Below are 55,990 nucleotides of genomic sequence, written 5' to 3' on the forward strand. Positions count from 1 at the left end.
ACCGCAGGTCACGGGCCTGCACTAGGTGGGTGGCTAACGGGACTTGAACCCGCGACCCCCTGGACCACAACCAGGTGCTCTACCTAGCTGAGCTATAGCCACCGTGGCACGGACCGCCGTATCCCGAGGGATGCGACGGTGCTGCACCTGGTCCGACGCGAGCGCCGGGCCGACGATGAGTGTAGCCGGTGCCGCGCCGGCCTTCGTCACGCATTCGCGCCCTGGCGCACCCGAGAGTGTGCGAGACGCGTCACAGCCGTGCGACGACGGCGTCCGCGAACCGCTCGGCCGACCCGGGGGCGTGCTCGAAGAACAGCGACGGCTCCGCCAGCTCGACCTCCAGGACGACCGGCCGTCCCTCGTCGTCCGGGATGAGGTCGACGCGCGTGTACAGCAGGGGCGCGCGGTCGGGGAACACCTTGCCGAGCTCCGCGACGACGAGGTCGCCGACCGCACGCTCCTGCTCGCTCACGTCGCGCGCGGCCAGCACGCGCTCGCGGAAGAGCACGCCTTCCTTCTCCCCCGCCCGGTACGGCCCCTCCAGCAGCGGCTCCTTGCGCACGGAGTGGCTGAACTCGCCGTCGACGTACACCAGCGCGCTCTCGCCCTGCGTGTCGACCCGGGTGAGGTACCGCTGCAGCATGACCCGCCGACCGACCGCCAGCAGGTTCTTGGCGTGCGTGATGGCCAGGGAGCGGGACGGCGTCTGGCCCGCGTCGTAGCGGCCGGTGTCGCGCGAGCCCGCGCTGACCGTCGGCTTGATGACGAAGTCCCCGAAGGCGGGGAAGCGCGTGTGGATCGCGCGCGCGTCGAGGTTGCGCTCGGGGTCGAGCCAGATCGTGGGGACGATCGGGATGCCCCGCTGCTCGAGGTCGCGCAGGTAGGTCTTGTCGATGTTCCAGGCCACGACGTCGGCAGGGTTGAGCAGCTGCGACGTGCGCTCGACGCGTCGGGTCCAGTCGGCGAACTGGGTGGGCCGGTCCGTGTAGTCCCAGGTCGAGCGGATGAGGACGTGCGGGTAGGCCGACCAGTCCACCGTCGGGTCGTCCCAGACGACGACGTCCGTGGGGACGCCGCGCTCGGCCAGCGCGGCGCGCAGCGGGACGTCGTCCGGGTCGAGCTGCGGCAGCTGGGCGCACGTGGCGAGGGCAAGGCGTGCGGTGGGTTCGCTCACGCCTCGCACTGTACCCACGCCGTGTGACGGGCACGCTCCGCGCAGGTGACGGGCGGGCGACGCGTCGCCCCCGCGCGGGGGGCCGCAGCGGCCGCGGGTCGACCGCTGCCGCGTCAGGCGGGTCCGGGGTCGGCGGTGGTGAGACGGTGCAGCGCCCGCACGACGGTGCCGGCCGAGGCCGTTCCCACGGGGTGACCCGCGCCGTCCAGCACGTCCACGACGCCGCCGTCCGGGGTGTCGACGGCGGCGGCGAGGGCCGTGACGACGTCACCGAGCTCCGCACCGAGCCGCACCGTCCGCCCGGGCGTGGGCGCGGACGTCGTGCCGTCGCCGCGCGGCGGGTCGTCGAGGTCGGCGCGCTCGAGCCTGCCCAGAGCCAGCAGGCGGGCCGTCCTGCCGCGACCCACCAGGTCCGCCACGGCCGCGGACGCGGGCCGCGCGACGATCTCGAGCGGGGGCGCCAGCTGCTCGACGCGCGCGCCCCGGCTCAGGACGACGACGCGGTCGGCCATGCGCACGGCCTCGTCAATGTCGTGCGTCACCATCATCACCGTCGTGCCCAGGTCGCGCTGCAACCGGATGAACTCCTGCTGCAGGCGGGCGCGGCCCACCGGGTCGACGGCCCCGAACGGCTCGTCCATGAGCAGCACGGGCGGGTCCGTCGCGAGGGCCCGCGCCACGCCGACGCGCTGCCGCTCCCCTCCCGACAGCTCGTGCGGCCACCGGCGCGCGTACCTCGCGGGCTCGAGCCCCACCAGCGTGAGCAGCTCGGCGACGCGCTCGCGCGTGCGCCGGCGGTCCCACCCCAGCAGCGCCGGCACGGTCGCCACGTTCTGCTCGACCGTGCGGTGCGGGAAGAGCCCGACGTTCTGGATGACGTACCCGATGCGGCGGCGCAGCGCGACGGGGTCGACGTCGGTGACGTCCTCGTCACCCAGCACGATGCGGCCCGCGGTCGGCTCGACGAGGCGGTTGGCCATCCGCAGCGTCGTCGACTTGCCGCACCCGGAGGGACCGACGAGGACGAGCAGCTCGCGCTCACGCACGGCGAGCGACAGGTCGTCGACCGCGACCGACCCCGCGTACTCCTTGCGCACGGACTCGAACCGGATGGCGACCGCGAGGTCGTCGGCACCTCCGGAGGTCGCCTGCCCGGCCACGGTCCCGTCGGGTCGCGGTACGGAGGTCGTCACGGTCAGCGACGCTAGCGGGCGCCACCGACACCCGCCCGGCGGGCCGTCCCGCGCGCGGCTGTCGGTGCCCGTCAGTAGGTTCGAGCGCATGCCGTCCGGACCGGTCCTCGCGGCCGCCGCCAACCCGTGGTTCTCGTGGGACTACCTCGAGCGCAACGGTGCCGACGTGCTGCGCCACACCCAGCAGCACGCGTCGCTGACGGTCCAGGCCGTGGTGATCGCGTTGGTCGTGGCCCTCCCGCTCGCGGCGCTCGCCCACGTCCGGCCGCGGCTCGCCGGCCCGGTGCTGGCCTCGACGGGGGTGCTCTACACGATCCCGTCGCTGGCGCTGTTCGCCGTCCTGGCGCCCGTCACCGGGATCGGCCGCACCACCGTGCTCATCGGGCTCGTCGTGTACGCGCTGCTCGTGCTCGTGCGCAACGTGCTCGTCGGGCTGCAGGGCGTCGACCCCGCGGTGCTCGACGCGGCGCGCGGCATGGGCTACGGACGGCTGCGCCTCCTGCTCGGGGTCGAGCTGCCGCAGGCGGTCCCCGCGATGGTGACGGGCCTGCGCCTGGCGACGGTCAGCACGGTCGCGCTGGTCACGGTGGGTGTCGTCGTCGGGTACGGCGGGCTCGGCCAGCTGATGTTCCGTGGCTTCCGCAGCGGCTACCACGCCGAGATCATGACGGCCACGGTGCTGTGCCTCCTCCTCGCGCTCGTGGCGGACCTCGCGCTCACGCTGCTCGGCCGGGCCCTGACGCCCTGGCGCCGCACCTCGCGGACCACGGACGCGCCGCACGGCACCCCGCAGGAGGCGCCGTGGACGTCCTGACCGAGGCGCTCCGCTGGCTGAACGACCCCCTGAACTGGTCGGGCAGGCAGGGCATCCTCGCGCTGACCCGCACGCACCTCGAGGTCTCGGCCGTCGCCGTCGCGATCGCGCTCCTCGTGGCGCTGCCGACCGGGCTCTGGCTCGGTCACCGCGGGCGCGGGGCGACCGTCGGAGTCGTCGTCGCCAACACCACACGCGCGCTGCCGACGCTCGCGCTACTCACCCTGCTCGCCGCGACCGGCTGGTTCGGGAGCACGGCCACCGCCCTGGCGTGCGCCGTCTTCGCGGTCCCGCCGATCCTCGCGAACGCCGTGACGGGTGTCGGCGGCGTCGACCCCGACGCGCGCGACGCCGCGCGCGGGCTGGGGATGTCCGGCACGCGCGTGCTGTGGTCGGTCGAGGTGCCGCTCGCCGTGCCGCTCGTCGCCGCCGGCATCCGCACGGGCGCGGTCCAGGTGCTCGCGACGGTCCCGCTCGCCGCGCTGGTCGGGGGCACGAGCCTGGGCACCATCGTGGTGAGCGGCTTCGCGACCCAGCGCTACGGCAAGGCCCTGGCCGGAGGATTCCTCGTGGCCGCGCTGTGCCTGCTGGTCGAAGGGCTCCTCGCGCTCCTGCAACGCGCCGTGACGCCGGCCGGGCTCCGGCACCGCGCCCGCGACGCGGACGGGGACGGGCGCACCGGCGGGCAGCGCCCGCGGCTCCCGGTTGCCCTCGGCGCCCGCCGCGGTTCGAATGAGACCGCGCAGTCTCCGTGACCGCCCTACTCCTCGCCGCGCGCGGCGGACCGGCCGCCGCACCCGACCTCATGCCGCACCTCTGACAGGAGACCCCCGATGCGCACCAGCTCGCGCAGCCGCACGATCGGCGTCCTGGCCGCCGCCGTCCTCGCCCTCGGCGCCTGCGGGACACCCGGATCAGGCGGCGGGCAGGCCGAGCCCGACCCGACGAGCGCGGCCGGAGGCCCACCGGCGTGCGAGCCCGTCGCGGGCGAGACGCTCGTCGTGCTCGAGGACGACAAGGGCCTGCAGAACGCCGACAACGTCATCCCGGCCGTCAACGCCCAGGTCGCGGCCGACCACCCGGAGGTGGTCGAGCTGCTCGACGCCGTCTCGGCCGCTCTCGACACGGACCGGCTCATCGAGCTCAACCGGTCCGTCGACGTCGAGCGGCGCACACCGGCCGAGGTGGCTGCGCAGTTCGTGGAGGACGAGTCCCTGCAGGCGTCCGACCCGTCGCTCGGGACGGGCACGAGCCTGACCGTCGGTGCCGCCAACTTCTCCGAGAGCATCACCCTGGCGGAGATCTACGCGCAGGTGCTGCGCAGCGCTGGCTTCGAGACGCAGGCCCAGACCGTGGGTGCACGCGAAACGTACCTGCCCGCGCTGCAGTCCGGCGACGTCGCCGTCGTCCCGGAGTACGCCGCGACCCTGGCCACCTACCTCAACGCCCAGGTCAACGGTGCCGACGCGGCGCCCGTCGCGTCGAGCGACGTCGACGAGACGGTGGCAGCGCTGACCCCCCTCGCCGAGCAGAGCGGCGTCGTGATGGGTGCCGCCTCGGCCGCACAGGACCAGAACGCGTTCGCCGTCACCGCCGAGTTCGCGGCGGCGCACGACCTGACCACGCTGTCGGACCTGGCCGCAGCGTGCGGCGGCGTCGTGCTCGCGGGCCCGCCCGAGTGCCCGGAGCGGCCGTTCTGCCAGGTCGGGCTCGAGGAGACGTACGGACTGACGGTCGGGGAGTTCAAGTCCTACGACTTCGCTCTGATCGGTCAGGCCGTCCGGCAGGGCGACGCGGCCGTGGGCCTGGTCACGTCGTCCGACGGCTCACTGGCCCCACGCGACTGAGGAGCGCACGGGCGGCGGGAGCCGCGCTCAGCGGCCCGCCGCCTCCAGCAGCCGCAGCCACACCTCGCTGAGCGTCGGGTACGACGGCACCGCGTGCCACAGGCGGGAGAGCGGGACCTCCCCCACGACGGCGATGGTCGCGGCGTGCAGCATGTCCGCGACGTCCGGGCCCACGAAGGTCGCCCCGACGACGACGTCACGCCGGGTGTCGACGACGAGCTGTGCGCGACCCTCGTACCCGACGGCCGTGACCGTCGCGGCGGCGAGGTCGCCCAGCTCGTACGTGAGCACCTCGACGTCCAGGCCCGCACGCTCCGCCTGCTCCTGCGTGCGGCCGACCCACGCGACCTGCGGGCGCGTGAACACCACCTGCGGAACGGCGGCCGTGTCGGCCGTCGCTCGGTACCGCGACCAGGGCCCCGCGGCGGCCTCGGCCTGCCGGGACGGCCCTGCGACGGCATCGTCGGCGTCCGCCGGACGCGGGTCGAACCGGGCCGCGATCACGTCACCGACCACCCGGGCGTCGTACTTGCCCTGGTGCGTCGTCGCGGTGCGGCCGGTCACGTCACCGGCCGCGAACAGCCACCCGCCGTCGACCCCGGCGACCTGGAGGCGGTCGTCGACGTCGAGCGCACGGCCAGGGCGCAGACCCAGGGTCTCGAGCCCGAGGTCGTCGGTCGCCGGCCGTCGCCCGGTCGCGACGAGCACCTCGTCCGCCGTCAGTCGCTCGGGTGCCCCCGCGTCGCTCCCAGCACCGTCACCAGGCCGGTGCTCGACCCCCAGGTGCACCCCGGCGTCGTCGCGGACGGCCGACGTCACCGTCGCGCCCAGCACGACGCGCACGCCCCGGCCGGCAAGTGCCCGCGCCACGGCCTCCCCCGCGAACGGCTCCGCCCCCGCGAGCAGGCGTCCGCCGCGCACCAGCACCGTCACGTCGCTGCCCAGGTCCGCGAAGGCGGTCGCCAGCTCGGTGGCCACGACACCGCCCCCGACCACGGCGAGGCGTGCGGGGACCCGGTGCGCCGACGTCGCCTCACGGCTCGTCCACGGCCGCACGTCCGCGAACACCTCGGGAACCACCGGCAGCGAGCCGGTGGCGACGACGACGGCACAGCGTGCCGCCACGACGCGCTCCGTGCCGTCCGCGCCGTCGACGACCAGGGTGCGTGGTCCGGTGAAGCGGGCGTGACCGCGCAGCAGCGTCAGACCGGCGCCCTCGACCCACGCGACCTGCCCCGCGTCGTCCCAGTGGGCAGCGACCTCGTCGCGCCGTGCGAGCACGGCCGCGGGGTCGAGCCGGCCGGTGACCGCGGCGTCCGCCCCGGGCACCGCCTGCGCGGCCGCCAGCGCGTCTCCCGGTCGGAGCAGCGCCTTCGACGGCATGCAGGCCCAGTACGAGCACTCCCCCCCGACCAGCGCGGGCTCGACCACGGCCACGCTCAGCCCGGTGCGCGAGGCACGGTCCGCGACGTTCTCCCCCACCGCGCCGGCACCCAGGACCACCACGTCGTAGCGGTCCGTCTCCTCAGCCATGACTCCTCCGTCCACCCGGGTCGGTTCATCGTGGCGTGACGCGCGGCAGCACGCCCGCCGAGGAGCCTGCCACGGTGTGGGGAGAGAACGACGAAGCCCCGTCAGGACGGACCTGACGGGGCTTCGTGCGGGGTACGCCCCCCGGGACTCGAACCCGGAACCCGCTGATTAAGAGTCAGCTGCTCTGCCAGTTGAGCTAGAGGCGCGCGGCTCGAAGAGATTAGCAGGACCGCGGGGCCGGGTGCGAACCGGATGACCCCTCAGGCGCCCTCTGTGACGACGCTCACGCGTCCGGACGCTGCTCCTGGCTCGAGGGGTGCCACCACGGGTCGTCCGGCAGACCCTCCTTCTCGAGGAGCTCGGCGGAGGTCTCGCCCGTCGGGGCCATCAGGTCGACCAGCAACGTCAGCGGCACGTGCTCCGCCAGCAGCTCCTGCGCGTGCCGGGCCGCGTCCACGCCCAGGACCACGACGGTGTCGTCGGCCGCAGCCGGCACCGGCTCCGGGCCGCTCGCTCCCGCGTCGGGCACGCTGCGCTGCTGCATGGTCGACCTCGTCTCGTGGAACCGTGGATCTCGTCCCCCGTGCTGCACCGGAAGATACGCTCCGTTGCTGAGATCGACGAGGGGCGAGCTCGGGCACGTCGGACAGACGTGTCGCGGATCACAGGTAGAGGCCGGTGCCCTCGCCCCCGGCCCGCGGGTCCGCAACTCCGTGCACATCCTTCTCACGCAGCAGCAGGTACGTGCGACCGGACAGCTCGACCTCGGCCCTGTCCTCAGGGTCGAAGAGGACCCGGTCGCCGACCGCCACCTGCCGCACGTGCTCCCCCGCGGCGACGACGTTCGCCCACGCCAGACGCTTGCCCATCGCGGCCGTGGCCGGGATCAGGATCCCGCCGCCCGTGCGACGCTCGGCGGCGTCGTCGTCCAGCTCGACGAGGAGCCGGTCGTTGAGCATGCGCAGGGGCAGGTCCCGGGCGGTGTCGGTCCGGGGTGTCTCGCTCGATGCACTCACGTCGCCGACGGTACCCCCCGGCGATCTAGGCTGGCGCAGGTCGTCCCCCGTCCCCGACCCGCAGGAGTGAACCCGTGCCTCGCCTCACCGTCGGAGACCCGGCGCCCGACCTCACGCTCCCCAGCACGACCGGTGACCGGGTCTCCCTGAAGGACCTGCGCGGCCGCTCGGTCGTCGTGTACTTCTACCCCGCGGCGGGCACCCCCGGGTGCACGAAGCAGGCGTGCGACTTCCGCGACTCGCTGGCCCCGCTCACGGCCGCCGGCTACGCGGTCGTCGGCGTCTCACCCGACCCGCTCGACAAGCTGACGGCGTTCGCGGAGCACGAGGGCCTGACGTTCCCCCTGCTCTCCGACCCCGACCACGAGACCCTCGAGGCCTGGGGTGCGTGGGGCGAGAAGACGAACTACGGGCGCACGTACACCGGCGTGATCCGCTCCACAGTGGTCGTCGACCCGCAGGGGACGGTCGCGCTCGCGCAGTACAACGTCCGGGCGACGGGCCACGTGGCCAAGCTGCGCCGCGACCTCGGCATCGACTGAGGGAGGCCCCGGGCGAGGCGCGCGTGCCAGACTCGGGGCGCACGCGGGAGTGGTGAAACGGCAGCCACGCCAGGTTTAGGTCCTGGTGCCCGCAAGGGCGTGCGGGTTCGACTCCCGCCTCCCGCACCACGGGGCCGGGGCGCACGCGCCCCGGCCCCGCTGTCGTGCGTTCCTCAGCGGAAGGGCAGCGTGAGCACCGAGTCGCCCACGCCGACCGACGTCGACGAGCTGCCGATCGCGTTCCACAGCGCGACCCGCACGGTCCCGCCCCTCAGGTCACCGAGGGCGCCCGTGGCCCTGTCCAGACCCGCGAGGTGCGTGTACCGCTCGGCACCCGGCACGGGATCCGTCGCGAAGTACCGGTACACCTCGACGCGGTCCCACGTGCCGTCACCCGTCAGGTCGTACTGCACCGAGACCCGTGTGCCGTTGCCGACGCGGTTCCCGGCGTCCAGAGCGATGTCGAACGCGGTCGCCCCGCCGGTCGTCCTCGCCGTCAGCCCGGTGGCCTGCATGACGACCGCATCCGGCGGCTCGCTCGCCGTGTCGATCCCGCGGGAGGGCGCCAGCTGGATCGTCCCCGGGCTGCCGGGAGCCGGTACGAGCCTGCCGTTCCCACCGAAGGCGAGCACGAGTCCGTCGGTCGGCTTCGGGGTCACCGTGGGGGTCGGGGTCCCCGTGGGCTTCGGGGTCGCGGTGGGCGTCGCCGTCGGCTTCGGGGTCACCGTCGGCTTGGGCGTCGCGGTCGCCGTGGGCTTGGGGGTCGCCGTGCGAGTGGGCGTCGCCGTGGGCTTCGGCGTCACCGTCGGCGTCGGCTCACCCGGTCCGCCGACGGCACCGCCGCCGGACCACGAGAAGGCACCGGCTGTCACCGTGCGGCCGGCGGGGACCTCGAGACGCGTCCCGTCGCCGAACGTCACCGTGCGTGCCCGCGACGTCACGTTGGCCGCCACGTAGGTGCGTCGACCGTCCTTGACGAACACCGCGGACAGCGGGCTCGACCCGCGCACCGTGGTGTCGAGGTTGCCCAGTGCCGCGAGGTTGGCCACCCAGTGGAACGTGTGCGCGCGCGACTCGCCCTCCTCGACGGGGTAGCCGGGGTCCGCGCGGAGCTGCCGGAGCGCCTCCTCGCCGTCACCGAGCGCGAGGTAGCTCCACAGGATGTCCTGCCACACGGTCGGCCTGCCGCCGTTCGTGTCGACGAGCTCGGCGTAGTTGGACACGACGTCGTCCGGCCGGATGCCCAGGTAGAGGTGCGACCCGGTGATGGGCAGCGTGTTGATGCCCTGGATCATCTCGGCCTCGCCGGAGAACCACGTCGAGTACGTCCCGCCGTCGCCCCACACCATCCCCAGCGTCGTGTGGCCGAAGCCCTCCGGGATCGCGCCGGCCTGGTCGAACCAGTACTCCTGGATCGTCGCGGCCTGCGTCGCGTACAGGTAGGCGCCGGCGTCCCGGACCGCCGTGTCACCGGTCGCCTCGCCCCACTGCACGAGGGCCCCGGCGAAGTTCTGCCCCTCGGAGCTCGACTCCTGGTTGTTGCCCGCAGCGAACGCGCCGTGCCCGGAGGCCCAGTCGTGACCGGCGTAGATGTCGAAGTCACGCAGGTACGGGAAGCGGGTCTCCGCCCGGTCGTACCCGTTGGCGTCGCGGATCAGCAGGTCCACCATGCCGCCGTACTGCTCGTCGGACGCCCACTGCGGGTCGAACCGGGCGAGCGTCGCGGCGGCCGCGATGAAGTAGCCGTAGTGGAAGTGGTGGTCGTTGAGCTCGGTGTCCGAGCCGTAGGAGGCCGGGTAGCCGATGAGGGTGCCCCAGCGCTCGTCGTAGGCGAACACCTGCTCGCTCTTGCCCGGCGTCGCCGTGAACCACTCGGTGAGCGTGTCCCGGACCAGACCCAGCGTCGTGTCGCGGATCTCGGTCTCCCCCAGCTGGTCGGCGATCTCGACGATCCGGGTGGCGCGGCCCAGCGCCTTGCCGGTCCAGTAGGTGTCGGCCCGCAGGATCGGCAGCGGGTCGGCCGCGACCTCCGCCAGGAGCCGGTCGAGCGTCGCGCGGTCGCTGCCGGACGACGTGGCGACCGCGGGGATCTCCGGCAGGATGCCGGTGAACGGGGTCGTCGTGGTGAACGAGGTCGTGTCCGCGTACGCCGTCATCTTGCCGCGCGGGCTCGGGTACGGGGTGTCGAGCTCGTCCCCGTCCACGGCGGTCAGGTAGCGCTGCTGGTGCGGGTACAGCGCGACCACCGCGCCGTCGGCGTAGCCCTCGAGCGTCGTGGTCCCGATCTCGTAGGTCGTGCGCACGACCGCGCGAGCCGCGTCGTAGGTGTAGTCGGCGACGGTGCTGGTGACCTCGGCGAACGCTGAGTCGGCGACGGCGTCGAGCGCGGCTGCCCGGTCGGTGTCCGTGGCGTCCGCGGCCGTCGCGAGGGCCGTGACCGCGAGGTATCCCCGGCCGGCGAGCGAGGACCGCATCGTCGACCCCGAGACCTGCCACGAGGAGCCCGTGGGCGCGAACGCGGCGTAGTCGTGCCCGTTCGCGGTGAACCCGAGCGTCGCGCCGTCCCGCGCCCAGACGCGCACGTCGTGCGCGGAGGTCAGCAGGGCGTCACCGCCCTGGAGGTGGTACCAGGAGGTGGGCAGCCCGTGCCCGATCGTCGCGCGCAGGCTGCGCGTCCCGTCCGACCACGACGGTGTCACCGTCCAGTCGGTCCAGCCCGCGACCTGCACGGTCGGTGCGTCGAGCCCCGCGACGCCCACCACCACGTCCTGCTCGAACCCGAAGTGGAACTCGCCGATCCCACCGGGCGTGCCCGACAGGGTCGCCTCGCGCGGGGCCGACAGCCCGAGGCCCCCGGGCGTGGGCTGGTAGGACGCCGGGTGCGCGTGCAGCGGCTCGCTCATGCGGCAGTCGAGCCGCTTGTACAGCAGGGACGACCACCAGTCGTTCGTGGGCAGCGGACCCGTCGGTGCGTCCGCGGTGAGCGCGGCGCGGGGGTCGGCCTCGACCGAGTCGCAGCCCTCCGGCGTCGGGCCGACGGGTGCCGCGGCGTAGCCACCCGCACCGACGTCCACGACGCCCTCGGCGGCCGCGGAACGGTCCGTCGGGACGACGACGAGGGCGGTGGCGATCCCGAGCGCGAGGGCCGTGCACGCCGCCACCCGAGATCGTGACCACGGTGCGCTCACCGTGCTCCGGGCATGGTGGATCTGGGACCCCCGTGGGGTCCGGAACTGTGTTGACATGGTGTGATGCCCCCAGGCGACCGGCTCGCGCGTCGCGCGCGCGAGTGCCGCCCTGTGAGAACGGTGCACTGCGCCGTTGCTGTGCACCGCGACGCTCCCCGCACGGCCCCCGTTGGCCGTGCTGCGATGAGTGCGGTCTGTGATCACCACGCTAACAGTTCGTTGACACGCGTCAACTGGAAGCGGCGGAGGCCCCTGTCCGGGTCCTCCGCCGCGTGTGGAGCCTGCTCAGACCTGCGCCTGGCGCTCCGCGAGCTTGGCCCGGACCTCGTCCATGTCGAGCTCCTTGACGGCCGTGACGACCTGCTCGAGCGACGGCGCCGGCAGCGCGCCTGCCTGGTTGTACACCAGGACGCCGTCCCGGAACGCCATGAGCGTCGGGATCGAGCTGATCTGGAGCTCCGCGGCCAGCTGCTGCTCGGCCTCCGTGTCGATCTTCGCGTGCACGATCTCGGGGTGCAGCTCGCTCGACGCCTCGAAGACGGGGCCGAACATGCGGCACGGCGGGCACCACGACGCCCAGAAGTCCACCAGGACGATCTCGTTGTCCTTGATGGTGTCGGCGATCGTGTCGGCGGTCAGCGTGGTGGTAGCCATAGGTGTCTCTCCATCCTGCGGGGTTCGATGGCTACAGCGCCCCGCCCTGCAGGGCTATTCCCTCTCCCGCCCGGCCGCGAGGCGATGCGGCCCACCGGCCACGGACGGGGTAGAACTGCACGGTGACCGCCTCAGCCGAGTTCCCCCCTGGCCCCGAGCGACCCGCCGGCTGGCTGTCGGCCGACCAGATGGCGACAGCCCGCAGCCAGCTGCCGATCCTGTACGTCGACGCGATCCCCGTCCGCGTCGACGAGTCCGGCGACGTCGTCGCCGTCGGCCTGCTGCTGCGCGTGACGCGCGAGGGCGTCATGTCCCGCGCACTCGTGTCGGGCCGCGTCATGTACCACGAGCGGATCCGCGACGCGCTGCTGCGGCACATCGAGAAGGACCTCGGACCGGTGGCGCTGCCCCAGGTCCCCGCGTCGCCGCAGCCGTTCACCGTGGCCGAGTACTTCCCGACACCGGGCGTCACGCCCTACCACGACCCTCGCCAGCACGCGGTGTCCCTCGCCTACGTCGTGCCCGTCACGGGCGACTGCCGGCCCCAGCAGGACGCGCTCGACCTCGCCTGGCTCACGCCCGAGGAGGCGTGCACCGAGGCCGTGCAGGTCGAGATGAACGGCGGCCAGGGCCTGCTGCTGCGCCAGGCGATGGCGTGGGTGGGCCGCCTGCCCTGACGGACCGCCCTCGGGTCAGCCGCCCAGCTCGAGCCGGGGCCAGTCCGCGAGGTCGGTGCGCAGCTGCCGGTCGTGCGTCGCGACGACCACCGCCGCGGACGTCGCCCGCAGCGCGGTCGTCAGGTCGTCGACCAGCCCGACCGACAGGTGGTTGGTCGGCTCGTCGAGCACCAGGACGTGCGGCGCAGCGAGCAGCGCGCACGCCAGGTCGAAGCGACGACGCTGCCCGATCGACAGCTCACGCAGCGGGCGGTCCAGGTCCGTCTCGGTGAGCAGGCCCAGAGCGGCCACGGGGACCAGCGCGTCGGGGTCCAGCGCGCCGGCGTCGAGCAGGTCGAGCGCGTGACGTGCGTACGCGTCGAAGGCCGTGGGTGACGAACGACCGGGCGGCGTGGCGTGCTCGCCCGGCCCCTCCTGCGCCAGCACCCCCCACCGCACGCCGGCCGCCGCCGTCCGGGTCCCCCGGTCCAGCCCGACGCTGCCCACCAGCGCGGCCAGCAGCGTCGACTTGCCCGCGCCGTTGGGACCAGTGACGAGGAGGCGACCCGCGGGCATGACCGCGACACGGCGGCCCGGCATGTCCAGACGTCCGGCGACGCGCGGTCCGCGCACCTCGAGCAGCGGCCCGCCCGCGTACGCGGGCGGCACCGACGGCAGGTCCGGGAAGCGCAGCGCCGGGGGCGGCACGGGCACGTCGACCGCCTGCGCCTCGAGCCGCTCGATCAGCCGGTCCGCAGCCTTGACGTGCTGCCTGGCCCGCGTCGCGCGGCGGTGCGCCTGCGACCCCTTCGGCGGCCGCCACTCGTCGGACAACCCCTCGTAGGAGGCGTCGAGCCGCTCGGCCAGCACGCGGGCGCGCTTGCGCTCGGCCCGGTAGCGGGCACGCCAGCGCCGCAGCATCTGGTCGCGTGCGAAGCGGTAGTCCGCGTAGCGCGCCGCGCCGTACAGCACGGGCCGCCCGTCCATCGACGGGTCCATGTCAAGGATCGCCGTCATCACGTCGTCGAGCAGCCGCCGGTCGTGCGTGACGATGACGACGCCCCCGACCCACCCCCGCAGCTGCGCGGTGAGGTGCGCGACACCGTCCGCGTCGAGGTGGTTGGTGGGCTCGTCGAGCAGCAGCAGGTCGGCACGCTCGGCGAGTCGGCACGCCAGGCGCACCCGGTACCTCTCACCCACGCTCAGCTCGCGCAGTCGTCGCCCGCGGTCCCGGGGCGCCTGCAGGCGCGAGAGACCCTCGTCGACGCGCCGGTCCACGTCCCACGCCGCGAGGTGCTCGTAGCGGGCGATCGACGCCGACAGCGCCGCGACGTCGCCCGCGTCGTGGTCGAACCCGTCGATGACGGTCTGCAGCTCCGCCGAGGCAGCCCGTGCGGCCGCTGCGGTCGAGTCGATCACCGTGCCGATCGTGTCGTCGTCCCCGAAGGCCAGGTCCTGCTCGACGACCGCGAGCGTGCCGTGCCGGCGCACCGCCCCCTCCTGCGGGTGGAGCCGGCCCGCCAGCACGCCCAGGAGCGTCGTCTTGCCGGCCCCGTTCTCCCCCACCAGCCCGATGCGGTCACCCGGCGCCACGGTGAGGTCGAGCCGGTCCAGCACGCGCCTGCCCGGGTAGCCGAACGACACGCCCTCGGCGACGAGCTGCACGTCCCCGGGTCGGGACGCGGTGGGTGCGGTCATGCCCGCAGTGCCGCCACGAGGTGCGGCACGAGCGCCCGGAACGCCTGCCCGCGGTGGCTGATCGCGTTCTTCTCCTCCGGGGTGAGCTCCGCGCACGTGCGGGTCTCACCCAGGGGCACGAGCACGGGGTCGTAGCCGAAGCCGTGCTGGCCGCGCGGCGCTGCCGCCAGCGTGCCCTCGAGCGTCCCGACCTCGACGTGCTCGGTGCCCTCGGGCGTCACGAGTGCCGCTGCGCACACGAACCGTGCCCCGCGGTGCGCGGGCGGGACGTCGGCGAGCTGCGCGAGCAGCAGGGCGAGGTTGGCGGCGTCGTCCCCGTGGCGGCCCGCCCAGCGCGCCGAGAAGATCCCCGGCGCCCCACCGAGCACGTCCACGCTCAGACCCGAGTCGTCGGCGACCGCGGGCAGTCCGGTCGCGGCCGCGAGCGCGCGGGCCTTGATCAGGGCGTTCTCCGCGAACGTCACGCCGTCCTCGACCGGCTCGGGCGCGTGCACGTCGCGCGCCCCGATCACGGCGCCGGGGTCGAGCTCCGGCAGCGCGGGCGCGAGGATCGCGCGCAGCTCGCCGACCTTGTGCGCGTTGTGCGTCGCCAGGACGAGGCGCGCGCCCGGCGGGACCTCGACGGCCCGGGGCGCGTCGGGTGCCGTCACGAGACGGGGGCCGCGCCCGCGGCCCGCGTCGCCGAGCCGTCGCCCGCGGGGGCGGCCAGCACGGCGGCCTGCAGCGCCGCGAGCTGCGCGGTGCCCGCCACGGCGAGGTCGAGCAGCGCGTCGAGCTCCGCGCGGGCGAACGGCGCCTGCTCGGCGGTGCCCTGCACCTCGACGAACGTGCCGGCGCCCGTCGTCACCACGTTCATGTCCGTCTCGGCGCGGACGTCCTCCACGTACGGCAGGTCCAGGACCGGGACACCGTCGACGATGCCGACGCTCACGGCCGCCACGGAGTCGCGCAGCACCTGCCGCCCCGGCTTCACCAGACGCTTCTCGGTGGCCCACGCCACGGCGTCCGCGAGCGCGACGTACGCGCCGGTGATGGCGGCCGTGCGCGTGCCGCCGTCGGCCTGCAGCACGTCGCAGTCGAGCACGATCGTGTTCTCGCCCAGCGCGCTGACGTCGATCACCGCGCGCAGCGAGCGACCGACCAGCCGGGAGATCTCGTGCGTGCGGCCACCGACCTTGCCGCGCACCGACTCGCGGTCCGAGCGGCTGTTCGTGGCCCGCGGCAGCATCGCGTACTCGGCCGTCACCCAGCCCTCGCCCGATCCCTTGCGCCAGCGCGGCACGCCCTCGGTGAACGACGCCACGCACAGCACCTTGGTGCCGCCGAACTCCACGAGCACCGAGCCCTCCCCCGCGTCGAGGAACCGGCGCGTGATCGTCACGGGTCGCAGCTCGTCCGGCCGCCGCCCGTCGACCCGCACGACAGCCCCGGCGCTCGCGCCGCCTCCCGCAACCGTCCCGACACCTGCACTCGACCCACCGGCACTCACCATGCCCACGACCCTACGGTCCCCGACCGCTACCCTCCGAACCGGCCCACCGCCGCCCGTCCCCGAGCGCGGCACTCACGTGCCGAGCGCGGGTCAAACGAGTACCGCGTTCGGCGGGGAGGTGCCGCGTTCGGCGGGGAGGTGCCGCGTTCGGCGGGGAGGTGCCGCGTTCGCCGGAGCACCTCCGGACGGCGGCCGGTGGTCAGCGCACGCCCGCCGCGCGAAGACGCGCGATCATCGGACCGCCCGCCCACGCGTCCTGCCAGGTCCAGCGCGCGACACGCAGACCGGCGGCCCGGAGCCTGTCCTCACGCAGCTTCTCCTCCCAGAGCACGTCCGCCGCGCCGGAGCCGTACTTGGTGCGTCCGTCGAACTCCCCGACCACGCCGTGCACGGGCCACCAGAAGTCGACGCGCCCGACGAACCCGTGCCGGTCCCGCACCTCGTGCTGGAGAACGGGCGCACCCAGACCCCACTCGGCCATGCGGACCCGGCTCAACGACTCGCCCGGTGACTCCGACCGCCCGTCGACGAGCGCAGCGGTGCGGCGCGCCGCCCGGACGCCACGGCCCCGCCCTGCGCGCTCGACCTCGGCATGCAGCTCCTCGACGGTCGCCAGGCCGTGGCGCACAGCGGCGTCACCGGCCGCCACTCCCGCCACGACCCCGCCGGCCCGGGCGAGGTCGACGACGGTCCGCGCCGGGGACGTGACCGTGATCCCGTCGACGACCGTGACGTCGACACGGCCCGCGACGGCATGCCGGACGACGTCGCCGTGCGACCGGCCACCACCGGCGGGCTCCCGCACGACGTGCACGCCGCTGTCGTGACGGCCGACGACCGGTAGCCCCAGCACGGCAGCGGCCGACCAGTGCGAGAACACCGGTGGCCGGCTCGCGACGGCGAGGACGGCCTGGACCTGGACGACGTGCCGCGCGTCGTCGTCCAGCTCTCGCAACTCCTCGGCGCCGACGTACGTGCCGCGCCGCACGCGCACGAGACGACCGGCCCGCGCCATGCGCTGCACCGTCTCGGGCTCGACGCCGCTCGACCGTTCGCGCCCGTGGACGTGGACGAGCACCGGCACGGGCGGAGACGCAACCGGCTGGCCTTGGGCCACATCACGCCTGCTGCCGAGGACCGGGACACGCCCGCCCCGGGGAACCGGAGCACTCCCGCCGACGAGGGCCGCAGCGCGCTCAGCACCTCCCCGAGCGGACGCCCCGCCCGTCGACACCGCGGATCGCCGACCGGTCGCTGCCCTGTCCATCGCTGCGCCGTCCATGGCCCGCACCGTCGCACGACGGCCGCCCCGCCGGTGAGCGCCATCCACAGCCCTCATCGAGCGCGGTACTCGACCGTCGAACGCGGTGCTCGTATGTAGCGCGCTCGACCGCCGGGTACCGCGCTCGGCGGGAGGGCCGGGCGGATCGGGTCGGTCAGAGCGAGTACGTCGCGCCCGGGGCCGCGAGGGTCACCGGGCCGTCGTACACGGCGCGGGCCTCCGCCAGGGCGATCTCGGGGTCGTTCCACGCGGGGACGTGCGTCAGGACGAGGGCGCGGGAGCCGCCGCGGGCCGCCGCCTCGCCCGCACGACGGCCGGTCAGGTGGATGCCGCGGACGTGGTCGTCGCGCCCCTCGACGAACGCGGCCTCGGCCAGCAGGACGTCGGCACCGGTGGCCAGGTCGTCGAGGCCCGCGCACGCATCGGTGTCGCCGGTGTAGGCGAGCGTGACGCGGCGTGCCGGGTCGGCCTCCGACGGCCCGCTCACGCGGATGCCGAACGCCGGCACCGGATGCTCGACGGGCACCGGCTCGAGGGTCAGCGGGCCGACGTGCACCTGCTCGCCTGCGCGCCACGTGCGGACGTCGAACTGCTCGCCGGTGTGGGCGGCGAGGTCGTCACCGGACATGTGCCCCAGCCGCTCGAGCGTGCCCTCGGGCCCGTGGACCGCGACACGCGGGAGCGGACCGGCCGGTCGGTAGCGCCGGTACACCCCGAGGACGGCCATGTCGGCGACGTGGTCGGCGTGCAGGTGGGACAGCGCGACGACGTCGAGCGCCGCGGGGTCACCCCAGCGCTGCAGCGCCCCCAGCGCGCCGTTGCCCAGGTCCAGCAGGGCCGACCACGTGCGCCCCTCGGCGTCCTCGGCCTGCACCAGGTACGACGACGCGGCCGACCTCGGTCCCGGGAAGGACCCCGCACACCCCAGCACGACCAGCCTCATCGCAGCGCCCCCCTCGGCTCGACCGCTTCGACCTCCGGACCGAGGAAGCGCCGCGCGAGCGTCGCGAACGACCCGGGGTCACCCGTCGCGAGGAACCGGTGCGTCGCCGGGCCCGCCGCCGGGTCGCGCTCGAGGCCGTGCGCCACGAGGGTCCGGTAGACGTCCTTGGCGGTCTCCTCGGCGCTCGACACGAGCGTGACCTGGTCCCCCATCACGTAGGAGATGACGCCCGTCAGCAGCGGGTAGTGCGTGCAGCCCAGGACGAGCGTGTCGACGCCCGCCGCACGGACCGGGTCGAGGTACTCGTGCGCCGTCGCGAGCGCGTCCGGCCCCGAGGTCACCCCTGCCTCGACGAGCTCCACGAAGCGCGGGCAGGCGCGCGACGTCAGGTCCACGCCCGCGACCGCGAACGCGTCGTCGTAGGCCCGCGAGTCGATCGTCGCCCGCGTGCCGATGACGCCGATGCGTCCGTTGCGCGTCGCCGCGACCGCACGACGTGCCGCCGGCAGGACGACCTCGACGACCGGCAGGCCGCGGCGCAGCGTGTACCGCTCGCGGGCGTCGCGCAGCACCGCGGCGGACGCGCTGTTGCACGCGATGACGAGCATCTTGACCCCGGCGTCGACGAGGTCGTCCATGATCTCGAGAGAGTGCGCCCGCACCGCTGCCAGCGGCTTGGGTCCGTAAGGGCTGTTGAGGGTGTCGCCGATGTACAGGGTGGACTCGTGCGGCAGCTGGTCGAGGATCGACCGCGCCACGGTCAGGCCCCCGACACCGGAGTCGAAGATGCCGATGGGGGCGTCGCTCACCCGACCGAGACTAGCCGCCGGACCGCCCACGTCCGCCGCCGCCGCCGCCGGGTGCGGCGAGCATCACAGCCAGCAGCGACTCCTGGAGCCAGGACAGCGCGCCGTAGACCGACGCCAGGTAGGCCCGCACGTCGTCCTCTGGCTCGGTCGCCGGAGCGTCGTACAGGGCCTCCGAGTCGGCGTCCGTCCGCAGCTCGAGGCGCTCCCCCAGCACGAGCCGCAGGTCCGTGAGGGTCGCGGCGACGTCGTCGGCTGCCTGGGGGGAGACGACCAGCGCGTGCTCGGGCCACCCGGGCTCGCCGTGCACGAGGGACGTCCACAGGGACCGCAGCCGCGCCACCTTGCGCGCCCGCAGGTCGTCCTCGGTGAGGCGACGGAACTCGCCGGCCACCTCCGGGTCGTCGCGCGACGCGTCGGGCAGCAGGCGACGCACGGCCGGGTCCTGCGGCGGCGCCAGGGGCGCGGTGCGCAGCGACCAGCCCTCCGGCGCACCGGGGTGGGCCGGCGACCCGGTGCCCGGTTGCGGGCCGTCCTCGAACCGGCCGGCGCCCAGCAGCTCGGCGACGTCGGCGACGACGGACGCCACGACGGCCCGCTCCCCGGCGTCGAGCCGCGCGACGTACTGGCCCTTCTGGCGTCGGAACGCCCGCATCACTGCCCGCCCCGCTGCATGGTCGCCCACAGCCCGTACGAGTGCATGGCCTGCACGTCGACCTCCATCGCCTCGCGGTTGCCGCTCGAGACGACGGCGCGCCCCTCCTCGTGCACCTGGCGCATGAGCCGGTCGGCCTTCTCACGCGGGTACCCGAAGTGGGTCTGGAACACGTAGGTGACGTACGACATGAGGTTCACGGGGTCGTTCCAGACGATCGTCACCCACGCGTCTGCCGTCGACGTCGCCTCGTCCACCTGGGGACGCGTGTCGGGAGCGGTCGTCGCGGGCACGACGACAACTGTAGGCGGCGCCGCACGAGGCGTCGGCTGCCGGAGCGGGGCCCGGGCGTCTACGTTGGCGCCATGACGGACACGAGTGCTCCCGCGTCGACCCCGACCGTCCCCGCCGTCGCCGCGGTCGGTTCCGGCAGCACCGCGCTGCTCACCGACCGGTACGAGCTGACGATGCTGCAGGCGGCCCTCGCCGACGGCACCGCGCACCGCCGCTGCGTCTTCGAGGTGTTCACACGGCGGTTGCCGGCGGGACGCCGCTACGGGGTGCTCGCCGGGACGGGACGGGTGCTCGAGCAGCTCGCGTCGTTCCGGTTCGGGAACCCGGAGCTCGACTGGCTGGCCGACGAGCGCGTCGTCGACGACGCGACGCTGGCGTTCCTCGCCGACTACCGCTTCGCCGGGGACGTCGTGGGGTACGCCGAGGGCGAGATCTTCTTCCCGCAGTCACCGGTGCTCGTCGTCGAGGGCACGTTCGCGCAGGCGGTGCTCATCGAGACCCTCGTCCTGTCGGTCCTGAACTACGACTCGGCGGTCGCGTCGGCGGCATCGCGCATGACGAGCGCGGCCGTGGACCGCCCGTGCCTCGAGATGGGCGCGCGACGTGCGCACGAGGACGCCGCGGTCGCGGCCGCGCGCGCAGCGGTGGTCGCCGGCTTCGCCGGCACGTCGAACCTCGAGGCGGGCCGGCGGTACGGGCTGCCCACCATCGGCACGGCGGCGCACGCGTTCACGCTGCTGCACGACGACGAGGAGGAGGCGTTCGCGTCGCAGGTCCGCTCGCAGGGCGTCGGGACGACGCTCCTCGTCGACACGTACGACGTCCGCCGCGGGGTCGAGCGGGCGCTCGCCGCGGCGGGCACGGAGCTCGGTGCCGTCCGGCTGGACTCCGGCGACCTGGGCGTCCTCGCGCAGGAGGTGCGCGCGCAGCTCGACGCCGCGGGGGCACGCGACACGCAGATCGTCGTCACGAGCGACCTCGACGAGCACGCGATCGCGTCGCTCGCGGTCGCCCCGGTCGACTCCTACGGCGTGGGCACCTCGCTGGTCACCGGCTCGGGCGCACCGACGTGCGGGATGGTCTACAAGCTGGTCGCACGCGAGGGGGCGTCGGGCCAGCTGGAGCCGGTCGCGAAGGCCTCGCGCTCCAAGACCAGCCTCGGAGGACGCAAGTCGGCCGCCCGACGCCTGGACCGGGACCGGCGCGCCGTCGAGGAGGTGCTGGTCGTCGGGCCCGACGAGCTGGTGGCCGGGTGGACGGAGCAGCAGCGGCGCGAGCCGGACCCGTCCCTGCGTCCGTTGCACGTGCCGCTCGTCGTGGACGGTGAGGTGCTGCCCGGGCTGACCGCCGCCGAGGGCGTGCGGGCCGCCGCGGCGCGGCACGCGGCGTCCCGTGACGAGCTGCCCCGAGGCGCGCGTCGCCTGTCGGCCGACGAGGCCGCCGTCGAGACGGTGGAGATGCGCCTGGGCTGACTGCGTCGCGGGCGGGCTTTACCGCCCGCCGCACGGGTGCGGGGACGGCACAGGCCGGGACGCGCGTGGCGTCCCGGCCTGTGCCGTGCGGCGCGACGGCCGGCGGAGGGGGTGCCGGCCGTCGCTGCTGCGCTAGATCCTCGATCGACCGCGGCCCACGAGGCCGAGGATGAGGCTGACGACCAGCACGATGACGCCGATCCAGATGAGGAACTGGCCGATGTTGGTCGCGACGCCAAGGATGACGAGGACGACACCGACAAGGATGAGGATGAGCCAGGACGGCATGTGAACACCTCTTTCGTGCGAATGCCGGCGGCACGACGCCGCCAGGCTCCGGGTTCGGCGCCGGGGGAACCCGGGCCGGGTTTGTCACGGGATGAGCCTGGCAGCGGTGCCCCGCTTCGGCACGCTGAACGCTCGACTTGCGCGAGCGTCCAGCACTGGTATGTGGTCACGCGTCCAGGGCGCTGACCTGCGAACTCACACGATTCTCATCGTCCGCATGGTGAGACGGCCGGTGCGCCGACACCGGGGGCAGGCTCAGCGCTTGCCGACGAACCACCCGCGGAGCATCGCGATCCGCGCCTCGAGCTGGTCCGGCGCCGCCACGGCCACCTCCGGCCCGCCGCAGCGCCGCCGCAGCTCCGCGTGGACGGTCGCGTGCGGCTGACCGCTGCGGCGCGCCCACGCGCCGACCAGCTGCGCGAGCTCCTTGCGCAGCTCCGCCTGCTTGCGGTGGTCCATCACCTCGGGCTCGGGCTGCGCGCGGGCGCGGCGCGCGCCCTGCTGGTCCGCCTGCCGCTGCCGCAGCAGCGTCGTCACCTGGTCCGCGTCGAGCAGCCCGGGCAGTCCCAGGAAGTCCAGCTCCTCGTCCGAGCCCACCTCCGCCCCGGTGCCGAACTCGCCGCCGTCGAACAGCACGCGGTCGAACGACGCCTGCGCCTCGAGCGCCTCGAAGGTCCCCGCGACGCCGTCCGAGCCGACGGCGTCCTCGCTGCTCTGCTCGCGCTCGGCGAGTGCCAGCAGGTCGGCCTCCGGGTCCAGCGACCCGTCGGTCGGCTTGTCGAGCGCGTGGTCGCGCTCGATCTCCAGCGTCGCCGCCAGCTCGAGCAGCTGCGGCACGCTGGGCAGGAACACGGACGCCGTCTCGCCGCGCCGTCGCGCCCGGACGAACCGCCCGACGGCCTGGGCGAAGAACAGGGGCGTCGCCGTGCTCGTGGCGTACACGCCGACGGCCAGCCGTGGCACGTCGACACCCTCGGACACCATGCGCACCGCGACCAGCCAGCGGGCGTCCCCCTGCGCGAACTCCTCGATCCGGTCGCTGGCGCCGTCGTCGTCGGACAGCACGACGACCGGCGACTGCCCCGTGAGCCGCGCCAGGTGCCCGGCGTACGCCCGGGCGTCGGTCTGGTCGGTCGCGATGATCATGGCCCCCGCGTCGGGCACGGCGCGCCGGACCTCGGTGAGGCGCGTGTCGGCGGCGGCCAGCACCGACGGGATCCACTCGCCGTTGGGGTCGAGCGCGGTGCGCCAGGCCTGCGACGTCATGTCCTTGGTCAGCGGCTCGCCCAGGCGCGCCGAGATCTCGTCGCCCGCCTTGGTGCGCCACCGCATCGACCCGGAGTACGACAGGAAGATGACGGGCCGCACGACGTGGTCGCGCAGGGCGTCGCCGTACGAGTACGTGTAGTCGGCCACCGAGCGTCGGATGCCGTGCGCGTCAGGCGCGTAGGTCACGAACGGGATGGGCGCGGTGTCGGAGCGGAACGGCGTCCCGGTCAGCGCGAGCCGGCGCGTCGCGCCCTCGAACGCCTCGCGGACCGCGTCGCCCCACGACAGCGCGTCGCCGCCGTGGTGCACCTCGTCGAGGATGACGAGCGTGCGCTCCGCGGTCGTGCGGGCGGCGTGCAGCGCCGGCTTGCTCGCGACCTGCGCGTAGGTGACGGCGACGCCGTCGTAGCCGGCACCGTGCCGACCCTGCGCGTTGCTGAAGCGCGGGTCGAGCCGGATGCCGACACGCGCGGCGGCATCGGCCCACTGCTTCTTGAGGTGCTCGGTCGGGGCGACGACCGTGACGCGCCGCACGGCGCGCGACTCCAGGAGCTCGGTGGCGATCCGCAGCGCGAAGGTCGTCTTGCCCGCGCCCGGCGTCGCGACGGCGAGGAAGTCGCGCGGCGAGCGCTCGCGGTAGAGGTCGATGGCCTGCGCCTGCCACGCCCGCAGGCTCCCCGCGGCTCCCCACGGCGCACGCGCGGGGAACGCCGGCGGCAGCTGCTGCGCTGCCGACGTCGAGGGGTGCTGGGGGGTGCTGACAGGGGCTGCGGACCGACGGGCCGCGCTCACGCTCCGCCCGCGTCGGAGCCGGAACCCTTGCCGCGGCCGAAGCCGAAGAACCCGCGTCCGCCGCCGCCCCCACCGCCGGAGCCGCCGTCGCCGTCCTGCGGCTCGCGCAGGCCGTCGTAGACCTCCTTGCAGATGGGGCACACGGGGAACTTGTTGGGGTCGCGGCCCGGCACCCAGACCTTGCCGCAGAGCGCGATGACCGGCTTGCCGGTCATCGCGGACTCCATGATCTTCTCCTTGCGCACGTAGTGCGCGAAGCGCTCGTGATCGCCGGGCTCGACCTGCTCGTCGGTCTCGGTGCGCTCGAGGAGGGAGGTGCCGCCCTGCGGGCCGAACGGGTCGTCGGGTCCTGTCGGCGGGGTCGGCTCACTCATGGCGCCCATCGTACGACGGGGGTGGGACAGCCCGGCAGCGCCCGGGCCGCCGGACGGCGTGCCGTCAGCCGGCGAGGAAGGTCGCCACCGAGGGGTCTCCGGGCAGGGCCGGCCGGTCGGTCGGCCGGGCCCAGTAGGCCCACCAGCCCCAGCCGTGACCCACCCGCTGCCACTCCCCGCCCGGGTGCCGGCCGAAGGACGTGCGCAGGTGCTCCCACTGCCGGTCGTCGCGCTCCACCACGTGGTAGCCGGCGCCGTACCCGACGCAGTGCCAGCCGTAGCGGCCGGCACGCTCGAGGACCCGCATCTCGTTGAACGCCGTCAGCGGTGCGAGCACCGCGCTGTCGCGCCCGCGCTCGTCAGGGGCGGGCTCGGTCGCAGGCATGAAGCGCTGCTGGGCGGCCTGCCGTGACATGCCCAGCACGCCACCCAGGTCGTTCCACGTGCAGCCGGCGGCGCGAGCCGACCCGACCGCGTCCCGGAGCATCGCGTCGGTCGCGTCGGAGGCGTCGCGCACGAGTGACACGAGGTCGAGGTAGGCGCGGGGGTCCTGCTCGAGCCGGGCAGCCAGGTCCGGCTCGGCGGCGTCGAGGGCGGCGGTGAGGTGGTCCCGGAGCGTGCGCTGCGTCATGTGTCAATCCTAGCTTGACAGCCCCCCCCGTGTCAAGAATTTCTTGACGCATCCGCGGCGCACGTGCGACTGCTCCTCCTGCTGCCGCTCGTGGCGAGCCTCCTGACACTGCACCTGGTCGCCACCCGGTCCGCGGTGTCGCAGGTGTCCACGGCGGACGACGCCCGGCTGCGGCGCGCCGGCGCCCGTCGTGTGCTCGCCGCCGCCCAGCTCGTCGTCGGCAGCACGCTCGCGGGTGTCCTGCTCGTCACAGGCACCGCGCTGCGCAACGCGTCGACGTCGGGGTACGACGCGGGCGAGGGGTGGGTCGCGTCGACCGACCCCGTCGTCCACGCGCTCGGCGTCGCCGGCCTCGTCGCCGCACCGGTGGTGCTCGTCGCGACGCTGGTCGTCACCGGCGTCGCCCTCACGCGGGCCTCGCAGGTCGCCGGTGTCGTCGTCACCCGACGGCGCAGCGGCACGGTCGTCGCCGACGACGCCGCACCGGCGCACGTCACGGCACGTCACGCCGCGACCGCGTACGTACGCACCGCGCGCGCGGCCGGTCTGACGCCCGAGGAGACCCTCGACCTCGTCCGCGGCGCCCTGCTCACCTGACGGCACCGCCGAGCGCGAGGAGGGCGTCGAGCGCGCAGGTGACGACCCGAGCGCGGGTCATACGACACCCGCGCTCGACGCGGTTCCCCCGCGCTCGGCGGGTGTGGCGTGGGGCGGGCTGGCGTGGGCGCGTCGAGCCGGTCAGAGGCGCTGCCAGGCCGGCTTCGCCGCGTAGGTCTCGCGGTAGTGGTCGGCGAGCTCGAGGCGGCCGGCCGCGTCGTCGTCGACCAGCACCGTGACGTGCGGGTGCAGCTGGAGGACCGTCGCGGGCCACCGGGCGCTGACCGGGCCCTCCACGAGCTGCTGCACGGCCCGCGCCTTGCGGGTCCCGGTGGCCAGCAGGACCAGGTGACGGGCCGTGGCGATCGTGGCGAGGCCCTGCGTGAGGCAGTGTGTCGGGACCGCGTCGACGTCCCCGTCGAAGAAGCGCGCGTTGTCCTGGCGGGTCCGCCGCGCGAGCGTCTTGATCCGTGTGCGCGAGCCCAGCGACGAGCCGGGCTCGTTGAACGCGACGTGCCCGTCGGTGCCGATGCCGAGCAGCTGCAGGTCGACCCCACCCGCCCTGGCGATCGCCGCCTCGTACGCCGCGCACGCGGCCGGCAGGTCGTCGGCCAGCCCGTCTGGGCCCTTGACGGCCTCGGGCGGCAGGTCGACACGCGACACGAGCTCCGCGTCGATGACGTTGCGGTAGCGCTGCGGGTGGTCGGCCGGGAGGCCGACGTACTCGTCCAGGAGGAAGGCCCGGGCGCGCGCGAACGACAGGCCCCGCTCCGCGTGCCGGCGCGCCAGCTCGTCGTACACCGCCAGCGGGCTCGAGCCCGTCGCCAGCCCCAGCACGGCGTCCGGGCGCGCCGCGAGCAGCCGCTCGACGGCGTCCGCGGCCAGACGCGCCAGCTCGGGAGCGGGTGCGATGACGACCTCCATCAGACGACCTCCCCTCGTCCCACCAGTGCGGCGCCCACCGCGCCGACGGGTACGTCCCGCGGTGCCAGGTGCACCCGCTCCGCCAGGCGCAGCGACGCCAGGAACGGCGACGCCGCCGTCTCGCGCGCCAGCTCTGCTCGCACCGCCTCCAGCAAGGGCTCCCCCACACCGCTCACCCCTCCGCCCAGGACCACGCGGTCGACGTCGCACGTCAGCACCAGGATGCGCACGGCGCCGGCGACCGCCCAGGCGAACCGGTCGCGGACCGCCATGGCGCGCGCATCCCCCGCGGCCGCGTCCGCGAAGAGCACGAGGGGCGCCGGCCTGCCGTCGGGCGACGGCCACGCCGCCTGCAGCGCTCGACCCGACGCGTACTGCTCGACGCACCCGCGCTGACCGCACGCGCACGGCAGGCCGTCGGGCACCAGCGTGAGGTGCCCGACCTCGCCGGCCGCCCGGCGTGCGCCGCGACGCAGCGTGCCGTCGAGCAGCAGGCCGGCCGCGACTCCCGTGCCCAGCGCGAGGAACGCGAGGTCGCGCGGCGTGGGCACCGCGTCGACCGTGTGGGCGGCGCCCAGGACGGCGGCGTTGAGGTCGTTCTCCACCCGCACCGGCACGCCGTCGCCCAGCGCGGCGGCGATAGCGTCCGCCATCCGGAACGGATGCTCGACGCCCACGTTGACGGCGTGCTCCACCGATCCCGTCGCGGGATCCACGACCCCCGGGACACCGACGCCGACGCCGCTCAGCGCGTCGAGGGGCAGGCCGTGGTCCGCGGCGAGCGCGCGCACGCACGTGCGCACGGCGGCGACGAGCCCGTCGGGCCCGCGCACGGTGGGGATCCGGTGCGTGCCGGCCACGGCGCCGTCCGCGGCGAGCAGCGCCGCGAGCACCTTGGTCCCGCCGACGTCGACCCCGACGGACCAGCCCGCCGGGCCGGGCCCGACGCGCGTGCCGGTCGTCGTGCTCGTGGTGCCGGTGCGCGTGGGCACGACGGGATTCCCCCCCGGGATCGTGGCGTCCATGACCTCAGCCCTTGACCGCCCCGGACACCAGTCCGCCGGTCATCCGCCCCTGCACGATGAGGAAGAACACGACGACCGGGATCGCGACGAGCACGGATCCGGCCATGAGCGCGCCCCAGTCGGTCGCCTTGGTGGCCTGCTGGAACGTGCGCAGCCACACGGGCAGCGTCATGGACTCGGGCCTGGTCATGATGATGAGCGCCATCATGAACTCGTTCCAGGCCTGCAGGAACGCGAACACGCCGGTCGACACCAGACCCGGTGCCAGCAGGGGGAACGTCACCTTCCAGAACGCCCGCGGCCGCGAGCAGCCGTCGATCATGGCGGCCTCCTCGAGCTCGACGGGCACGCCGTTGACGAAGCCGCGCAGGGTCCAGATGGTGAAGGGCAGGACACCCGCGAGATAGACCATGCCGAGCGCGATGACGGTGTTGAGCAGCTGCCAGGAGTCGACGAGCTGGAAGACCGAGATCATCATCGCCTCGCCCGGCACCATCTGGATCACCAGGATCGACAGCACGAACGCCTTGCGCCCGCGGAACCGGAACCGCGTGAGCGCCAGCGACGCGAAGAACGCCAGCACCATCGACGCGACGAGCACGAGGAAGGTGACCTGCAGCGAGTTGCCCAGGGCCGGGACGAACGGCGAGCGCACCTGACCGAACATCGCGGTGTCGTAGTTGCGCCACGTGAGCTCGTCGGGCCACAGGTGCAGCTCCGGCCCGGAGACGAGGTTGGTCGGCAGCAACGAGGTGTTGACCATCCAGTACACCGGGAAGGCGAACGCCGCGGCGAGCAGCGCCGCCACCGCTCCCCAACCGAACGAGGCGGCGGTGCGGCGGGCGGGGCGGCGGCGGGTCACGACCCCGGGCCGCAGGGCGGGGACGGGCGCGCCGGCCGCGGCGGCACCGAGGGGTGCGAGGCTCACAGCTGCTCCTCCTTGACGGTCGCCCGCACGTAGTACGCGGAGATCGCGAGCATGATCACGGTGAAGATGACGGCGATGGCGCTGGCGGCGCCGTAGTGCCCCTGGGCCATCCCCATCTCGTAGATGTAGACGCCGAGGGTGCTCGTCTCGGACTTGATGCCGCCGATCCCCTGGAGCACGAAGATCTGCGTGAACACCTTCAGGTCCCAGATCATCGACAGCACGATGAGCACCACGTAGATCGTCCGCACGTACGGCACCTGCACGCGGAAGAACCGCTGCCGCGCGCTCGCCCCGTCGAGCTGCGCGGCCTCGAGCACCTCGCCGGGCACCTGCGTGAACCCGGCGTAGAGCGTGAACGCCACGAACGGGATCGCACCCCACACGATGACGAGGGCGGCGACCGCGAAGAAGGACACCGGGTCGATCAGCCACAGGTGCCCCATCCAGTCGTCGCCCGTGAGCGACGTGAGCAGGTGGTTGGCCACGCCGTACTGGCTGTCGAAGATCCAGCCCCACACGAGCATCGCGGCCAGCGGGGGCATGGCCCACGCCAGCAGCAGCCCGAGCGAGAGCACCAGCCGCATGACGCGGCCGAGCTTGGTGAGCAGCAGCGCGACCAGCGTGCCGACGGTGATCGTCAGCACGACGCAGACGAGCATGAAGACGAAGCTGCGCGCGGTGACGGTCCAGAAGCGGGCGTCGGTGAGGGTCGCGACGTAGTTGTCGAGGCCGACGAACGGCGCCGGCACGCCGAGCAGCTGGGCGCGCTCGTACTCGTGCAGCGAGAGCCACAGCATCCGCACGAGCGGGTAGCCGGTGATGACGACGAGCGCGGCGAGGCTGGGCGCCAGCAGCAACCACGGCAGCAGCCGGGTCGCGGTGGGCACGCGCCTCGTCCGAGGGGCCGGCGCAGCGTCGGGCGGCGCGGTCTGGAGCATGGTCGAGCTCATGGTGTCCCTCCGGGTGGACCCGGCCGGGGCCCGCGTACGCCGCTGGCCCCGGCCGGTGGCGCCGCGTCAGCCGTTGAGGATGGACTCGATCTGCGCGTCCAGCTGCTGCGCGATCGTCTCGACGTCACCACCCTGCGCGATCTGCACGAGCGCGTCCTGGATGACCTTCTGCGCCTCGACGTCGCCCCACTTCGGCGTCGCGGGCGTGAGCTCGGCGTTGGCCGCCGCGGCGGCCGACGCCTGCGTGAACTCGTCGTCCGGCAGCGCCGCCGCGAGCGACTTGCGGGCCGGGATCATCGAGTTCTCCGCGAGGATCGTCTGGTACTCCTCCGAGAGCAGGATGGTCAGGGCCTTCTTGGCCAGGTCCACGTCGCCCGACTTCGTGGCGACCGCGACGTTCGAGCCGCCGGCGAAGACCTTGGCCGTCGTCCCGGCCTCGGTGCCGGGCAGCGGGAAGGCCTGCAGGTCGGCACCGAACGTGTCGGGGCAGCCGGGGGCCTCGGCGTCCGCGGGTGCCTGGATGGACCAGCGGATCCAGTTCGGCGCCGACAGGAAGGTCGTCTGACCGGCGCAGAAGGGCACCTGGAGCTCGGCCTCGTCGCCGTCCTTGGGGGCGTTCGACGCGTTGACCATGAGGTCCTGCACCTGCGTCAGGCCCTTGATGCCGCCCGGGGAGGAGAAGCCCGCCTCCCAGGTGCCGTCCTCGTCCGGCTCGGCGATGAAGCCGCCGTTCTCCCACACGAACGGCAGGGCGTTGTACCAGTCCTGCCCGGGGAACCACAGGCCGGAGCGGTCGGCGGTCTTCAGCGACTTGGCGGTTGCGACGTACTCGTCGAGCGTCGTCGGGACGGGCGTGCCGCCCAGGACCTGCTCGCTGTAGAACACGATGCGCGAGCCGGCGTAGTAGGGCGCGGCGTAGAAGGTGTCCTCCCACGTGCCGGCCTTGACGAAGCCGGGCAGCAGGTCGTCCCCGCCGAGGTCCTCCGCGATGTCGTCGAGCGGTGCGAAGTACCCCGCCGACGTGAAGGTGGCGGCCTGGGTGTTGCCGACCTCGACGACGTCGGGCGAGTCGGACGACGACAGCGCCGTGGTGAGCTTGTCGACCAGCCCGGTCCAGGACTGCTCCTCGATCGTGAGCGTCGAGCCGGGGTTCTCCTTCTCGAACGTCGTCGTCAGGTACTCCCGGGCCTCGTCGGGGGTGTCGGTGCCGACGAGCCAGACGCGGATCTCGGTGCCCTGCGACCCGCCGGACGCGGTGCCCGTACCGGCGTCGCCGCCGTCGGAGCACGCCGTGAGCGTGAGTGCCGCCGCTATGCCGACGGCGCCGAAACGTAGGATCTTCACGTGGGGGTTCCTCCCGTGTGCGAGGCGATCGTCGTCACGACGACGCCGGTGGGTGGTGCTGCCGATCTGCTGGACGGCCGGCTCGTCGTCGTCACGTGACGACGGGCCGGCCCCGGTCGCTCCGGACCGTCACGTGATCCCGAGCTGCCCGGACAGGACGAGCACGGCGGCGCCTGCGAGCGCCGCGTCCTCGTCGAGAGCCGCCATCCGCACCCGCAGGCCCTGCCCGATGACGGGCATCGTCCTGTCACGGAGGGTGGTGGTCGTGGCCTCGCGCAGCGGTCCGTCGAGCAGCTCCGGCGGGCCGGAGAGCAGGACCTCGGCGAGGTCGAGCGCACTGACGACGGGTGCCAGGGCGCGGCCCAGCATCCGTCCGACCGACGCCAGCGCGGCGTCGGCGTCCTGGGGTGCGAGACCGATGCGGTGGCGCAGCGCGGGGGCGCTGAGCACGGTCTCGAGGCAGCCCGTGCGTCCGCAGGCGCACGGCAGCGGGGTCTGGTCGGCGGTCTGCGCGTCGACGACCGTGACGTGCCCGATCTCTCCGGCGGCGTGGCCGCGCCCGCGCACGAGGGCGCCGTCGACGAGCATGCCGGCGCCCACCCCCTGGCCCACGGTGACGACCATCGCGTCGGACGCGGCGCCGCCGTAGGTGTACTCCCCGAGGGCACGCGTGTTGGCGTCGTTGGCGACGTGCACGGGGTGGCCGAGGGCGGCCGACAGGCGCGCGGCGAGCGGCACGTCGTACCACCCGCGGTTGGGCGCCTCGACGACGCGCCCCGCGGCGTCGATGACACCGGGTGACGAGATGCCGACACCGACGACGGGCCGGGTGGCGTCGGCCAGGAGCCGGCGGCACAGCTCCTCGACGAGCGTCACGGCATCGGGCCCGGTCGCACCACCGCTGGGCACGTGCTCGCGGGTGACCACCTGGCCGTCCAGGGTCATGACGGCGCCGTGGACGGTCGCGTCGTCGGTGAGGTCGACGACGACGACGTGGTGGTCCGACGAGCGCAGGCCGACGAGGGTCGCGGGCTTGCCCACCCTGCTCTCGGCGCGCACCCCGAGGTCCGCGACGAGTCCCTCGGCGAGCAGGGCCGCGACCAGGTCGGACACCGTCACGCGGGTCAGGCCGGTGCTGCGCGCGATGTCCGCGCGGGACGAGGGTCCGTCGTGGAACAGGTGCCCGAGGACGAGCGACCGGTTGTGGGCCCGGGCGTGCTCGGGGAGCACCTTCGTGGTCGGGCGCAGCTGGTGCCGGACCGGGCCCGCGGTGCGGGCGGTGAGCGGCTGCGACGACCTCGACATGTTTGTTAGTAGACCTTCCTTACAAATCCACGTCAACGGCCCGACGTGACCGTGATCACATCGTGACCGGCGCGTCACACGTCCGTACGAGGCACGTCACCCACCGGTGACGTGCGCCGCGGGCGGCACCTCAGGACCGGTCGCGCGACGCGTCCAGCCACCCCCGCGCGCCCGCGTGCCGCACGGAGGCGGTCGCCCGACGCACCCCCTCGGCCAGGGCGTCCGACGGCCCCTCGCCCTTGGCGAGCGCCGCGGCCATCGCGCCGTGCAGCACGTCGCCGGCACCCAGGGTGTCCACGACGGCACCGCGCGGGACGGCAGGAGGGCGCAGGACGGACCTCGTGACGACCCCGTCGGGCCGCGCGTGGCGGACCCGGACCGGTCCGGCGCCCGCGCTGCGCGCGACGAACGACGGCCCGTACGCCGCGACGGCGTCGAGCAGCGCGTCCACGGCCTCGTCGTCGAGCGCGCCGCCGGGCCCCCGAGCGTCGCGCGGCTCCGGCACCGGCAGCCGGAAGTCGCCCGACAGGACGGCGAGGTCGACCACCGTGAGCAGGTCGGCGGTCGTCGGCTTCCAGCTGCCGCCGTCGAGGAGGACCGGGACACCCGCCGCGCGGGCGGCGCGCGCGAGCGCGATCGCAGCCCCGGGGTGGTGCCCGTCGACGAGCAGCGCACGGGCGTCCGTCAGCAGGTCCACCGCGGGCGCGGGCAGCCGGGGCGTGCGAGCGCCGTTCACCGACACCACGGCGCGCTGGCCCGTCGCGCGCGTCACGAGCACGGTCGACACGGGCAGGACGTCGGGTGCGTCGGGTGCGAGGTCGACGACGGCGACCCCCGCGGCGGCCAGGCCGGCGCGCGCGACGTCGGCCAACGGACCGGTGCCCAGGACGGTGACGAGCGTGGTCGGCACGCCGAGGCCGACAGCCACGGCCGCCGCGTTGGCGGCCGGACCGCCGAAGGTCACGTCGAGGCCGTCGGCGACGACCTTCTCGTCGGCGGCGGGCAGGCGGTCGACCGTCTGCGTGACGTCGAGGGTCGTCAGGCCGCAGCAGACGAGCGGAGCGGGCATGCGCGCATCCTCGCAGCCCCGCCTCCCCGCGCACGCGACCTCGGCCGACGCCCCGCCATGTGATCGTTCACAGCGAAGCGTTTCATCCTGGTTCGGGGGCTTCACCCGAAACGCTTGCCGTGCTTGGGTGGCGCGCAAGCGCTTCACCTACGAGAGGCAGACATGTCCCGCAGACCACCGGCGGCCCGACGCTCGTTCCGCGTCCTGCTCGCCGCCGCCCTCGCGCTCGCCCTGGGCGGCACCCTCGGCCTCGCCACGGCCCTGAGCGCCACCGCCGCGAGCGTCGACACGAACGCCTGGTACGTCCTCGTCAACCGCCAGAGCGGCAAGGTGATGGACGTCAGGGACACCTCCACGGCCGACGGCGCCGTCATCCAGCAGTGGCCGCGCAACGACGGCAGCTGGCAGCAGTGGCAGTTCGTGGACTCCGGCTCCGGGTACTACCGGCTGAGGTCCCGGCACTCGGGCAAGGTCCTCGACCTGTGGGAGTGGTCGACGGCCGACGGCGGCCAGTTCCGCCAGTACACCGACCTCAACGGCACCAACCAGCAGTTCAGGCTCTCCGACTCGGCGAGCGGCGCGTACGTCCGGCTGCTCAACCGGCACTCCGGGAAGGCCGTCACGGTCACCGACCGCTCCACCGCCGACGGCGCGACGGTCACCCAGCTCACCGACAACAACCAGTACAACCAGCAGTGGCAGCTCGTGCGGGTCGGGTCGGGCGGCGGCACGCCCACGACCTCCCCCACGACCTCCCCCACGACTCCCCCGCCCACGGGCAACGTGTCGTGGCCGTCGGCCACCGGGCAGCAGCAGGTGTCCTCGACCATCAAGGTCACCGGCACGCTCGACGGCCGGCTCGTGCGGTACTACGGCATCTCCTCGGGCGGGCAGGACGAGGGCCAGCCCGCGATGTTCGAGCTGGCGGACGGCGCGACCATCAAGAACGTCATCATCGGCACCGGCGCCGGTGACGGCATCCACTGCAAGGGCACCTGCACCGTGCAGAACGTCTGGTGGGAGGACGTCGGCGAGGACGCCGCGACCTTCAAGGGCTCGTCGTCCTCGCAGACCATGACGGTCGACGGCGGCGGCGCCCGCTCCGCGTCGGACAAGGTGTTCCAGCACAACGGCCCAGGCACCTTCGTCATCAAGAACTTCCAGGTCTCCGACTTCGGCAAGCTCTACCGGTCGTGCGGCAACTGCTCCACGCAGCACGCCCGGACGGTGCAGGTCTCCAACATCCAGGTCACCGCGCCCGGCAAGGCGCTCGTCGGGATCAACCCGAACCTCGGGGACCGCGCGACGATCTCCGGCGTGACGATCCTCAACGACTCGTCGCGCAAGATCGTCATCTGCGAGGAGTACCGGGGCGTCACGTCCGGGGAGCCGACCAAGGTCGGGTCGGGCCCGAGCAGCGCGTGCGGCTACAGCACGTCGAGCATCACCTACCGATGACGCGTCAGCGGTCCGCGAGGACCCGCGGCCGTGCCCGGTCGACGAGCCACCAGCCCGTCGCACCGAGCACGGCCGCGGCCGTCAGCACGGCCGGCCACGCGCCCAGCACGTCGGCTGCGACGTGCGACAGGACGAACGCGCCGAGGCCCACGGCCGCCACGGCGAGCGGACGCCACCAGCCGACCCGCGGCACGGCCAGCACCAGGCACGCCACGACGGTGACGAGCAGGAGCACGCCGCCGAGCCACCGCACGCCCGTGCCCTGCGCGAGCGCGAACGCGGCGACGAGACCCACCGCGGCGACGAGGGCGACGGGCAGACGAGGCATGCCGCACACGGTATCCGTCCCCGCCGCCGGACGTCCCGTGCGGGGACCGCCCCGGCGGCCCTACGGTGGACGGGGGAACCCGCCGGGCCCCGCTCGTCGAGACCAGGAGAGCCCACGTGCCCACGCCGCCCATCGACCCGACGACCACGAGCGCCTGGCAGGCCCTCTCCGAGCACGAGAGCACGCTGCGCCCCGACCTGCGCGGCTGGTTCGCCGACGACCCGGACCGTGCGCAGCGCCTGACGCTGCAGGTCGCGGACCTGACGGTCGACCTGTCGAAGAACCTCGTCACGGACGAGACCCTGGGGCTGCTGGCGCGCCTCGCCGACGAGGTGCACCTCACCGACCGCTTCGAGGCGATGCTGCGCGGTGATCACATCAACGTCACCGAGGACCGCGCGGTGCTGCACACCGCGCTGCGCCGTCCCGCCGACGCCGAGCCGCCGCTCGTGGTCGACGGTCAGCACGTCGACGACGACGTGCAGGCCGTGCTGGGCGAGGTCGCCGAGTTCGCCGAGAAGGTGCGCTCGGGCGAGTGGACGGGTGTCACCGGCGAGGCCGTGCGCACGGTCGTCAACATCGGCATCGGCGGGTCCGACCTCGGCCCGGTCATGGTGTACGAGGCGCTCGAGCCGTACGTCGCCCCCGAGCTCGAGGTGCGGTTCGTCTCCAACATCGACCCGACCGACCTCGCGCAGAAGACCCAGGACCTCGACCCGACGACGACGCTGTTCATCGTCGCGTCCAAGACGTTCACGACCCTCGAGACCCTCACCAACGCGCGCCTCGCACGGCAGTGGCTGTGGGACGCGCTGGTCGCCGGCGGGCACATCGCCGACACCGACGAGGCCCGTCGCGGCGCCGTCGCGCAGCACTTCGTCGCGGTGTCGACCGCGCTGGACAAGGTCGCCGACTTCGGCATCGACCCCGCCAACGCGTTCGGCTTCTGGGACTGGGTCGGCGGGCGCTACTCGGTGGACTCCGCGATCGGCACGTCCCTGGCGATCGCGATCGGCCCCGACGCGTTCGGTGAGCTGCTCGACGGCTTCCACGCGGTCGACGAGCACGCGCGCACCACGCCCGTCGCGCAGAACGTGCCCTTCCTCATGGGGCTGCTCAACATCTGGTACGTCAACTTCCTCGGTGCGCACACCCACGCGGTGCTGCCGTACGCCCAGCTGCTCCACCGCTTCCCCGCGTACCTGCAGCAGCTGACCATGGAGTCGAACGGCAAGTCGGTGCACTGGGACGGCACGCCCGTCACGACGCAGACCGGCGAGGTGTACTGGGGCGAGCCCGGCACGAACGGCCAGCACGCGTTCTACCAGCTCATCCACCAGGGCACGCGGCTGATCCCGGCGGACTTCATCGCCATGGCGAACCCCGCCTACCCGCTGCGCGACGGCGACACGGACGTGCACGCGCTGTTCCTCGCCAACTTCTTCGCCCAGACCAAGGCGCTCGCGTTCGGCAAGACCGCCGACGAGGTCCGCGCCGAGGGCACGCCCGAGGAGATCGTCCCCGCGCGCGTCTTCTCGGGGAACCGGCCGACCACGTCGATCCTCGCGCCCGCGCTCACCCCGTCGGTCGTGGGGCAGCTCATCGCGCTGTACGAGCACATCACGTTCGCGCAGGGCGTGGTGTGGGGCATCGACTCGTTCGACCAGTGGGGCGTCGAGCTGGGCAAGAAGCTCGCGATGGAGATCGCGCCGGCCGTGCAGGGCGACGCCGCGGCCCTCGCCGCGCAGGACCCCTCGACCCGCGCGCTCATCGAGAAGTACCTCGAGCTGCGGGGCTGACACCCGACGACGACCCGCGGACCGGGTGGCCCACCGGCGACGGTGAGCCGACCGGTCCGCGGGTCGCGGTGCGTCCGGGCGGTCAGCGGGCCGTGCAGGTGACCGCCCCGGGGGTCGGGCTACCGGTGCCCTGGAAGCCGAGCTCGGTCGACGCGCCGGCGCCGAGCGTGCCGTTCCACGCCGCCGGCGTGAACGTCACCGGGCCCGCGCCGGACACGGTGCTGCTCCACGCGTGCGCGACCTGACCGCCGGGCAGGTCGACCCGCACCGTCCAGCCGGTGAGGAGCGTAGGCCCGCTCGTGACCCGCACGCTCGCGACGAACCCACCCGGCCACTGGCTCGCGACCGTGTACGCGGCCGTGCACGACGCGCCGCCGGGCGAGACCGTGGGCGTGGAGGTCGGCGTCGGCGAGACGGTCGGCGTCGGCGAGGCGGTCGGCGTCGGCGAGGCGGTCGGCGTCGCGGACACCGCGGGCGTCGGGCTGACCGTCGGCGTCGCACCTCCGACGAGCGCGAGCGCCCGCTGTGCGGCGGGCAACCACGTCGCTGCCATGCGCGCGGTGCCCGCATCGTTCGGGTGCACACCGTCGGAGGTGTCCCGCGCGGGGTCCCAGCCCGTCGCGTGGTCGACGACGAGGACCGGCGACGCGGCCGTGGAGGTCGCCGTGGCCCAGGCGGGCACCGCGGCGTTGAACGACGACGTGCGCGCGGGACACTGCGCGCACGTCGGCGGCGCGACGGGGATGATCTGCGCGACCACGACGACCACGTGCGGGTCGACCGCGCGCAGCTGCCGCACGAGCGTCGTCCACGCGTCGAGGATCTGGGCGTTGCTGCGGTTGCTCCACACGTCGTTCGTCGCGAAGTGCATGAGGACGACCTGGGGGCGCGTCGCCGCGAACCACGCCGCCGCCTCACCGGACGCCGCGACGTGGGTGACCAGGGCGCCGCCGTGGCCCTCGTTGTCGCCGTCGTGGGCGATGCCGCAGCCTTGCGCCGGCAGCGTGCCGACCATGTCGACCTGGTGTCCCGCGGCAGTCAGGTCACGGTGCAGCAGCGCGCGCCAGCAGCCGGGCGACCCGGTGATCGAGTCGCCGAGCGCCATGACGCGCACAGGGTCGGCGGCGACGGCGCCCGGTGCGGTGGCCAGTGCGCCGGCCAGGACGAGCAGGACGAGGCCGAGCAGCACCGCACCGGTGCGGCGCAGCGGATGGTGGGTCATGCGACCGGCTCCTTCGACGACGACGGGACCCGCGCACCGAGGGCTGCGGGCGGGCACCTCAGGGGCACCCGCGGTCGAGCGTGGTGTCCGCGACAGGCACGAGGGGACCGTCGAAGCGTTTCGTCGTGCAACCCGTCGCCTCACGCCGCGTGGCGGGCCGACGTCCGGGGACCAGCACGCCGAGGTCCTGGGACGGCGGTGCGCGGTGGCCGAGCCGCAGGGGCGGGTGGGGGTCGGACACCCCCTGTCCCCCGAGCGAGGGACCTGCAGGTGTCCGCCGGGCGGGGACCCGCCGGGCACCCCCCGCTTCCTAACCTCGAGGAACACGGCCACGAGGCCGTGCGCACCCGTGGAAGGACCGTCATGCACATCGTCGGACAGTTCGTCGTCGTCGTCGCCGTCTGGATGGCCGGGGGCCTCACCGTCACCTCCGTCCCCGGCCCGGGGGTGGTGCAGCTCATCGCCGGCGTCCTCGCCGCGGTGCTCGCCGTGGCCGCCTACAGGTGGGTCGTGCGACGCACCGAGCGTCGCGCACCCGCCGAGGTCGCGCTCAAGGGTGCCGGTCGCTCGCTGGCACGTGGCACCGGCGTCGGCGTGCTCATGTTCGTCGCCGTCATCGCCGTCATCGCGGCGTTCGGCGGGTACCGCATCGAGTCGTGGGGCTCGGTGACGGCGGCCGCCGGGCTGCTGGGGCTCGCGGCCGCAGCGTCCGCCACCGAGGAGGTGCTGTTCCGCGGCCTGATCCAGCGGCACCTCGAGTCCTGGGCGGGCACCTGGGTCGCGCTGGCCGTCACCGGGGCGCTGTTCGGTGCGATGCACCTGCTCAATCCCGCCGCGACGGCCTGGGGCGCGTTCGCCATCGCGGTCGAGGCCGGTCTCATGCTCGGCGCGGCGTTCGTCGCGACACGCTCGCTGTGGCTGCCCATCGGGATCCACATGGGCTGGAACTTCGCCGCGTCGGGCATCTTCGGCACCGTGGTGAGCGGCAACCTCGACGCCCGGGGCCTGCTCGAGGGCGTGACCTCGGGGCCGGTGCTCCTCGCCGGCGGCGCGTTCGGCCCGGAGGCAAGCCTCGTGGCGGTCCTCTCCGGAGCGGCGCTCACCGTCGTCCTCATGGTGGTGGCGTACCGGCGTGGGCACGTGGTGCCGATGCGCCGGGCGGCGCGTCGACGCACGGAGGACGCGGCTCCTGTCGCTACCTTGTCGGCGTGAACGCGCGCCTGCAGGACGTGTGGCGCCGCCTGGCCGCCACGGGCCGGGAGCTCCCCCCTGCCCTGCTGCTCCTCGGTGCGTCGTACGTCCCGGCGCTCGATGCGCAGGGCACCCGGCTCGGGGAGCTCCCGGACCGGGCGCTCGACGGCTGGGGCGCGGTGGTCATCGCGCTGCAGTGCCTGCCACTGGCGGTCCGCCGCCGGTGGCCGGTCGCGTGCCTCGCGCTGGTCTCCGTCGGGTTCGCGCTCGACCAGCTCCGCGGCTACCACACGTTCGCCGGCGCCGCGCTGGCGATCGCGCTGATCAGCGGGGGCGCACACGTCGAACGCCACCGGCGCGCGACCGTGGTCGGTCTCACGGTGGCGTACGTCGCGCTGGCAGTCGCGCTCGACGCGCGTGGAGGCACGGAGGAAGCAGTCGGCTACGTGACGTTCTACCTGCTCGTGTCGGCCGCGTGGGCCGCGGGTGCGTGGCTGCGACACACCCGGTCCGTCGAGGCCGGGCGGCGGCAGCAGGTCGCCGAGCGCACCCGCACCGCCGAGCGCACCCGGCTGGCACGCGAGCTGCACGACGTCGTCACCCACCACGTGACGGCCATGGTCGTGCAGACCGAGGCCGCCCGGTACCGGACGTCCGACCCCGAGGGCCTCGACCGCACCCTCGAGGCCGTCGCCGACACCGGGCGCAAGGCGGTCGCGGACCTGCGGCACCTCCTCGACGTCCTCGACCCCGGCCACGGCCCGGACCAGCGCACACCGGCCGTCGGTGACGTCCTCGACCTCGTCGAACGCACCCGCCGTGCCGGGCAGCCGGTCGAGTACGTCGAGGAGGGGGTGCCGTCACCCACGCCGAGCGGCGCCGAGCTCACCGTCTACCGGGTGGTCCAGGAGGCGCTGACCAACGCGCTCAAGCACGCGCACGGCAGCGCCACGGCGGTCCGCGTCCGGCACGACCACGAGGAGATCAGCGTGCACGTGAGCACCGAGGGTCCGGCCACCACCCCGCCCGCACCCGGGTCGGGCCGAGGGCTGGTCGGCCTGCGCGAGCGGGTCGCGATGCTCGGCGGCGAGCTGCGCGCCGAGCCGCGCCCCGACGGGTTCGACGTGCACGCCCGCATCCCGGTCGACGGTGCGTCATGACGACCCGCGTGCTCGTGTGCGACGACCAGGCGCTCATCCGCACCGGTTTCACCACGATCATCGACGCCCAGCCCGACCTCGAGGTCGTCGGCGAGTGCGGCGACGGGCGGACCGCCGTCGCGCTGGCCGCCCGACTGCGCCCGGACGTCGTCGTCATGGACGTCCGGATGCCCGTCCTCGACGGCATCGAGGCAACCCGGCTGCTCGCCGGTGCGGGCGCCGCCGACCCGGTCAAGGTGCTCGTCGTCACGACGTTCGACCTCGACGAGTACGTCTACGAGGCGTTGCGCGCCGGCGCGAGCGGCTTCCTCCTCAAGGATGCTCCCCCGGCCCGCCTGCTCGACGGCATCCGCGCGGTCGCCGCCGGGGACGCGCTCCTCGCCCCCGAGGTGACCCGCCGCCTCGTCGGCCGCTACGCCAGCCGCGTGGCCCCACCCCCCGTCGACCCCGACGCGTCCCCGCTCACCCCTCGCGAGCTCGACGTGCTGCGCCTCGTCGCCGACGGCCTGTCGAACGCCGAGATCGCCGCCACCCTCGTCCTCAGCCACGAGACCGTGAAGACCTACGTCTCGCGCATCCTCACCAAGCTCGACCTGCGCGACCGCGTGCAGGCGGTGGTGTGGGCGTACCGGACGGGGGTGGTGGGCTGACGACGTCGGTGAGGACTCCCACCGAGTCCCGGTCCGCCACGCGGCGCTGCGTCTCGTCGTGCGACCCGTCGGCTCGCGCGGCGTGGCAGGCTGACGTCCGGGACCAGCACGCAGGAGTCCCGGGACGGAGGTGCGCGGTGGCCGAGCCGCAGGGTCGGGTGCGGGTCGACGCCTGGACGTGGTCCGTCCGCCTCTTCCCCACCAGGTCGGCCGCCGGTGCGGCGTGCCGCGCGGGGCACGTGCGCGTCAACGGTGAGCGCGCCAAGCCGGCGACCCAGGTGGTCCCCGGAGACGAGGTGCAGGTGCGCGGCGGTGCGCGCGAGCGGCTGGTCGTCGTGCAGCGCCTGCTCGTCAAGCGCGTCTCGGCCGAGGTCGCGCAGGCGTCCTACCTCGATCGCTCCCCCGTCCCGCCGCCGCGCACGCAGGTCGCGGTCGCCGGGCAGCGGGACCGCGGTGCGGGCCGTCCGACCAAGCGTGACCGGCGCGCGATCGAGCAGCTGCGCGGGCACTGAGCGGGTCAGCGACCGATCGCGGCCATCCACTCGCCGACGCCGGTCTGCTCCAGCAGGTAGTCGACGCGCGGGCTGAGCGCGACCAGACGCAGCGGGAGCCCGCGCTCGGCGGCGTCGCGCGCCAGGCGCACCAGCACCGACAGGCCGCTCGAGTCGAGGAACGTCACGGCACCCGCATCGACCTCCACGGCCCGCACCTGCGGGTCGTCGAGCGCCTCCCACAGCGCGGGCGTGTCGCGCTCGCGCACCACGAGGTCGACCGCGCCGCCGAGCACGACCCGCAGCACCGCGGCGTCGCGGAGCACGACGAGGCGACCGCTCGCGGGGCCCAGGAACGCGTCCATCGGCGCAGTGTGCCGCGCGCGCCGTCCCCGCGCACCCCGACGCGTGCACGATCCGCGCACGACCGCGGGACGGCCCGGGCCCCGCCCGCGCGGGTGCATCCTGGTGCCGTGACCGCTGCCCCGACCGGTGACGCGCACGTCGTGGTCGCCTGCGCGCCCGGGCTCGACGTGCGCGGCGCGCTCGCGCGCCTGCGGCGCGGTGCCGGCGACCCGACGTGGTCGTGGTCGCACGACGCCGTGTGGCACGCGGCGCGGCGCGGTGACGACGTCGCGACGCTGCGCGTGGCGCCCGTGCCCGGCGGTGTGCGCGCCGACGCGTGGGGGCCGGGCGCGCAGGCCCTGCTCCGTGACGCGCCCGGCCTGCTCGGCGTGCTCGACGACCCCACGGGCTTCGCGGCCCACCTGCACCCCGTCGTGGCGCGCGCGCACCGCACCCACGCGGGCCTGCGCCTGGGACGCGGGGGCGACGTGTGGTCGGCGGTCGTGACCGCGGTGCTCGAGCAGCGGGTGGTCGGCCTCGACGCCAAGGCGTCGTGGCGGCGTCTCGTGCTCCGGCACGGCACGCCGGCGCCCGGTCCGGCACCCGAGGGGCTGCGCGTCGCGCCGCCGCCGCGGGTCTGGGGCGCGTTGCCGGTGTGGGAGTGGCGCAGCGCGGGTGTCGACGCCCAGCGCTCGGACACCGTGCGCCGGGCCGCGGCCGTCGCGCACGCGCTCCGGGCCGACCTCCCGCCCGCCGAGCTCGCGCGCCGGCTGCGCACCGTGCGGGGCATCGGGCCGTGGACGACGGCCGAGGTGACCGCGCGGGCCCTGGGCGACCCCGACGCCGTGCAGGTCGGCGACGCCCACCTGCCGCACCTCGTCGGGTGGGCACTGACCGGCCGACGCGCCGACGACGCGGGCATGCTCCACCTGCTCGCGCCGTGGCAGGGGCACCGCCAGCGCGTGCTCGTGCTCCTTGAGGTGACGCACCGCGGGCAGCTGCCCACGTACGGCCCGCGGGCTCCGCGCGCGCTGCCCCTGCGCTGAGGCCGCGGCCACGTCGTGGACCGACGTGCCCGCCCCCCGCCGCGAGGCGATACTGGCGGCGGACACCGTCACGACGCAGGAGGACTCATGGCACACGACCACATCACGGACACCACCGACGCCGCCCCGGAGGCTCCCTCGCGTGCCGCGACCGGCGTGCTGTGCCTGCTGCTGTTCGTGGGGTCGTTCGTGCTGCTGACCCTGGGCTTCGACGGCGACTCGACGACGGGGCCGTGGCTCGTGTCCGCCGGGATCGTGGCGTTCTCCCTGGCGTTCGCCGTCCCGACGACGATCCTGCCGGCACTCGAGGAGCGCGGCCGCCGGTGACGGCACGCGCCCTGCCGACGAGCCTCGTGCTCGTGCGCCACGGCGAGAGCGTCGGCAACGTCGCGGCGACCCGCGCCGAGCGCGAGGCCGCGCTGGTCGTCGACGTGGCGACCCGCGACGCCGACACCCCGCTGTCGCCGCGCGGCGAGGACCAGGCCCGGGCGCTCGGTGCCTGGCTCGCACAGCTGCCGCCGTCCGATCGCCCCGAGGTCGTGTGGTGCTCGCCCTACGTCCGGGCACGGCAGACCGGAGGGATCGCCCTGGAGGCCGCCGGGCTCGACCTGCCAGTGCACCTCGACGAGCGCTTGCGCGACCGCGAGCTCGGGATCCTCGACCGGCTGACGTGGCGCGGCGTCCAGGAGCGGTACCCCCAGGAGGCCGAGCGCCGCCGCCACCTCGGCAAGATGTACCACCGCCCGCCCGGCGGCGAGTCGTGGGCGGACGTCGCGCTGCGGCTGCGCGCGGCGCTCGACGACGTGCAGCGCCGCGAGGCCGGGCGTCGGGTCCTCGTCGTCTCGCACGACGCGGTCGTCATGCTGCTGCGCTACGTGCTGGAGGAGCTCACCGAGGACGAGCTCATGACGATCGTGCGCGAGCGCAGCGTCCGCAACGCGTCGGTCACGCGCCTCGACCGCGTCGACGACGCGTGGCTGCCGGCCGTGTTCGACGACGTGTCCCACCTCGCCGAGCTCGACGCACCGATCACCGAGCACGAGGGGACGGGTGACACCGGTGGCTGACGACCAGCCGCGCACCGCGGTGCTCAGCCCCGCGCTGCTGCGCGAGCACCCGCTGCCCGAGCCGACGGGCGGCAAGGACGCGCGCGGCGGCGTGCTCGTGCTCGGGGGGGCGCGCTCGACGCCCGGTGCCGTCCTGCTCGCCGGCCTCGCGGCCCTGCGCGTGGGTGCCGGACGCCTGACACTGGGCGTGGCCGCCTCCGTCGCCGGACCGCTCGCGGTCGCGACGCCCGAGGCGGGTGTGGTCGGGCTGCCGGAGGACGCCGACGGCTCCGTCACGGGGCCCGGCGACGGGCTGGGTGCCGAGCTCGAGCGTGCCGACGTCGTCGTGGTGGGCCCCGGGCTGGACGCGCCCGCGGGGACGCTGGCCCTGCTGCGCGCCGTCGTCGCGGGGGTGACGCGCACGACGCCGCTGGTGCTCGACGCGTTCGCCCTCGGTGTGCTGCGCGACGCTCCCGACGTGCGCGAGGCGCTGCGCGGGCGGGCGGTGCTCACCCCCAACACGACCGAGGCCGGCCACCTGCTGGACGACGACGCGCACACCGGCGACGAGGGGCACGACGACGCCGAGGTCCCGCTCGCCGCGCGGATCGCCGACGAGTTCGGCGTGGTCGTCGTGTGCGCGGGCGTCGTGGCCGAGCCGCACGGACGGCGCTGGCGGTCGTCGACCGGGTACTCGGGCCTCGGGACGTCCGGCAGCGGCGACGTGCTGGCCGGCGCGGTCGGCGGGCTGCTCGCGCGTGGCGCGAGCCCCGCACGGGCGGCGTGCTTCGGCGTCGAGGTGCACGGTGTGGCCGGTGACCGGCTCGCCGCGGCGGTCGGCCCGCACGGCTACCTCGCGCGCGAGCTGCTCACCGAGCTGCCGCGCGTGCTCGTCGAGCTGCGCGCCCGCTGAGCGGCGGACCGGGCGCCCGACCTACGGACGTACGCACCCGGGAGCGCCGCGTGCCGCACACTTGTCCGGTGGACACACCGCGCATGAACGTCGAGTCGTTCAACCTTGACCACCGGACCGTCGTCGCGCCGTACATCCGGCTCGCGGACCTCAAGGAGCTCCCGCACGGGGACGTCATCTCCAAGTTCGACGTGCGGTTCACGCAGCCGAACGTCGGGCACCTCGAGATGGACGCCGTGCACTCCCTGGAGCACCTGTTCGCCGAGCACTCGCGCAACCACTCGGACCGCGTCCTGGACTTCTCCCCCATGGGCTGCCAGACGGGCTTCTACCTCATGCTCGAGGGCCGCTGGACGACGGAGCAGGTCGCGGACCTCGTGGCCGCCACCCTGACCGACATCCTCGGCGCGGACGAGGTGCCGGCGGCCAACGAGGTGCAGTGCGGCTGGGGCGCGAACCACACCCTCGCCGGTGCGCAGGACGTCGCACGCACGTTCCTCGCGGCCCGCGACGAGTGGGGCTCGGTGACCGCGTGAGCCTCCCCGGCGAGCTGTCCGCCGCCCCCGGCGTGCGCGTCGACGCCGTCGTCGTCACGGCGATGGGTGTCGAGGCGTCACCGTTCCTCGACCGGGCGTCCGCGGTCGGTGACGAGATCGAGGTGGCGGGTGCGCGACGCCGCGTGCTCGAGATGGGCGGTGCGCGCGTCCTGCTCGTGACCTGCGGCATCGGCATCGTCAACGCCGCCTCCGCCGCGACGCTCGCGCTGCACGGGTCGGGCGCGCGCATCGTGCTGAGCGCGGGCTCGGCCGGCGGCATGGGGCTCGACGTGCGGGTCGGCGACGTGGTCGTCGGCGCGACGACCGTCCACGGCGCGGCCGACGCGCGGGTCTTCGGGTACGCGCTGGGCCAGGTGCCCGGCATGCCCGAGCGGTTCGACGCCGACCCCGCCCTGCTGGCGGCGGCGGCGGCCGTCGACGCCGGCGGGCTGACCGTGCACACCGGCACGATCGTGTCGAGCGACGTGTTCGTCGACGCCGAGCGGGTCGTGGGCCTGCGTGAGTCGTTCCCCGACGCGCTGGCGTGCGACATGGAGTCGACCGCACTGGCGCACACGGCGCACCTGGCGGGTGTGCCGTTCCTCTCCGTGCGCGGCATCTCCGACCTGTGCGGACCGATCGCGGGCGTCGACTTCAACGCGCACGTCGACGACGCCGCCGAGCGCTCGGCGACCGTGGTCCTGGGCCTGCTCGACGCCGCCCTCGCGGCCGTCTGACCGCGCGGTCCGACGACCCGACGAGTTCGCGTCGTCGGACCGGTCTGCAGGGCTGGACGGAATTGCGTCGACCCTCCGTGGGTTGGCGTCACAGACTGTCGGGGCGCGCTCGCGCACCCCGACCCCCGTCCGGCCCGCACCAGACCCGTGCCCACCGCCCGTGGGCGACAACGACAGGCGATCACGTGACCGACCGCACCGCTCCCCCCACCGCCGTGGTGGACCCGGCCTCCGACGCCCCCGACGCGCCGGCGACCATGTCGGCGCGCGACCGGCTCGCCGTCACGCTCCTGCTGGTCTCCACGTTCGTCGTGATCCTCAACGAGACGATCATGGGCGTCGCGCTCCCGCGGCTCATGGACGACCTCGCGATCACCGCGAGCACCGCCCAGTGGCTGACCACGGCCTTCCTGCTGACGATGGCCGTCGTCATCCCCGTCACGGGCTTCTTCCTGCAGCGCACGACCACCCGCGGCGCATTCCTCACCGCCATGGGGCTGTTCTCGCTGGGCACCCTCGTGTGCGCGCTGTCCCCGGGGTTCGAGGTGCTGCTGGCCGGGCGCGTCGTGCAGGCCACCGGCACCGCCGTCATGCTGCCGCTCCTCATGACGACCGTGATGACCGTGACGCCTCCCGCATCGCGCGGACGGACGATGGGCAACATCTCCATCGTCATCTCCGTCGCACCGGCGCTGGGGCCGACGATCTCCGGGCTGATCCTGTCGGTGCTCGACTGGCGCTGGATGTTCGGCCTGGTCCTGCCGATCGCCCTCGGCGCGCTCGTGCTGGGCGCGCTGCGGCTGCCGGACGTCACCGAGCCCCGGCACGCGCGCGTCGACGTCGTGTCGGTGATGCTGTCCGCCGTCGCATTCGGCGGGCTCGTCTTCGGCATGTCCCGCATCGGTGAGGCGGCGAACGGCGGTCTCGAGACGGTCACGCTCGGCGCGCTGCTGGCGGGGGCCGCCGGCCTGACGCTCTTCGTCGCGCGGCAGGTCCGGCTGCAGCGCACCGACGACGCGCTGCTGGACCTGCGCACGTTCCGGTCCCGCACCTTCGCCGTGGGTGTGGCACTCATGGCCGTGATGATGATGGCGCTCTTCGGCGTCATCATCATGCTGCCGATCTACGCGCAGGACGTGCTGGGGGTCGACACCCTGCGCACGGGTCTGATGCTGCTGCCCGGCGGTCTGCTCATGGGCCTGCTGGCACCCGCCGTCGGGCGCGCGTACGACCGGGTCGGGCCACGCCCCCTGCTGGTCCCGGGCACCGTGCTGGTGAGCGCGGCCACCTGGGGCATGGCAATGCTGCTCGGCGCCGGCAGCTCGCCGTGGCTGCTGGTCGGCGCGCACCTGACGATGTCGGCCGGCCTGGCGCTCGTCTTCACGCCGTTGTTCACCTCGGCCCTCGGGTCGGTCTCCCCGGAGCAGTACTCGCACGGGTCCGCCGTCATCGGGACGGTCCAGCAGGTGGCCGGCGCCGCGGGGACTGCGGTGTTCGTCACGGTGCTGTCCGCCACCGCCGCGGGCCTGGCCGCGGGGGGTGCGTCCGAGGTGGTCGCGACCGCCGGCGGGGTGCGGGCGGCGTTCCTGGTCGGGGCCGTGCTCACGCTCCCGGCGATCGGCGCTGCGTTCGCCGTGCGCCCCGCCCCTGCGGGCGCCCCCGTCGCCGCGCACCACTGACGACTCGCGCGGCCGTCGGTCAGGAGCCTGCGGGCCTCTGACCGGCGGCCGCGAGCTGTGTGACCGCGTCGAGCACGACGGCGTGCAGCCGCGGGTCGTCGAGCGGGCGGAAGTGCCCGTCGAGGGGCAGCCGGACGTTCACGGCTCCCCGCAGCTCGCTGCCCCCCGGCACGTGGGGGTCGAACCGCGCGAACACCGACCAGATCCGCGCGTGCGTCGCGACCTCACGGGCCAGTGCCAGCACGTGCGGGTCCAGCGGCGACAGCGCGCGCACGGGCCGCGCGGGGAACCAGCGCGCGTACACCGACCCGGCGAACGGCGTGTTGACGGCGACGAGCCCCGCGACGTCCGGTCCCACCACGGGGTCGGCCAGCACCAGCTTGCCGATCAGCCCGCCCTTCGAGTGCGCGACCAGGACCACGCGCCCGAGCCCGAGCTCCTCGAGCCGCGCGACGGCGAGGCGCGCCGACTCCTCCAGCCCGCGCCGGTTGAGCCCGAGTGCGGGGATCGCGTGCACGGGGTGCCCCGCCGTGTGCAGCACCCGCGCCGGCCCGCTCATCACGGGCCACGTCTCGTAGATCCCCGGCAGCAGGACCACGGGCACCCGGTCGCCGGTCGCCAGCGCGTCGACGGGCGGCGGGCGGAGCGTCGCGCGCGCCTGGGCGCCGACGATCCAGGCGTAGTCGCGTGCCCAGGCCACGCCCTGCTCGACCCTGCGCGCCACCACACCCCTCACCCCACGTGCTCCCGGACCAGGTCGCTCACCTCGCGGGCGTGGTCGTACATCACGGCGTGCCCGGCACCGGGGACGGTGACGACGCGGCCCCGGGGTGCGGTGGTGGCCAGCAGCTCCGCCCAGTCGGCAGGCGCGACGTGGTCCTTCTCGCCGCGCACGAGCAGCACTGGCACGTCGACCTCCGGCAGCCGCTCCTCGATGCGGTGGCGCAGCATGGCACCCATCTCCCTGACGTACCAGCGCGGCCCGCACTCGGCGTAGGAGCGCAGCAGCACCCTCTGCAGCTCCAGGGAGTCGTGGACCGAGCTGCGCGCGAGCCGCAGCATCTGACGCGGCGCCGAGCGCCCACCCGCGTCGGTCGTCGGGCCGACGAGCACCAGGCCCGAGAACGTCCCGGGCGCGGACGCGACGACCTCGGTCACGACCTGCGCACCCATGGAGTGACCCAGCAGGGTTGGCCGCAGCAGTCCGACCCGCTCGGTCCACTGCGCGACGAGGTGCGCCAGGTCCTCGACCTCGAGGCGCTCGGCGGGGCGAGGCACCCGCGCGAAGCCCGGCAGGTCGAGCATGTGGACCGTGCCGGTGTGCGCGAGGTGCTGCGCGAGGTGCTCGAAGCAGGCGGACGACGCCCCGAGGCCGTGCACGAGCACGACCTCCCGGCCGTTCTCGGCGCGCGGGTCGGGCGAGCGATCGGCGACCGTCCAGGCGCGCAGCGTGAAGCCGTCGATCCGGTGGTCGTGAACCGTCGTCCCCTCGGGCGTGCGTGGACCTCGGACCGGCAGCGGCATGACCCTCCCCGTCGCGCGCGACCCCGGTGGGCGCGCCACCGGATCGTCGCACGTGACGCGCCGGCCCGCGCGGGGTGCACCCTCGGGTGCGCCCCGCGGCCGCCGCACGCGGTCAGGCCGCCGGGAGCTCCAGCACGGCTCGCGCACCGCCCGCCGGCGCGGCGTCGAGGTGCACGTCACCGCCGAGCTCGCGCGCGACCTCACGGGCGATCGCCAGTCCGAGCCCGGCCCCGCCCGTGTCGCGCTCGCGTGCCTCGTCCAACCGCACGAACCGCTCGAACACGCGCTCGCGGTCGGCGGTGGCCACGCCACGCCCGTCGTCGTCGACGACCACCCGCGCACGCGCCGCACCCTCGCCGCCCCCGGCCTCCACCCGGACCTCGACGGTCGAGCGCGCGTGCCGCACGGCGTTCGCGACCAGGTTGCGCACGACGCGGCCGACCGCCTCGGGGGTTCCGGTGCCCGTCGCCTCGCCGCTGACGGCGACACGCACCCCGCGCGCCGTGGCGTCGGGCGCGACGGCAGCCACGGCGTCCGCGACGACCGCCGCGAGGTCCACCGGACCCGCAGCCACGTCCCAGGAGCCCACGCGCGCGAGCACCAGCAGGTCGTCGACGAGCGTCTGCATGCGGGCGACCTGCGGTGCGAGGTCGGCGACGAGGTCCGCGACGGGGTAGGCGTCAGGGTGGGCCGCGGCGACCTCGACCGCGGCCCGGGTGGCGGCGACGGGCGAGCGCAGCTCGTGCGCGGCGTCCGCGACGAAGGTGCGCTGGCGCGCGGCGGCGACCTCCAGCCGGTCGAGCATCGCGTTGAGCGTGCGCGCGAGCGCGCCCAGCTCGTCGTCGGCCACCGGCACCGGCAACGACCCCGGGCCGCCTGCGCGCGCGACCTCGGCGGCGGCCGCACGCAGCTGCTCGACGGGTGCGAGCGCCCGGCCCAGGACGGTCCAGAGCACGATGCCGAACCCGGCGGTGAGCACCGGGACGACGAGCAGCAGCGCGATCCGCAGCGCACGCAGCACGGCCTGCACGTCGGTGGCGGGGACGGTCGTCACGAGCGTCGCGGGCGCGTCGCGGTAGGTGACGGCGCGGACCGCAGCCCGCGCGACGTCGTCGTAGGCGCTCGCGTCGGTGCCCAGCACCAGCGGCTCGTCCCCGGCACGTGCGCGCCAGTCCGCGAGCGTCGTGGCGTCCACCACCGGCAGCGTGCGGGTCGCGGTCGCCGACGTCGCCAGCACTCCCCCGTCCGCGTCGAGCAGCTGCGCCACCTCGCCGGGCTGGACCACGGGCAGGGCGTCGGGGACCCGGTCGTCGGCGACCAGCGCCGCGAGCGTCGCCGAGCGGTCGCGGACGACGTCGTCGAGGGCGGCGGTCCGTGCGGTGCCCAGCGCGGCGGACAGCGCCAGCGCGCCGGCGACGAGCACGACCGCGACCGCGAGGGTCGCGACGAGCGTGAGGCGCGCGCGCAGCGACAGGCCGCGCGCCGGCCGTGGCACGGCGTGGTGCGGCCCACTCACGCGTCGCCCACCCGGTACCCCGCGCCGCGCACCGTGGTGACGGCGTCGCGCCCCAGCTTGCGGCGCAGGTAGCCGACGTACACCTCGACGACGTTGGGGTCCTCACCACCGGTGTCGAAGACGTGGTCCAGCAGCTCGATCTTGCCGACGACCCGCCCGGCGTGACGCAGCAGGTACTCCAGGAGCGCGGTCTCCCGCACCGTCAGGTCGACCGGCCGGCCGGCACGCGTGACCGCGCGGGACGACGGGTCGAGCGTCAGGTCGCCGACCTGCAGGACGGCGGGGCGCGGGGCGACGGGGCGGCGCACGAGCGCCCGCAGCCGGGCGACGAGCACGACGAACGAGAACGGCTTGGTGAGGTAGTCGTCGGCGCCGACGTCGAGCCCGTCCGCGACGTCGTGCTCGCCGTCCTTCGCGGACAGCATGAGCACGGGCGTCCACACGTCCCGCGCCCGCAGCGCGGTGACGACGTCGTACCCGTTGCGCCGCGGCAGCATCACGTCGACGACCAGCACGTCGTACTCGCCGTCGACCGCCATGGCCAGGCCCGTGTCGCCGTCGTGCGCGGCGTCGACCGCGAACCCCTCGGCCGTCAGCCCGCGGCGCAGGGCGCGCACGAGCCCGACCTCGTCGTCGACCACGAGCACGCGCACCCCGGCAGCATCCCACCCGTCGCGCCACGGCACGCGGCCCGCGGTCGCCCGCGCTCTCAGGGTCCGCTCAGGCCGCGGGGTGCACGGTGGAGCCATGGACACCACCCCCGTCTCCCCCGCCAGGTCGCGGATCCGCGCCGCCTGGGCCGTCCCCGCCGCCGCCGTGGTGGCAGTCGCCGCGGCGTTCGCGGCTCCTCCGTTGCTCGCGTCGGCGGGCACGGCCACCCTGGAGGAGCTCACGCCCGAGGAGCTGCTGACCCGGGTGCTGGAGTCCGAGCCGCAGGCGCTGTCGGGGACGGTCGTGCACACGGCGCGCCTGGGGCTGCCCGACCTGTCGATGACCCAGGTCGCGGGTGCTGACCCGGTCAGCCTGCTCGGCGGCTCGACCACGCTGCGGGTGTGGTCCGACGGTGGGCAGCGCTCGCGCGTCTCGCTGCTGGGGACCGCCTCGGAGTACTCGGTCGTGGCGGACGGCACGCAGGCGTGGACGTACTCGTCGTCGGACGACGAGGTCGTGCACTACGCGCTCTCGCCGGCCGACGCCGCGCGCGCCGAGCAGATGAGGGCCACGGCCCAGCCGCCTGCCGACCTGCCGACCCCCGACGAGCTCGGACGCGACGCCCTCGAGCGCGCCCAGCGCGACGCGACCGTGAGCGTGGACGCGGCGACCACCGTCGCGGGCCGTGACGCGTACCAGGTGGTCGTGACCCCCCGGAGCAGCACCACGCTGGTCGGGCGCATCGTCGTGGCCGTCGACGCCCGGACGTGGTCCCCGCTGCGCGTGCAGGTGTGGGGCAGCGACGACGCCGCGACACCGGCGCTGGAGCTCGGCTTCACCGACGTGACCTTCGCGGCACCCGACGACGCGGTCCTCACCTTCTCCGCCCCCCCGGGGGCCAGCGTCCGGGAGGTCGTCCTGCCGCTGCCCGACGACGCGGCGCTCGCGGGGCTGGCACCGGACGACCTGCCGACGTCCCTTCCGGCGGACCCGGCCGACGCGCCGCTGCCGGAGGGCACGAAGGTCACCGGCTCCGGGTGGGACACGATCGTCGAGCTGACGGACGTCGACGTCGCGGCGCTCGTGGCCGGTGACCCGGGCGCCGTCTCCGGGCTGCCCCAGGTCGACAAGCAGCTCGGCTCGGCCGGTGCGCAGGAGCTGTACGAGGAGTTTGCACCCGAGGGTGACGGGCCGGCCGTGGATCTCGACACGGTGGCCCTCTACGACCAGCTGACCACGCCCGTCGAGGGCGGACGCGCGCTGTCCTCGACGCTCCTGTCGGTCCTGGTGCTCGACGACGGCCGGGTGCTCGTCGGCGCCGTCCCGGTGGACGCGCTGCGCGCGGCGGCCGGGGCGTGACCACGGTTCGGGGGGCGGCCACCACGGTGGCCGTCCCCGCACCGGCGCCCGCCGTGGCGCAGGCTGGTGCCGTGAGCGACGACGCGGTCCGCACGCACAGCCTGACCAAGCGGTTCCGCACGGGCCAGGTCGCGGTCGACGGCATCGACCTGGTCGTGCCACGGGGCGCCGTCTACGGGTTCCTCGGGCCCAACGGGTCGGGCAAGACCACCACGATCCGCATGCTGCTGGGGCTGGTGGCGCCGACCGCCGGGCAGGTGCACCTCCTGGGAGCACCCATGCCGCAGGCCGCGGCGCGGGTCCTGCCACGCGTGGGTGCCCTGGTCGAGGGCCCGGCGTTCCAGCCGTACCTCTCAGGGCGGGCGAACCTCGCACGCCTCGACGCGGTCGACGCGTCGACCGACCCGCGCACCGCCCGCGCGCGGGCCGACGCCGCGCTCGAGCGCGTGGGCCTCGGTGCCGCGGCGGACAAGCGCTACCGGCAGTACTCGCTGGGCATGAAGCAGCGACTCGGTCTCGCGGCCGCGCTCCTGCGACCACGGGACCTGCTGGTGCTCGACGAGCCGACCAACGGCCTGGACCCGCAGGGCACCCGCGAGGTCCGGCACCTCGTGCGCGAGCTCGCCGACGCCGGCACCACGGTGCTCGTGTCCTCGCACCTGCTCGCCGAGATCGAGCAGGTCTGCACGCACATCGGGATCATGGGCGGCGGACGGCTGCTGCTGCAGGGCACCCGTGACCACCTCACGGCCCGGCGCGGGTCCCGCGTCGTCGTGCGCACGCCCCAGCCGGACGCCGCCGCCGCCCTCGCAGAGCTGCGACGCCTGGGGCTCGCGGACGCGACCGTCGACCCCGCGGCCGCCGACGGGGGCGTGACGGTCTCCGCCGCGCTCGCCGACGAGGATCCGGGCGCCTCCCCGAGCACGCTGCCCGCCCCGCAGGACATCGCTGGTGCGCTCGTGCGCGCAGGCGTCGGGATCCTCACGTTCGACGTGCGGCGCCCGTCGCTCGAGCAGGTCTTCGTCGAGCTCACCGGGGAGGGATTCGATGTCGCTCGTTGACACCGGACAGGCGGCCGAGGTCCCCACCGACGCCCCCGTCCGTCACCGCGGCGCCACCGCCCGTCTCGTGCGGTCCGAGCTCGCGCTCGTCCTGGGACGACGGCGCAACATCGTGCTGCTCGTCGGCCTGGCCCTGGTGCCGCTGCTGCTCGGTACCGTCCTCTACCTCGCGCAGGACGCGGGCCTGGCAGGACAGGGGCCGCCGTTCGTCGCCCGCGTCACGGGCAACGGCCTGTTCCTGGTCGTCGCGTCACTCTTCCTGTGCACGCCGTTCCTGCTGCCGCTGACCATCGGGATCGCGTCGGGGGACGCGATCGCCGGCGAGGCGTCCACGGGCACGCTGCGCTACCTGCTGGTCGTGCCCGTCGGCCGCGGCCGGCTGCTGGCCGTCAAGGCACTGGGCGCCCTGACCTTCGCGGCTGCGGCCGTGCTCGGGATCGCGGTCGTCGGGCTGGTGACGGGCGCCGTGCTGTTCGGCGTCGCCGACCTGACCCTGCTGTCGGGGACGACCGTGCCGCTCGCCGACGGCGTGCTGCGCGTCGCGGGCGTCGTCGCGTACGTCGGCCTGTCGATGACGGGGCTGGTCGCCGTCGGGCTCTTCTTCTCGACGCTCACCGAGGTGCCGGTCGGCGCGATGGCGGCCACGGTCGTCGTGGCGGTCGTGTCGAGCGTGCTGGACCAGCTGCCGCAGGTCGCGGTCATCCACCCGGTGCTCCTCACGCACCACTGGTTCGACTTCGCGGAGATGCTGCGCGTCGTGCCGTCCGCGGACGTCCTGGCGCAGGGGCTGGCCGTGCAGGCCGGCTGGGTCGTGGTGTTCGGCGCCCTGGCGTGGGCGAGGTTCACGACGGCCGACGTCTCGTCCTGACCACCCGCCGCGGTGGTCCGCTCACACGATCCGCGGCGCGTCGGGGGCGAACCGGCGCTGCACGCGGCCGCCGAGCGCGAGACCGGCCAGCACCCCCAGGCTGATCGCGACCATCGAGATGCCCGTGGTGATGATCGTCGTGATCGCCTGGTCCGTCGAGCGCCCCAGCGCGGACGTCACCCCGACCAGGCCGAGGGCACCGGGCACCAGCACCCAGAACCCGGGCAGGAAGGTCACGAGGAACGGCGGCGCACCGCGCTGTGCCGCGGCGAGCATCGCCACGGGCGTCATCGCCAGCGCCCCGACGAACGACGACACCACGGCACCGAACAGGACGCCACCGACGACCTGGCCCGCGTACGCGACCAGCAGCACGAGCGTGATCCACGGCAGCGACCCGCGGTGCGCGGCGTTGTTCAGCACCACGCCGCCCGCGTACACCAGCACACCGACCCACGGCCCGACCCATCCCAGCGGCTGACCGGTGGTCTCGCTCCCGACCTCGGCGGCGGGCACCCCGACGAGCCCGGCGGCCGTCGTGATGCCCAGTGCCAGCAGCACGAGCTGCATGACGCCCGCCGCCAGCCGTGACGACCCCGCGATCATCTGACGCGTCGCCAGGTCGATGACACCCGTGGTCAGCAGCGCCCCCGGCAGGAACGTCACGAGGGGCGCGACCAGCGGTGCCAGCAGGCCCACCGGCCACCCCGTGCGGACCAGCAGCAGGACCGGCACGGCGACGACGAACGCGCACAGCGCCACGATCAGGCCCTCGTACACCGCGGGGACGCGCCGTGTGGCCATCGTGACCGCGGCCACCACGCCACCGAGCACGGCGGCGATGAGGACGTCGAGCCACCCGCCGCCCAGGACGAGCGAGAGGCCGGCCGCCACGGCCACGTAGCCGAGGGCCCGCCGCGCGGCCGACGACCTGGGCTCCGACAGCACGATCGTGGACAACGCCTCCAGGCCCTCGCGCGGACGCACGTCTCCTCGCGAGGCCGCGTCGGCGAGCTCGAGGACGTCGGCGACCTGGTCCAGGCGCAGCACCCGGCTCCCCGCCGCGCTCACGGCCGTCTTCACGGTGTCGTGCTGCGGCACGGAGACCATCAGTGCCGTCGGGAAGGTCACCACGGCGGCGTCGGGCAGGCCGTTGACCGCCGCGACGCGCTCCAGGGTCGAGTCGACCTGGACGATCGGCGAGCCCGTGTCGATCATCGCCTCGCCGAGGCGCACCAGGAACAGCACCGTGACGTCGGCGCGGGCGCTGAGCGCGTCGACGTCCTCGCCGTCGTCCGGCTCGCGGTCGTGCTGCCCCCCGACCACCTCCTCGTCGACCACCTGGCCGTCCTCGCCCGTGGCCCCGGGCGGCAGCACGAGCGTCGCGTCGGCTGCTCCCAGCGGCGGCAGCTCGAGCGTGGGGGCGTCGTCGCCGTCCGCCGCGCCCGTCGGCGCCCTCGTCGCCGTCCCCGTCCCCGTCGGCACCGCGGTGCGGCTCGCCACCGCGGTGCGGCTCGCCCGCCGCAGGCCCCAGGCGATCCCGACAGCGGCGAGCACGAGCACGAGCGCGGCGGCCAGGACCATGCCCCAGGGCAACGACGACTCCGTGACCGCCGGGCGGGAGGGCCAGGTCGGCACGACCGCACCGGACG

57 protein-coding genes and 3 tRNA genes (1 of these 60 cut by a window edge) are annotated in these 55,990 nt (G+C 74.7%); 24 read left to right on the top strand and 36 right to left on the bottom strand.

Annotation, left to right across the window (positions count from 1 at the left end; genetic code table 11):
• Window positions 1-28 precede the first annotated feature (28 nt).
• From IR158_RS08100 to IR158_RS08110, 3 genes are all read right to left on the bottom strand, one after another.
• Window positions 29-102, bottom strand: a tRNA-His gene (locus tag IR158_RS08100).
• Between the two features lie 148 nt (window positions 103-250).
• Window positions 251-1,174, bottom strand: coding sequence for a hypothetical protein (locus IR158_RS08105; protein ID WP_291811812.1), 924 nt, complete (start codon window positions 1,172-1,174; stop codon window positions 251-253).
• Window positions 1,175-1,287: 113 nt separating this feature from the next.
• The gene (locus IR158_RS08110; RefSeq protein WP_291812141.1) at window positions 1,288-2,286 is read right to left on the bottom strand and encodes an ABC transporter ATP-binding protein; all 999 of its coding nucleotides are present in this window, start codon (window positions 2,284-2,286) and stop codon (window positions 1,288-1,290) included.
• A 169-nt stretch (window positions 2,287-2,455) separates the two neighbouring features.
• On the opposite strand from IR158_RS08110, the gene IR158_RS08115 reads away from it, so the two are divergent.
• From IR158_RS08115 to IR158_RS08125, 3 genes are all read left to right on the top strand, one after another.
• Window positions 2,456-3,181, top strand: a complete 726-nt coding sequence (locus IR158_RS08115) for an ABC transporter permease (RefSeq protein ID WP_291811814.1) — start codon at window positions 2,456-2,458, stop codon at window positions 3,179-3,181.
• Entirely contained in the window at window positions 3,169-3,936 is a 768-nt protein-coding gene (locus tag IR158_RS08120; RefSeq protein WP_291811818.1) for an ABC transporter permease, read from the top strand. The genes IR158_RS08115 and IR158_RS08120 overlap by 13 nt, the downstream gene beginning before the upstream one ends.
• A gap of 78 nt (window positions 3,937-4,014) precedes the next feature.
• The gene (locus tag IR158_RS08125; RefSeq protein WP_291811821.1) at window positions 4,015-5,028 is read left to right on the top strand and encodes a glycine betaine ABC transporter substrate-binding protein; all 1,014 of its coding nucleotides are present in this window, start codon (window positions 4,015-4,017) and stop codon (window positions 5,026-5,028) included.
• Window positions 5,029-5,055: 27 nt separating this feature from the next.
• Here IR158_RS08125 and IR158_RS08130 read toward each other — a convergent pair whose 3' ends face one another.
• From IR158_RS08130 to IR158_RS08145, 4 genes are all read right to left on the bottom strand, one after another.
• On the bottom strand, window positions 5,056-6,561 hold the full coding sequence (locus IR158_RS08130; protein WP_291811824.1) for an NAD(P)/FAD-dependent oxidoreductase: 1,506 nt from the start codon (window positions 6,559-6,561) through the stop codon (window positions 5,056-5,058).
• A gap of 133 nt (window positions 6,562-6,694) precedes the next feature.
• Window positions 6,695-6,767, bottom strand: a tRNA-Lys gene (locus IR158_RS08135).
• 77 nt (window positions 6,768-6,844) lie between these two features.
• Window positions 6,845-7,105 carry a hypothetical protein gene (locus IR158_RS08140; protein ID WP_291811827.1) on the bottom strand — a complete coding sequence of 87 codons (261 nt, stop codon included), beginning with the start codon at window positions 7,103-7,105 and terminating at the stop codon, window positions 6,845-6,847.
• Window positions 7,106-7,223: 118 nt separating this feature from the next.
• Window positions 7,224-7,520 (bottom strand): co-chaperone GroES, encoded by a 297-nt coding sequence (locus IR158_RS08145; RefSeq protein WP_291812144.1) that lies wholly within the window; start codon window positions 7,518-7,520, stop codon window positions 7,224-7,226.
• A 131-nt stretch (window positions 7,521-7,651) separates the two neighbouring features.
• Here IR158_RS08145 and bcp point away from each other — a divergent pair, with 131 nt between their 5' ends.
• Window positions 7,652-8,119: a thioredoxin-dependent thiol peroxidase gene (bcp, locus tag IR158_RS08150; protein ID WP_291811830.1), complete on the top strand. Its 468-nt coding sequence runs from the start codon at window positions 7,652-7,654 to the stop codon at window positions 8,117-8,119.
• A 43-nt stretch (window positions 8,120-8,162) separates the two neighbouring features.
• Window positions 8,163-8,248: transfer RNA gene (locus tag IR158_RS08155), tRNA-Leu, on the top strand.
• A 44-nt stretch (window positions 8,249-8,292) separates the two neighbouring features.
• On the opposite strand, the gene IR158_RS08160 is transcribed toward IR158_RS08155, so the two are convergent.
• Window positions 8,293-11,280 (bottom strand): glycosyl hydrolase, encoded by a 2,988-nt coding sequence (locus IR158_RS08160; RefSeq protein ID WP_291811833.1) that lies wholly within the window; start codon window positions 11,278-11,280, stop codon window positions 8,293-8,295.
• A gap of 312 nt (window positions 11,281-11,592) precedes the next feature.
• A complete protein-coding gene (trxA, locus tag IR158_RS08165) occupies window positions 11,593-11,961 on the bottom strand; it encodes a thioredoxin (RefSeq protein WP_291811836.1) in 369 nt (122 codons plus the stop codon).
• Between the two features lie 122 nt (window positions 11,962-12,083).
• On the opposite strand from trxA, the gene IR158_RS08170 reads away from it, so the two are divergent.
• The gene (locus IR158_RS08170) at window positions 12,084-12,638 is read left to right on the top strand and encodes an NUDIX hydrolase family protein (RefSeq protein ID WP_291811838.1); all 555 of its coding nucleotides are present in this window, start codon (window positions 12,084-12,086) and stop codon (window positions 12,636-12,638) included.
• Between the two features lie 15 nt (window positions 12,639-12,653).
• On the opposite strand, the gene IR158_RS08175 is transcribed toward IR158_RS08170, so the two are convergent.
• The 8 genes from IR158_RS08175 to clpS all read right to left on the bottom strand — a co-directional run bounded on the left by IR158_RS08175 (window position 12,654) and on the right by clpS (window position 19,750).
• The gene (locus IR158_RS08175) at window positions 12,654-14,315 is read right to left on the bottom strand and encodes an ATP-binding cassette domain-containing protein (protein WP_291811841.1); all 1,662 of its coding nucleotides are present in this window, start codon (window positions 14,313-14,315) and stop codon (window positions 12,654-12,656) included.
• Window positions 14,312-14,965: an RdgB/HAM1 family non-canonical purine NTP pyrophosphatase gene (rdgB, locus tag IR158_RS08180; RefSeq protein ID WP_291811846.1), complete on the bottom strand. Its 654-nt coding sequence runs from the start codon at window positions 14,963-14,965 to the stop codon at window positions 14,312-14,314. The genes IR158_RS08175 and rdgB overlap by 4 nt, the downstream gene beginning before the upstream one ends.
• Complete coding sequence (gene rph, locus IR158_RS08185) at window positions 14,962-15,735, bottom strand: ribonuclease PH (RefSeq protein WP_291812146.1); 774 nt, start codon at window positions 15,733-15,735, stop codon at window positions 14,962-14,964. Before rph ends, rdgB begins: the two co-directional genes overlap by 4 nt.
• A gap of 271 nt (window positions 15,736-16,006) precedes the next feature.
• Complete coding sequence (locus tag IR158_RS08190; protein ID WP_291811849.1) at window positions 16,007-16,891, bottom strand: type IV toxin-antitoxin system AbiEi family antitoxin domain-containing protein; 885 nt, start codon at window positions 16,889-16,891, stop codon at window positions 16,007-16,009.
• A 352-nt stretch (window positions 16,892-17,243) separates the two neighbouring features.
• Window positions 17,244-18,032, bottom strand: a complete 789-nt coding sequence (locus IR158_RS08195; RefSeq protein WP_291811852.1) for an MBL fold metallo-hydrolase — start codon at window positions 18,030-18,032, stop codon at window positions 17,244-17,246.
• Complete coding sequence (murI, locus tag IR158_RS08200; RefSeq protein WP_291811855.1) at window positions 18,029-18,841, bottom strand: glutamate racemase; 813 nt, start codon at window positions 18,839-18,841, stop codon at window positions 18,029-18,031. The genes IR158_RS08195 and murI overlap by 4 nt, the downstream gene beginning before the upstream one ends.
• Window positions 18,842-18,851: 10 nt before the next feature.
• Window positions 18,852-19,493, bottom strand: a complete 642-nt coding sequence (locus IR158_RS08205) for a DUF2017 domain-containing protein (RefSeq protein ID WP_291811858.1) — start codon at window positions 19,491-19,493, stop codon at window positions 18,852-18,854.
• Complete coding sequence (clpS, locus tag IR158_RS08210; RefSeq protein ID WP_291812148.1) at window positions 19,493-19,750, bottom strand: ATP-dependent Clp protease adapter ClpS; 258 nt, start codon at window positions 19,748-19,750, stop codon at window positions 19,493-19,495. The genes IR158_RS08205 and clpS overlap by 1 nt, the downstream gene beginning before the upstream one ends.
• Before the next feature lie 108 nt (window positions 19,751-19,858).
• On the opposite strand from clpS, the gene IR158_RS08215 reads away from it, so the two are divergent.
• Window positions 19,859-21,259: a nicotinate phosphoribosyltransferase gene (locus IR158_RS08215; RefSeq protein WP_291811859.1), complete on the top strand. Its 1,401-nt coding sequence runs from the start codon at window positions 19,859-19,861 to the stop codon at window positions 21,257-21,259.
• A 132-nt stretch (window positions 21,260-21,391) separates the two neighbouring features.
• On the opposite strand, the gene IR158_RS08220 is transcribed toward IR158_RS08215, so the two are convergent.
• From IR158_RS08220 to IR158_RS08235, 4 genes are all read right to left on the bottom strand, one after another.
• Window positions 21,392-21,547, bottom strand: coding sequence for a hypothetical protein (locus tag IR158_RS08220; protein WP_013116552.1), 156 nt, complete (start codon window positions 21,545-21,547; stop codon window positions 21,392-21,394).
• Window positions 21,548-21,802: 255 nt separating this feature from the next.
• Window positions 21,803-23,608, bottom strand: coding sequence for a DEAD/DEAH box helicase (locus tag IR158_RS08225; protein ID WP_291811867.1), 1,806 nt, complete (start codon window positions 23,606-23,608; stop codon window positions 21,803-21,805).
• Window positions 23,605-23,982 (bottom strand): DUF3039 domain-containing protein, encoded by a 378-nt coding sequence (locus IR158_RS08230; protein WP_291811869.1) that lies wholly within the window; start codon window positions 23,980-23,982, stop codon window positions 23,605-23,607. Before IR158_RS08230 ends, IR158_RS08225 begins: the two co-directional genes overlap by 4 nt.
• 64 nt (window positions 23,983-24,046) lie before the next feature.
• On the bottom strand, window positions 24,047-24,613 hold the full coding sequence (locus tag IR158_RS08235) for a hypothetical protein (RefSeq protein ID WP_291811871.1): 567 nt from the start codon (window positions 24,611-24,613) through the stop codon (window positions 24,047-24,049).
• A gap of 63 nt (window positions 24,614-24,676) precedes the next feature.
• Between IR158_RS08235 and IR158_RS08240 the strand changes: the two genes are divergently transcribed.
• Entirely contained in the window at window positions 24,677-25,210 is a 534-nt protein-coding gene (locus IR158_RS08240) for a hypothetical protein (protein ID WP_291811873.1), read from the top strand.
• 141 nt (window positions 25,211-25,351) lie between these two features.
• Here IR158_RS08240 and nagB read toward each other — a convergent pair whose 3' ends face one another.
• From nagB to IR158_RS08275, 7 genes are all read right to left on the bottom strand, one after another.
• Window positions 25,352-26,134 (bottom strand): glucosamine-6-phosphate deaminase, encoded by a 783-nt coding sequence (nagB, locus tag IR158_RS08245; RefSeq protein ID WP_291811874.1) that lies wholly within the window; start codon window positions 26,132-26,134, stop codon window positions 25,352-25,354.
• On the bottom strand, window positions 26,134-27,126 hold the full coding sequence (locus tag IR158_RS08250) for an ROK family protein (protein WP_291811876.1): 993 nt from the start codon (window positions 27,124-27,126) through the stop codon (window positions 26,134-26,136). The genes nagB and IR158_RS08250 overlap by 1 nt, the downstream gene beginning before the upstream one ends.
• A 37-nt stretch (window positions 27,127-27,163) precedes the next feature.
• The gene (locus tag IR158_RS08255; protein ID WP_366928419.1) at window positions 27,164-28,087 is read right to left on the bottom strand and encodes a carbohydrate ABC transporter permease; all 924 of its coding nucleotides are present in this window, start codon (window positions 28,085-28,087) and stop codon (window positions 27,164-27,166) included.
• Window positions 28,084-28,977: a carbohydrate ABC transporter permease gene (locus IR158_RS08260; RefSeq protein WP_291811878.1), complete on the bottom strand. Its 894-nt coding sequence runs from the start codon at window positions 28,975-28,977 to the stop codon at window positions 28,084-28,086. The genes IR158_RS08255 and IR158_RS08260 overlap by 4 nt, the downstream gene beginning before the upstream one ends.
• A gap of 129 nt (window positions 28,978-29,106) precedes the next feature.
• Entirely contained in the window at window positions 29,107-30,384 is a 1,278-nt protein-coding gene (locus tag IR158_RS08265) for an extracellular solute-binding protein (protein WP_291811881.1), read from the bottom strand.
• Window positions 30,385-30,513: 129 nt separating this feature from the next.
• Window positions 30,514-31,689, bottom strand: a complete 1,176-nt coding sequence (locus tag IR158_RS08270; protein ID WP_291811882.1) for an ROK family transcriptional regulator — start codon at window positions 31,687-31,689, stop codon at window positions 30,514-30,516.
• A 130-nt stretch (window positions 31,690-31,819) separates the two neighbouring features.
• Entirely contained in the window at window positions 31,820-32,758 is a 939-nt protein-coding gene (locus tag IR158_RS08275; protein ID WP_291811885.1) for a PfkB family carbohydrate kinase, read from the bottom strand.
• A gap of 162 nt (window positions 32,759-32,920) precedes the next feature.
• On the opposite strand from IR158_RS08275, the gene IR158_RS08280 reads away from it, so the two are divergent.
• On the top strand, window positions 32,921-34,216 hold the full coding sequence (locus IR158_RS08280; RefSeq protein ID WP_291811888.1) for a pectate lyase: 1,296 nt from the start codon (window positions 32,921-32,923) through the stop codon (window positions 34,214-34,216).
• A 4-nt stretch (window positions 34,217-34,220) separates the two neighbouring features.
• On the opposite strand, the gene IR158_RS08285 is transcribed toward IR158_RS08280, so the two are convergent.
• Window positions 34,221-34,544 (bottom strand): hypothetical protein, encoded by a 324-nt coding sequence (locus IR158_RS08285; RefSeq protein WP_291811890.1) that lies wholly within the window; start codon window positions 34,542-34,544, stop codon window positions 34,221-34,223.
• Between the two features lie 116 nt (window positions 34,545-34,660).
• Between IR158_RS08285 and pgi the strand changes: the two genes are divergently transcribed.
• Window positions 34,661-36,343 (top strand): glucose-6-phosphate isomerase, encoded by a 1,683-nt coding sequence (gene pgi / locus IR158_RS08290; protein ID WP_291811893.1) that lies wholly within the window; start codon window positions 34,661-34,663, stop codon window positions 36,341-36,343.
• Between the two features lie 82 nt (window positions 36,344-36,425).
• On the opposite strand, the gene IR158_RS08295 is transcribed toward pgi, so the two are convergent.
• Window positions 36,426-37,565, bottom strand: a complete 1,140-nt coding sequence (locus IR158_RS08295) for a cellulose binding domain-containing protein (RefSeq protein WP_291811896.1) — start codon at window positions 37,563-37,565, stop codon at window positions 36,426-36,428.
• Window positions 37,566-37,928: 363 nt separating this feature from the next.
• Here IR158_RS08295 and IR158_RS08300 point away from each other — a divergent pair, with 363 nt between their 5' ends.
• The 4 genes from IR158_RS08300 to IR158_RS08315 all read left to right on the top strand — a co-directional run bounded on the left by IR158_RS08300 (window position 37,929) and on the right by IR158_RS08315 (window position 41,078).
• Window positions 37,929-38,777 (top strand): CPBP family intramembrane glutamic endopeptidase, encoded by an 849-nt coding sequence (locus tag IR158_RS08300; RefSeq protein ID WP_291811899.1) that lies wholly within the window; start codon window positions 37,929-37,931, stop codon window positions 38,775-38,777.
• Window positions 38,774-39,916, top strand: coding sequence for a histidine kinase (locus tag IR158_RS08305; RefSeq protein WP_291811902.1), 1,143 nt, complete (start codon window positions 38,774-38,776; stop codon window positions 39,914-39,916). The genes IR158_RS08300 and IR158_RS08305 overlap by 4 nt, the downstream gene beginning before the upstream one ends.
• Window positions 39,913-40,566 carry a response regulator transcription factor gene (locus IR158_RS08310; RefSeq protein WP_291811905.1) on the top strand — a complete coding sequence of 218 codons (654 nt, stop codon included), beginning with the start codon at window positions 39,913-39,915 and terminating at the stop codon, window positions 40,564-40,566. The genes IR158_RS08305 and IR158_RS08310 overlap by 4 nt, the downstream gene beginning before the upstream one ends.
• A 137-nt stretch (window positions 40,567-40,703) precedes the next feature.
• The gene (locus IR158_RS08315; protein WP_291811907.1) at window positions 40,704-41,078 is read left to right on the top strand and encodes an RNA-binding S4 domain-containing protein; all 375 of its coding nucleotides are present in this window, start codon (window positions 40,704-40,706) and stop codon (window positions 41,076-41,078) included.
• Window positions 41,079-41,083: 5 nt separating this feature from the next.
• On the opposite strand, the gene IR158_RS08320 is transcribed toward IR158_RS08315, so the two are convergent.
• Window positions 41,084-41,422: an STAS domain-containing protein gene (locus IR158_RS08320; RefSeq protein WP_291811909.1), complete on the bottom strand. Its 339-nt coding sequence runs from the start codon at window positions 41,420-41,422 to the stop codon at window positions 41,084-41,086.
• A gap of 108 nt (window positions 41,423-41,530) precedes the next feature.
• On the opposite strand from IR158_RS08320, the gene IR158_RS08325 reads away from it, so the two are divergent.
• The 7 genes from IR158_RS08325 to IR158_RS08355 all read left to right on the top strand — a co-directional run bounded on the left by IR158_RS08325 (window position 41,531) and on the right by IR158_RS08355 (window position 47,359).
• Entirely contained in the window at window positions 41,531-42,448 is a 918-nt protein-coding gene (locus tag IR158_RS08325; RefSeq protein ID WP_291811911.1) for a DNA-3-methyladenine glycosylase 2 family protein, read from the top strand.
• A gap of 87 nt (window positions 42,449-42,535) precedes the next feature.
• Window positions 42,536-42,775 carry a hypothetical protein gene (locus IR158_RS08330; protein ID WP_291811914.1) on the top strand — a complete coding sequence of 80 codons (240 nt, stop codon included), beginning with the start codon at window positions 42,536-42,538 and terminating at the stop codon, window positions 42,773-42,775.
• Window positions 42,772-43,515 (top strand): histidine phosphatase family protein, encoded by a 744-nt coding sequence (locus IR158_RS08335; RefSeq protein WP_291811917.1) that lies wholly within the window; start codon window positions 42,772-42,774, stop codon window positions 43,513-43,515. The genes IR158_RS08330 and IR158_RS08335 overlap by 4 nt, the downstream gene beginning before the upstream one ends.
• Window positions 43,508-44,407 (top strand): NAD(P)H-hydrate dehydratase, encoded by a 900-nt coding sequence (locus tag IR158_RS08340; RefSeq protein ID WP_291811919.1) that lies wholly within the window; start codon window positions 43,508-43,510, stop codon window positions 44,405-44,407. Before IR158_RS08335 ends, IR158_RS08340 begins: the two co-directional genes overlap by 8 nt.
• An 83-nt stretch (window positions 44,408-44,490) precedes the next feature.
• Complete coding sequence (locus tag IR158_RS08345; RefSeq protein WP_291812152.1) at window positions 44,491-44,943, top strand: S-ribosylhomocysteine lyase; 453 nt, start codon at window positions 44,491-44,493, stop codon at window positions 44,941-44,943.
• Window positions 44,940-45,680 carry a 5'-methylthioadenosine/S-adenosylhomocysteine nucleosidase gene (gene mtnN / locus IR158_RS08350; protein WP_291811921.1) on the top strand — a complete coding sequence of 247 codons (741 nt, stop codon included), beginning with the start codon at window positions 44,940-44,942 and terminating at the stop codon, window positions 45,678-45,680. The genes IR158_RS08345 and mtnN overlap by 4 nt, the downstream gene beginning before the upstream one ends.
• A 257-nt stretch (window positions 45,681-45,937) precedes the next feature.
• Complete coding sequence (locus IR158_RS08355) at window positions 45,938-47,359, top strand: DHA2 family efflux MFS transporter permease subunit (RefSeq protein ID WP_291812154.1); 1,422 nt, start codon at window positions 45,938-45,940, stop codon at window positions 47,357-47,359.
• Window positions 47,360-47,378: 19 nt separating this feature from the next.
• On the opposite strand, the gene IR158_RS08360 is transcribed toward IR158_RS08355, so the two are convergent.
• The 4 genes from IR158_RS08360 to IR158_RS08375 form a co-directional block, all read right to left on the bottom strand.
• Window positions 47,379-48,086 (bottom strand): hypothetical protein, encoded by a 708-nt coding sequence (locus tag IR158_RS08360; protein WP_291811923.1) that lies wholly within the window; start codon window positions 48,084-48,086, stop codon window positions 47,379-47,381.
• A gap of 5 nt (window positions 48,087-48,091) precedes the next feature.
• Window positions 48,092-48,883, bottom strand: coding sequence for an alpha/beta hydrolase (locus IR158_RS08365; protein ID WP_291811926.1), 792 nt, complete (start codon window positions 48,881-48,883; stop codon window positions 48,092-48,094).
• 112 nt (window positions 48,884-48,995) lie between these two features.
• Window positions 48,996-50,399 carry a HAMP domain-containing sensor histidine kinase gene (locus IR158_RS08370; RefSeq protein ID WP_291811929.1) on the bottom strand — a complete coding sequence of 468 codons (1,404 nt, stop codon included), beginning with the start codon at window positions 50,397-50,399 and terminating at the stop codon, window positions 48,996-48,998.
• Window positions 50,396-51,052 carry a response regulator transcription factor gene (locus IR158_RS08375; RefSeq protein WP_291811932.1) on the bottom strand — a complete coding sequence of 219 codons (657 nt, stop codon included), beginning with the start codon at window positions 51,050-51,052 and terminating at the stop codon, window positions 50,396-50,398. Before IR158_RS08375 ends, IR158_RS08370 begins: the two co-directional genes overlap by 4 nt.
• Window positions 51,053-51,146: 94 nt before the next feature.
• Here IR158_RS08375 and IR158_RS08380 point away from each other — a divergent pair, with 94 nt between their 5' ends.
• The 3 genes from IR158_RS08380 (at window position 51,147) to IR158_RS08390 (ending at window position 54,338) form a co-directional block, all read left to right on the top strand.
• Entirely contained in the window at window positions 51,147-52,409 is a 1,263-nt protein-coding gene (locus tag IR158_RS08380; protein WP_291811933.1) for a hypothetical protein, read from the top strand.
• 71 nt (window positions 52,410-52,480) lie between these two features.
• Window positions 52,481-53,470 carry an ABC transporter ATP-binding protein gene (locus IR158_RS08385; RefSeq protein WP_291811935.1) on the top strand — a complete coding sequence of 330 codons (990 nt, stop codon included), beginning with the start codon at window positions 52,481-52,483 and terminating at the stop codon, window positions 53,468-53,470.
• On the top strand, window positions 53,457-54,338 hold the full coding sequence (locus IR158_RS08390; protein ID WP_291811937.1) for an ABC transporter permease: 882 nt from the start codon (window positions 53,457-53,459) through the stop codon (window positions 54,336-54,338). Before IR158_RS08385 ends, IR158_RS08390 begins: the two co-directional genes overlap by 14 nt.
• 21 nt (window positions 54,339-54,359) lie before the next feature.
• On the opposite strand, the gene IR158_RS08395 is transcribed toward IR158_RS08390, so the two are convergent.
• On the bottom strand, window positions 54,360-55,990 hold the 3' portion of the coding sequence (locus IR158_RS08395; protein WP_291811939.1) for a threonine/serine exporter family protein. 310 nt of this gene lie beyond the right edge of the window; the window shows 1,631 of its 1,941 coding nt (coding positions 311-1,941); its start codon lies off the right edge, out of view; its stop codon occupies window positions 54,360-54,362.

It is taken from the genome of Cellulomonas sp., assembly GCF_015234515.1.
In the GTDB taxonomy this organism is placed as follows: Bacteria; Actinomycetota; Actinomycetes; order Actinomycetales; family Cellulomonadaceae; genus Cellulomonas.

Coding starts and splice junctions, on each gene's coding strand:
- IR158_RS08115 (WP_291811814.1), top strand. CDS start 2,456: ATGCCGTCCGGACCGGTCCTCGCGGCCGCCGCCAACCCGTGGTTCTCG.
- IR158_RS08125 (WP_291811821.1), top strand. CDS start 4,015: ATGCGCACCAGCTCGCGCAGCCGCACGATCGGCGTCCTGGCCGCCGCC.
- IR158_RS08130 (WP_291811824.1), bottom strand. CDS start 6,561: ATGGCTGAGGAGACGGACCGCTACGACGTGGTGGTCCTGGGTGCCGGC.
- IR158_RS08140 (WP_291811827.1), bottom strand. CDS start 7,105: ATGCAGCAGCGCAGCGTGCCCGACGCGGGAGCGAGCGGCCCGGAGCCG.
- IR158_RS08145 (WP_291812144.1), bottom strand. CDS start 7,520: ATGCTCAACGACCGGCTCCTCGTCGAGCTGGACGACGACGCCGCCGAG.
- trxA (WP_291811836.1), bottom strand. CDS start 11,961: ATGGCTACCACCACGCTGACCGCCGACACGATCGCCGACACCATCAAG.
- IR158_RS08175 (WP_291811841.1), bottom strand. CDS start 14,315: ATGACCGCACCCACCGCGTCCCGACCCGGGGACGTGCAGCTCGTCGCC.
- IR158_RS08195 (WP_291811852.1), bottom strand. CDS start 18,032: ATGAGGCTGGTCGTGCTGGGGTGTGCGGGGTCCTTCCCGGGACCGAGG.
- IR158_RS08205 (WP_291811858.1), bottom strand. CDS start 19,493: ATGCGGGCGTTCCGACGCCAGAAGGGCCAGTACGTCGCGCGGCTCGAC.
- IR158_RS08215 (WP_291811859.1), top strand. CDS start 19,859: ATGACGGACACGAGTGCTCCCGCGTCGACCCCGACCGTCCCCGCCGTC.
- IR158_RS08220 (WP_013116552.1), bottom strand. CDS start 21,547: ATGCCGTCCTGGCTCATCCTCATCCTTGTCGGTGTCGTCCTCGTCATC.
- IR158_RS08230 (WP_291811869.1), bottom strand. CDS start 23,982: ATGAGTGAGCCGACCCCGCCGACAGGACCCGACGACCCGTTCGGCCCG.
- IR158_RS08235 (WP_291811871.1), bottom strand. CDS start 24,613: ATGACGCAGCGCACGCTCCGGGACCACCTCACCGCCGCCCTCGACGCC.
- nagB (WP_291811874.1), bottom strand. CDS start 26,134: ATGGAGGTCGTCATCGCACCCGCTCCCGAGCTGGCGCGTCTGGCCGCG.
- IR158_RS08270 (WP_291811882.1), bottom strand. CDS start 31,689: ATGTCGAGGTCGTCGCAGCCGCTCACCGCCCGCACCGCGGGCCCGGTC.
- IR158_RS08275 (WP_291811885.1), bottom strand. CDS start 32,758: ATGCCCGCTCCGCTCGTCTGCTGCGGCCTGACGACCCTCGACGTCACG.
- IR158_RS08280 (WP_291811888.1), top strand. CDS start 32,921: ATGTCCCGCAGACCACCGGCGGCCCGACGCTCGTTCCGCGTCCTGCTC.
- IR158_RS08285 (WP_291811890.1), bottom strand. CDS start 34,544: ATGCCTCGTCTGCCCGTCGCCCTCGTCGCCGCGGTGGGTCTCGTCGCC.
- IR158_RS08295 (WP_291811896.1), bottom strand. CDS start 37,565: ATGACCCACCATCCGCTGCGCCGCACCGGTGCGGTGCTGCTCGGCCTC.
- IR158_RS08300 (WP_291811899.1), top strand. CDS start 37,929: ATGCACATCGTCGGACAGTTCGTCGTCGTCGTCGCCGTCTGGATGGCC.
- IR158_RS08310 (WP_291811905.1), top strand. CDS start 39,913: ATGACGACCCGCGTGCTCGTGTGCGACGACCAGGCGCTCATCCGCACC.
- IR158_RS08320 (WP_291811909.1), bottom strand. CDS start 41,422: ATGGACGCGTTCCTGGGCCCCGCGAGCGGTCGCCTCGTCGTGCTCCGC.
- IR158_RS08330 (WP_291811914.1), top strand. CDS start 42,536: ATGGCACACGACCACATCACGGACACCACCGACGCCGCCCCGGAGGCT.
- IR158_RS08345 (WP_291812152.1), top strand. CDS start 44,491: ATGAACGTCGAGTCGTTCAACCTTGACCACCGGACCGTCGTCGCGCCG.
- IR158_RS08355 (WP_291812154.1), top strand. CDS start 45,938: ATGTCGGCGCGCGACCGGCTCGCCGTCACGCTCCTGCTGGTCTCCACG.
- IR158_RS08365 (WP_291811926.1), bottom strand. CDS start 48,883: ATGCCGCTGCCGGTCCGAGGTCCACGCACGCCCGAGGGGACGACGGTT.
- IR158_RS08380 (WP_291811933.1), top strand. CDS start 51,147: ATGGACACCACCCCCGTCTCCCCCGCCAGGTCGCGGATCCGCGCCGCC.
- IR158_RS08390 (WP_291811937.1), top strand. CDS start 53,457: ATGTCGCTCGTTGACACCGGACAGGCGGCCGAGGTCCCCACCGACGCC.